General features: G+C 66.2%; 53 protein-coding genes (1 of these 53 only partly in view). 30 read left to right on the forward strand and 23 right to left on the reverse strand.

From position 1 onward, the window contains the following. Positions 1–140 precede the first annotated feature (140 nt). From THSYN_RS02700 to THSYN_RS02725, 6 genes are all read left to right on the forward strand, one after another. Positions 141–962: a hypothetical protein gene (locus THSYN_RS02700; protein ID WP_157817413.1), complete on the forward strand. Its 822-nt coding sequence runs from the start codon at positions 141–143 to the stop codon at positions 960–962. A 165-nt stretch (positions 963–1,127) separates the two neighbouring features. Further along, positions 1,128–2,525 carry a Si-specific NAD(P)(+) transhydrogenase gene (sthA, locus tag THSYN_RS02705; protein WP_100917786.1) on the forward strand — a complete coding sequence of 466 codons (1,398 nt, stop codon included), beginning with the start codon at positions 1,128–1,130 and terminating at the stop codon, positions 2,523–2,525. Positions 2,526–2,724: 199 nt separating this feature from the next. Continuing rightward, positions 2,725–4,065 (forward strand): Bcr/CflA family multidrug efflux MFS transporter, encoded by a 1,341-nt coding sequence (locus tag THSYN_RS02710; protein ID WP_335582487.1) that lies wholly within the window; start codon positions 2,725–2,727, stop codon positions 4,063–4,065. 270 nt (positions 4,066–4,335) lie between these two features. Continuing rightward, entirely contained in the window at positions 4,336–4,740 is a 405-nt protein-coding gene (locus THSYN_RS02715) for a hypothetical protein (protein WP_100917787.1), read from the forward strand. After that, a complete protein-coding gene (locus tag THSYN_RS02720; protein ID WP_100917788.1) occupies positions 4,740–5,162 on the forward strand; it encodes an HNH endonuclease in 423 nt (140 codons plus the stop codon). The genes THSYN_RS02715 and THSYN_RS02720 overlap by 1 nt, the downstream gene beginning before the upstream one ends. A 227-nt stretch (positions 5,163–5,389) precedes the next feature. Further along, on the forward strand, positions 5,390–7,585 hold the full coding sequence (locus THSYN_RS02725) for a DUF1156 domain-containing protein (protein ID WP_100917789.1): 2,196 nt from the start codon (positions 5,390–5,392) through the stop codon (positions 7,583–7,585). 199 nt (positions 7,586–7,784) lie between these two features. Here the strand turns inward: THSYN_RS02725 and THSYN_RS02730 are convergent, their stop codons facing one another. Beyond that, positions 7,785–8,675, reverse strand: coding sequence for a phosphoribulokinase (locus THSYN_RS02730; protein WP_100917790.1), 891 nt, complete (start codon positions 8,673–8,675; stop codon positions 7,785–7,787). A gap of 607 nt (positions 8,676–9,282) precedes the next feature. On the opposite strand from THSYN_RS02730, the gene pncC reads away from it, so the two are divergent. Next, entirely contained in the window at positions 9,283–9,789 is a 507-nt protein-coding gene (gene pncC / locus THSYN_RS02735; protein WP_100917791.1) for a nicotinamide-nucleotide amidase, read from the forward strand. On the opposite strand, the gene THSYN_RS02740 is transcribed toward pncC, so the two are convergent. After that, complete coding sequence (locus tag THSYN_RS02740; protein WP_100917792.1) at positions 9,774–10,286, reverse strand: ATP-dependent zinc protease family protein; 513 nt, start codon at positions 10,284–10,286, stop codon at positions 9,774–9,776. The two genes, pncC and THSYN_RS02740, sit on opposite strands and share 16 nt — an antisense overlap. A 105-nt stretch (positions 10,287–10,391) precedes the next feature. Between THSYN_RS02740 and THSYN_RS02745 the strand changes: the two genes are divergently transcribed. Together THSYN_RS02745 and THSYN_RS02750 are read left to right on the forward strand one after the other, a co-directional pair. Further along, entirely contained in the window at positions 10,392–10,682 is a 291-nt protein-coding gene (locus THSYN_RS02745) for a hypothetical protein (RefSeq protein WP_100917793.1), read from the forward strand. Between the two features lie 8 nt (positions 10,683–10,690). Continuing rightward, positions 10,691–11,368, forward strand: coding sequence for a hypothetical protein (locus tag THSYN_RS02750; RefSeq protein WP_236848778.1), 678 nt, complete (start codon positions 10,691–10,693; stop codon positions 11,366–11,368). Between the two features lie 40 nt (positions 11,369–11,408). On the opposite strand, the gene THSYN_RS02755 is transcribed toward THSYN_RS02750, so the two are convergent. Beyond that, on the reverse strand, positions 11,409–11,678 hold the full coding sequence (locus THSYN_RS02755; RefSeq protein WP_100917794.1) for a DUF2934 domain-containing protein: 270 nt from the start codon (positions 11,676–11,678) through the stop codon (positions 11,409–11,411). Between the two features lie 160 nt (positions 11,679–11,838). Here THSYN_RS02755 and THSYN_RS02760 point away from each other — a divergent pair, with 160 nt between their 5' ends. The 10 genes from THSYN_RS02760 (at position 11,839) to THSYN_RS02805 (ending at position 24,497) form a co-directional block, all read left to right on the forward strand. Next, the gene (locus tag THSYN_RS02760; RefSeq protein ID WP_100917795.1) at positions 11,839–12,756 is read left to right on the forward strand and encodes an ABC transporter ATP-binding protein; all 918 of its coding nucleotides are present in this window, start codon (positions 11,839–11,841) and stop codon (positions 12,754–12,756) included. Continuing rightward, entirely contained in the window at positions 12,753–13,490 is a 738-nt protein-coding gene (locus tag THSYN_RS02765) for an ABC transporter permease (protein WP_100917796.1), read from the forward strand. The genes THSYN_RS02760 and THSYN_RS02765 overlap by 4 nt, the downstream gene beginning before the upstream one ends. 191 nt (positions 13,491–13,681) lie before the next feature. Further along, positions 13,682–15,052 (forward strand): GldG family protein, encoded by a 1,371-nt coding sequence (locus THSYN_RS02770; protein WP_100917797.1) that lies wholly within the window; start codon positions 13,682–13,684, stop codon positions 15,050–15,052. Between the two features lie 3 nt (positions 15,053–15,055). After that, positions 15,056–16,195, forward strand: a complete 1,140-nt coding sequence (locus THSYN_RS02775; RefSeq protein WP_100917798.1) for a DUF4340 domain-containing protein — start codon at positions 15,056–15,058, stop codon at positions 16,193–16,195. A gap of 2 nt (positions 16,196–16,197) precedes the next feature. Then, positions 16,198–17,025: a bifunctional DNA-formamidopyrimidine glycosylase/DNA-(apurinic or apyrimidinic site) lyase gene (gene mutM, locus THSYN_RS02780; protein WP_100917799.1), complete on the forward strand. Its 828-nt coding sequence runs from the start codon at positions 16,198–16,200 to the stop codon at positions 17,023–17,025. Between the two features lie 181 nt (positions 17,026–17,206). Next, positions 17,207–17,695 (forward strand): DUF192 domain-containing protein, encoded by a 489-nt coding sequence (locus tag THSYN_RS02785; protein ID WP_100917800.1) that lies wholly within the window; start codon positions 17,207–17,209, stop codon positions 17,693–17,695. A gap of 1,034 nt (positions 17,696–18,729) precedes the next feature. Continuing rightward, positions 18,730–19,557, forward strand: coding sequence for a carbon-nitrogen hydrolase family protein (locus THSYN_RS02790; protein ID WP_100917801.1), 828 nt, complete (start codon positions 18,730–18,732; stop codon positions 19,555–19,557). Positions 19,558–19,788: 231 nt separating this feature from the next. After that, complete coding sequence (gene tldD, locus THSYN_RS02795; RefSeq protein WP_100917802.1) at positions 19,789–21,234, forward strand: metalloprotease TldD; 1,446 nt, start codon at positions 19,789–19,791, stop codon at positions 21,232–21,234. A gap of 192 nt (positions 21,235–21,426) precedes the next feature. Beyond that, complete coding sequence (pmbA, locus tag THSYN_RS02800) at positions 21,427–22,776, forward strand: metalloprotease PmbA (RefSeq protein WP_100917803.1); 1,350 nt, start codon at positions 21,427–21,429, stop codon at positions 22,774–22,776. A gap of 56 nt (positions 22,777–22,832) precedes the next feature. Beyond that, positions 22,833–24,497: a flavin monoamine oxidase family protein gene (locus THSYN_RS02805; RefSeq protein WP_157817414.1), complete on the forward strand. Its 1,665-nt coding sequence runs from the start codon at positions 22,833–22,835 to the stop codon at positions 24,495–24,497. A gap of 306 nt (positions 24,498–24,803) precedes the next feature. Here THSYN_RS02805 and THSYN_RS02810 read toward each other — a convergent pair whose 3' ends face one another. The 4 genes from THSYN_RS02810 to THSYN_RS02825 all read right to left on the reverse strand — a co-directional run bounded on the left by THSYN_RS02810 (position 24,804) and on the right by THSYN_RS02825 (position 28,296). Next, positions 24,804–25,646: a 23S rRNA (adenine(2030)-N(6))-methyltransferase RlmJ gene (locus THSYN_RS02810; protein ID WP_100917804.1), complete on the reverse strand. Its 843-nt coding sequence runs from the start codon at positions 25,644–25,646 to the stop codon at positions 24,804–24,806. 13 nt (positions 25,647–25,659) lie between these two features. Continuing rightward, positions 25,660–26,145, reverse strand: coding sequence for an RloB family protein (locus tag THSYN_RS02815; protein ID WP_157817415.1), 486 nt, complete (start codon positions 26,143–26,145; stop codon positions 25,660–25,662). Further along, positions 26,135–27,283 (reverse strand): AAA family ATPase, encoded by a 1,149-nt coding sequence (locus THSYN_RS02820; protein ID WP_100917806.1) that lies wholly within the window; start codon positions 27,281–27,283, stop codon positions 26,135–26,137. The genes THSYN_RS02815 and THSYN_RS02820 overlap by 11 nt, the downstream gene beginning before the upstream one ends. Positions 27,284–27,345: 62 nt before the next feature. Then, positions 27,346–28,296, reverse strand: a complete 951-nt coding sequence (locus THSYN_RS02825) for an alpha-E domain-containing protein (RefSeq protein WP_100917807.1) — start codon at positions 28,294–28,296, stop codon at positions 27,346–27,348. A gap of 368 nt (positions 28,297–28,664) precedes the next feature. Between THSYN_RS02825 and THSYN_RS02830 the strand changes: the two genes are divergently transcribed. Next, positions 28,665–28,808, forward strand: coding sequence for a hypothetical protein (locus tag THSYN_RS02830; protein ID WP_172965224.1), 144 nt, complete (start codon positions 28,665–28,667; stop codon positions 28,806–28,808). Here the strand turns inward: THSYN_RS02830 and THSYN_RS02835 are convergent. From THSYN_RS02835 to THSYN_RS02860, 6 genes are all read right to left on the reverse strand, one after another. Beyond that, positions 28,805–30,247 carry a circularly permuted type 2 ATP-grasp protein gene (locus THSYN_RS02835; RefSeq protein WP_100917808.1) on the reverse strand — a complete coding sequence of 481 codons (1,443 nt, stop codon included), beginning with the start codon at positions 30,245–30,247 and terminating at the stop codon, positions 28,805–28,807. The genes THSYN_RS02830 and THSYN_RS02835 overlap by 4 nt on opposite strands. Before the next feature lie 171 nt (positions 30,248–30,418). Continuing rightward, complete coding sequence (locus tag THSYN_RS02840) at positions 30,419–30,925, reverse strand: hypothetical protein (RefSeq protein WP_100917809.1); 507 nt, start codon at positions 30,923–30,925, stop codon at positions 30,419–30,421. A gap of 148 nt (positions 30,926–31,073) precedes the next feature. Then, positions 31,074–33,485 (reverse strand): glucan biosynthesis protein, encoded by a 2,412-nt coding sequence (locus THSYN_RS02845; protein WP_100917810.1) that lies wholly within the window; start codon positions 33,483–33,485, stop codon positions 31,074–31,076. A gap of 327 nt (positions 33,486–33,812) precedes the next feature. After that, positions 33,813–35,624 (reverse strand): vWA domain-containing protein, encoded by a 1,812-nt coding sequence (locus THSYN_RS02850; protein WP_100917811.1) that lies wholly within the window; start codon positions 35,622–35,624, stop codon positions 33,813–33,815. A gap of 3 nt (positions 35,625–35,627) precedes the next feature. Beyond that, positions 35,628–36,692: an ATP-binding protein gene (locus THSYN_RS02855; protein WP_100917812.1), complete on the reverse strand. Its 1,065-nt coding sequence runs from the start codon at positions 36,690–36,692 to the stop codon at positions 35,628–35,630. Between the two features lie 226 nt (positions 36,693–36,918). Next, positions 36,919–37,224 carry a helix-turn-helix domain-containing protein gene (locus tag THSYN_RS02860; protein WP_100917813.1) on the reverse strand — a complete coding sequence of 102 codons (306 nt, stop codon included), beginning with the start codon at positions 37,222–37,224 and terminating at the stop codon, positions 36,919–36,921. Between the two features lie 247 nt (positions 37,225–37,471). Between THSYN_RS02860 and THSYN_RS02870 the strand changes: the two genes are divergently transcribed. From THSYN_RS02870 to THSYN_RS02890, 4 genes are all read left to right on the forward strand, one after another. Continuing rightward, a complete protein-coding gene (locus THSYN_RS02870) occupies positions 37,472–38,350 on the forward strand; it encodes a DUF4338 domain-containing protein (protein ID WP_100917814.1) in 879 nt (292 codons plus the stop codon). Beyond that, positions 38,347–39,717, forward strand: coding sequence for an IS4 family transposase (locus THSYN_RS02875; RefSeq protein ID WP_100917815.1), 1,371 nt, complete (start codon positions 38,347–38,349; stop codon positions 39,715–39,717). Before THSYN_RS02870 ends, THSYN_RS02875 begins: the two co-directional genes overlap by 4 nt. 400 nt (positions 39,718–40,117) lie before the next feature. Further along, positions 40,118–40,462, forward strand: coding sequence for a type II toxin-antitoxin system RelE/ParE family toxin (locus tag THSYN_RS02885; RefSeq protein ID WP_100917816.1), 345 nt, complete (start codon positions 40,118–40,120; stop codon positions 40,460–40,462). A 15-nt stretch (positions 40,463–40,477) separates the two neighbouring features. Further along, complete coding sequence (locus THSYN_RS02890) at positions 40,478–40,759, forward strand: helix-turn-helix domain-containing protein (protein ID WP_100917817.1); 282 nt, start codon at positions 40,478–40,480, stop codon at positions 40,757–40,759. Positions 40,760–41,133: 374 nt separating this feature from the next. Here the strand turns inward: THSYN_RS02890 and THSYN_RS02895 are convergent, their stop codons facing one another. From THSYN_RS02895 to groES, 5 genes are all read right to left on the reverse strand, one after another. Further along, positions 41,134–41,388 (reverse strand): type II toxin-antitoxin system Phd/YefM family antitoxin, encoded by a 255-nt coding sequence (locus THSYN_RS02895; protein WP_100917818.1) that lies wholly within the window; start codon positions 41,386–41,388, stop codon positions 41,134–41,136. A 170-nt stretch (positions 41,389–41,558) separates the two neighbouring features. Then, complete coding sequence (locus tag THSYN_RS02900; protein ID WP_100917819.1) at positions 41,559–42,089, reverse strand: hypothetical protein; 531 nt, start codon at positions 42,087–42,089, stop codon at positions 41,559–41,561. 12 nt (positions 42,090–42,101) lie between these two features. Next, positions 42,102–42,449: a hypothetical protein gene (locus THSYN_RS02905; protein WP_100917820.1), complete on the reverse strand. Its 348-nt coding sequence runs from the start codon at positions 42,447–42,449 to the stop codon at positions 42,102–42,104. A gap of 140 nt (positions 42,450–42,589) precedes the next feature. Continuing rightward, entirely contained in the window at positions 42,590–44,236 is a 1,647-nt protein-coding gene (groL, locus tag THSYN_RS02910; protein WP_100917821.1) for a chaperonin GroEL, read from the reverse strand. A gap of 95 nt (positions 44,237–44,331) precedes the next feature. Next, positions 44,332–44,622, reverse strand: a complete 291-nt coding sequence (gene groES / locus THSYN_RS02915; RefSeq protein WP_100917822.1) for a co-chaperone GroES — start codon at positions 44,620–44,622, stop codon at positions 44,332–44,334. An 803-nt stretch (positions 44,623–45,425) separates the two neighbouring features. On the opposite strand from groES, the gene THSYN_RS02920 reads away from it, so the two are divergent. Continuing rightward, positions 45,426–46,151: an ABC transporter ATP-binding protein gene (locus THSYN_RS02920; RefSeq protein WP_100917823.1), complete on the forward strand. Its 726-nt coding sequence runs from the start codon at positions 45,426–45,428 to the stop codon at positions 46,149–46,151. After that, positions 46,148–47,392: an ABC transporter permease gene (locus THSYN_RS02925; RefSeq protein ID WP_100917824.1), complete on the forward strand. Its 1,245-nt coding sequence runs from the start codon at positions 46,148–46,150 to the stop codon at positions 47,390–47,392. The genes THSYN_RS02920 and THSYN_RS02925 overlap by 4 nt, the downstream gene beginning before the upstream one ends. On the opposite strand, the gene darH is transcribed toward THSYN_RS02925, so the two are convergent. The 5 genes from darH to THSYN_RS02950 form a co-directional block, all read right to left on the reverse strand. Further along, a complete protein-coding gene (gene darH / locus THSYN_RS02930) occupies positions 47,360–48,367 on the reverse strand; it encodes a BtrH-related acyltransferase DarH (RefSeq protein ID WP_216644665.1) in 1,008 nt (335 codons plus the stop codon). The two genes, THSYN_RS02925 and darH, sit on opposite strands and share 33 nt — an antisense overlap. Next, positions 48,360–48,755 carry a DarG family dialkylresorcinol biosynthesis protein gene (locus THSYN_RS33355; protein ID WP_157817416.1) on the reverse strand — a complete coding sequence of 132 codons (396 nt, stop codon included), beginning with the start codon at positions 48,753–48,755 and terminating at the stop codon, positions 48,360–48,362. Before THSYN_RS33355 ends, darH begins: the two co-directional genes overlap by 8 nt. A gap of 229 nt (positions 48,756–48,984) precedes the next feature. Further along, positions 48,985–50,130, reverse strand: coding sequence for a beta-ketoacyl-ACP synthase III (locus THSYN_RS02940; protein ID WP_100917826.1), 1,146 nt, complete (start codon positions 50,128–50,130; stop codon positions 48,985–48,987). Further along, the gene (locus THSYN_RS02945) at positions 50,127–50,825 is read right to left on the reverse strand and encodes a dialkylrecorsinol condensing enzyme (protein WP_157817417.1); all 699 of its coding nucleotides are present in this window, start codon (positions 50,823–50,825) and stop codon (positions 50,127–50,129) included. The genes THSYN_RS02940 and THSYN_RS02945 overlap by 4 nt, the downstream gene beginning before the upstream one ends. 429 nt (positions 50,826–51,254) lie before the next feature. Continuing rightward, positions 51,255–52,877: a B12-binding domain-containing radical SAM protein gene (locus THSYN_RS02950; protein WP_100917828.1), complete on the reverse strand. Its 1,623-nt coding sequence runs from the start codon at positions 52,875–52,877 to the stop codon at positions 51,255–51,257. Between the two features lie 599 nt (positions 52,878–53,476). Here THSYN_RS02950 and THSYN_RS02955 point away from each other — a divergent pair. The 4 genes in view from THSYN_RS02955 to THSYN_RS02970 are tightly spaced (at most 41 nt apart) and all read left to right on the forward strand, a layout consistent with a single transcriptional unit that may run on beyond the window. Continuing rightward, positions 53,477–53,827 (forward strand): hypothetical protein, encoded by a 351-nt coding sequence (locus THSYN_RS02955; protein ID WP_236848779.1) that lies wholly within the window; start codon positions 53,477–53,479, stop codon positions 53,825–53,827. Positions 53,828–53,868: 41 nt separating this feature from the next. Continuing rightward, complete coding sequence (locus THSYN_RS02960) at positions 53,869–54,609, forward strand: COG4648 family protein (protein WP_216644666.1); 741 nt, start codon at positions 53,869–53,871, stop codon at positions 54,607–54,609. Next, positions 54,606–55,208 (forward strand): outer membrane lipoprotein carrier protein LolA, encoded by a 603-nt coding sequence (locus tag THSYN_RS02965; RefSeq protein WP_236848780.1) that lies wholly within the window; start codon positions 54,606–54,608, stop codon positions 55,206–55,208. The genes THSYN_RS02960 and THSYN_RS02965 overlap by 4 nt, the downstream gene beginning before the upstream one ends. Next, positions 55,205–57,126: the 5' portion of an MMPL family transporter gene (locus tag THSYN_RS02970; protein WP_100917830.1), read on the forward strand. Its footprint extends 415 nt past the window's final position; 1,922 of the gene's 2,337 nt are visible here — the first part of the coding sequence; its start codon is at positions 55,205–55,207; its stop codon lies off the right edge, out of view. Before THSYN_RS02965 ends, THSYN_RS02970 begins: the two co-directional genes overlap by 4 nt.

Below are 57,126 nucleotides of genomic sequence, written 5' to 3' on the forward strand. Positions count from 1 at the left end.
GAGCGATAATGGCTGGCGTGCGACTGTTTTTTCTCGGCCTCGTTCCGGCCATCGCGTGCTAGCCGCGATGCCGACACTGACCTCCAGAGCGTGCGGCAGTCTCAGCCGTACTCTGCTGGCGTATACGTTATATCAATTTGGTGGAACTGGTTATACTGCTGATTGCGCTGTACATAGCTACCGTATGGGTTATCTTGATCTTGACGCGAAAAATCTTTGCCGCTGCGAAAGCAATGCGCATCCCACCCGCCCTGGCCAGCATCGTGACCGTGGTCGGACTGGTGTATGTCTCATGCCTCATCCCAGGGATGTTCGGTATGCTGTTCACGAGAACAGCTTGGTGCTTATTCATCTTGCTCGCCGTTGCAGGCTCGCTCCTGGTTCCCAGGCTCAGTACCCAAAATCCAATGGCGCCGGCCACGCTGGAGGGCGGTCAAGGTGCCAGGTCGATCGATTTTACCCTGATTGTTTTCGGTCTACTCGGAGCAATACCAGTTCTGGACTATCTCCGCTGGACACTTCCATCGTCACTGCTCAATCCGGATAGTGCCTTGCAATGGGACACCGTCTCTTACCATCTACCGGGCTTTATCGAATTCTCGCAACACCACACGCTTTGGTCGTTGGATGGGCCTTACCAAAGTTACAGCTTCGGCTTCGAGTTGATTGGCAATTTTTTGTCACAACCTTTCCACGCCCACTGGGGACTCATTATAGCCAATCTCTTGGCTATTATTCTGCTGGTGATTGCTATCGCCGCCGCCGCAAGAATTTTGGTTCCTTCGCTACCAACAACGCGAGTGGCCAACTGGCTTCCTGGTGCAGTTCTGGCGTTCTGGCCATCGGCATCTGGTGTGCTCTACAGCGACGAGACGGTCACCGGCTTTCGGGTTCGCAGCAATGCCAGCGAGCATCTGCGAGCCGTGATACCCGCGGGGTATGAACTGAAGATGGGTGGATGAGGGTCGCATGGGCAGGAGCCCCCACCTGACTCAGACGCGCCGGCGAAAACGCGCGGATGCTGCGGGCAACGTGCGCGAGAATCAGTACACTAGGCACCTGAGCATCAGCGGCCCGGCATCCCAGATCCGGACTGGGCCCCACCCTCACCAGCCGGAGCCCCCCACATGACCATCCGAGAATTTGACTGCATCGTAATCGGCACCGGCCCCGGCGGCGAGGGCGCCGCCATGAAACTTGCCAAGGCCGGCCGACAGGTGGCCGTGGTGGAGGCCCACAACGCCGTCGGCGGGGGCTGCACCCACTGGGGCACCATCCCGAGCAAGGCCCTGCGCCACTCCATCCAGACGCTCGCGGATTACCGGCGCAACCCGCTGTTTCAGCACACCCGCAATCAGATCGAGGTGGATTTCCCGGACCTGCTGCGCGCCGCCGACGGGGTCATCAACGAGCAGGTACGCACCCGCTACCGCTACTACCAGCGCAACCGGGTGGAGGTCGTCTTCGGCCGCGCCCGCTTCCTGGCCCCCGACCGGATCGCGGTAGAGCGCCCGGGCGGGGCGGCGCAGGAACTCACCGCCCGGCACTTCGTCGTCGCCACCGGCTCGCGCCCCTATCACCCGCCGGACGTGGACTTCAGCCACCCGCGGGTGCGCGACAGCGACTCGATCCTTGCCCTGGCCCACACCCCGCGGTCCCTGACCATCTATGGGGCCGGAGTTATCGGCTGCGAGTATGCCTCGATCATGAGCTACCTGGACATCAAGGTGAACCTGGTCAACACCCGCGACCGGCTGCTGTCCAACCTGGACGACGAGATCACCGATGCCCTAAGCTATCACCTGCGCCAGAGCGGGGTGGTGATCCGCAACGACGAGACCGCCGACCGGGTGGAGGCGACGGACGACGGCGTGGTGCTGCACTGCAAGTCCGGCAAGAAGTTCAAGACCGAGGTCCTGTTGTGGGCCAATGGTCGCACCGGCAACACCCGTGACATGGGACTGGAAGCGATCGGCCTGACCCCCAACCGGCGCGGTCAGTTGGAGGTCAACGCTAGCTACCAGACGGCGCTCCCGCACATCTATGCCGTGGGCGACGTGGTGGGACCACCGGCACTGGCCAGCGCCAGCTATGATCAGGGACGCTTCGTGGGCGCCCATATCGTGGACGGGGAGTGCGACTGGTCGCTGATCGAGGAGTTTCCCACCGGCATCTACACGGTGCCGGAGATCAGCTCCATCGGGCGCAGCGAGCGCGAACTGACCGCGGCCCAGGTCCCCTACGAGGTCGCCGAGGCGGATTTCAAGTCGCTGGCCCGCGCCCAGATCACCGGCCACACAGTGGGTATGCTGAAGATCCTGTTCCACCGCGAGACACTCGCGATCCTGGGCATCCACTGCTTCGGCGAGCAGGCCGCCGAGATCGTCCACATCGGGCAGGCGATCATGTCCCAGCAGGGGAGCGCGAACAGCATCCGCTATTTCACCGAGACCACCTTCAACTACCCCACCATGGCCGAGGCCTACCGGGTGGCGGCGCTCAACGGGCTTAACCGCTTATTTTAGACAAGAAAACAGTTTAGCCGCAAATGAACGCAAATTGACGCAAATAATCCGACGCTTGGCCTTTACTGCATGTTCACTGTCCGGGTAGCGCCCCCGACGATGCTAACCAGCAGATTTATTTGCGCTTATTTGCGTTCATTTACGGCCAAATACTCTTTTTGGGTCTAGCGCCTCGCTTGACCCTTTGGAGTCCAAGGCTTTGGACTCCCTGCCAGGACCCGGCCGCGACGCCTGGCCCACCCCCCCGGCCAGCCAGCCGCAGCCCAGGCAGCGCCCGGCCTTTCGGGTTACCCTAGCCGGCATCGGCAAGCCGCATTGCGAGGGTTTCATGCACATTCGTCCGCCAATACTCCTGACCCTGGGTCTGCTCTCGGGGCTGACACCCTTCGCCATCGATATGTATCTGCCGAGCCTGCCGGTGATCGCACTGGACCTCGGCTCGAGCATCGAACTCGCCCAGCTCACCGTGACCGTCTACCTCGGGGTCTTTGCCCTGGCCCAGTTGTTCCTGGGTCCGCTGTCGGACGTGCGCGGGCGGCGCTCGACCATCGGCGGCGGCCTGGCCCTCTTTTGCCTGGGGAGTCTGGGGTGCGCCCTGGCCGGTTCCATGGAAACGCTGATCGCGGCGCGCGTGGTCCAGGCCCTGGGCGGGGCGGCCGTCGCGGTTACGGTGCCGGCCCTGGTGCGCGACCTGTGTGAGAAAGACGAGTGCGCCCGGGTGCTGAGCCTCGTGATGCTGGTGATGTCCCTGGCACCGCTGCTGGCACCCTCCATCGGCGGGCTCATCGTAGGTCAGGTGGGTTGGCACTGGGTCTTCATCGCCCTCTACGGGATTGGATTGCTCGCGATCGGGCTCTTCTTCGCGTTGCTCCCGGAAACCCTGCCGCCGGCGCGCCGCCATCCGGCGGATGTGGGTCGGGTCCTGCGCAACTATCTCCAACTGATGCACCATCGCACCGGTATGGGTTATCTGCTCGTCGGGGCCTTCTCCTTCGGCGGCATGATGACCTATATCGTCACCTCGCCCTTCGTCTATATCATCCTGCACGCCGTTCCGACCGCCTGGTTCGCGGTCCTGTTCGGTCTCAACGTGGCCGCGGCCATGGTGACCACCACGCTCAACGCCCGCCTGGTCACGCGCCTGGGGGCGGAGCGCCTGTTGCGCCTGGGCCTGGGCGTCCAGGTGGTCGCCGCGCTCCTGCTCCTGGGGCTCGCGCTCTGGGGAACCCCGCCGTTGTGGGCGATCGTACTCGCCACCCTGCTCTATTTGGGGGTGGCCGGGGTGGTGCTCGGCAACGCCATGGCGGGCTACATGATGCACTTCGCGCCCATGGCCGGGACCGCCTCGGCCTTCTCCGGGGCGGCGCGCTTCGGCACCGGGGCCATCGTCGGCTCCCTGGTCAGCCTGGCCCATGACGGGACGGCGCGCCCACTGCTGCTCGGCATGGCCCTATGCGGGCTGCTGGCGGGGCTGAGCTACCTGTGGCTGGTCGCAGCGCCGCGTGGGTTGCTGCGGTCGGCCGTGCCGCAGCGGGGCTGACAGGGAACCGGTGGGGCGGAACGCTACGGGAGGTTCCGCCAATCGGCCGGGAGCCGCGAGGCCCGCCCGTCATTCGGGCACTGACCGCGAGACGCGGACCACCCGGCGTCGCCTTGGCGGATCGCTCTGCGGACAGCCGCCCTGCGCGAGTTGCACCGGCAGTTGACGGCGCGTCGCCGGCAGGCAAAAGAACAGGTTTCAACCCCAATCTCGGTTGGATATGCTGGCCCCATCCTGAACGCCTGCCCCTTGACCCAAAGAAGACCTGCGATGACCAACATTACACTGGAATTGTCCGAGTCCGTGGTACGACAGGCAGACCAGGCCGCACGCCTCATGCACCGCCCCTTGGAGCAGGTACTCGCCGCACTGCTGGAAGCCGCCCTCCCGGCATTGGATGATATTCCGCCCAAGCTCCAGACCCAGCTGATAGAAATGACTTGGCTGAGCGATGGAGCCCTGATGGATATCGCCGGCACCGACATGTCGGAACCTGACCGGCTACGCCTTTGCGAATTGGGACTGCGGGCCGACGAACTGGCCTCCGAGGAGCAAAGGGATCTCGAGGTATTGCGGGAGCACTATGGCGAACTGACCCTACGCAAAGCCCGCGCCTTTGCCTTACTCAGCATCCGCAGCGGCAAGCGATTGCTGAGACAAGCAGCCGCGGCTTGATGGCCGACACGCTGCCGAAGGCGCTACGCGAACGGGTTGCCGCCGCGGCCCGCTATCGCTGTGGCTACTGCCAGACGGACCAACGCGTCAGCGGCGCGCAGATGCATATCGAGCACATCCTCCCCCGCGCCTTGGGCGGCAGTTCGCAAGAGTCGAATCTTTGGCTGTCCTGCGCCTGGTGCAACAGTTACAAGGGTAGGAAAGTCGAGGCGCCCGACCCGGATACGGGGGCGACGGTCCCGCTGTTCCACCCGCGCGGGCAGCGCTGGGCCGAGCATTTCGCCTGGGACCTGGACGCCATCCGCATCGTCGGCCTGACACCGACCGGACGCGCAACGGTCGCCGCGCTGAATCTCAATAACCCTTATATCGTCCCCGCTCGTCGTCTCTGGGTACTCGCCGGATGGCATCCACCCGAATAATAAGACCGAGGGGCGGCGAAGGCCTGCGCATTAGTCCGCAGCATTCTAATGGCACGCGTGAAACATGAAGCCAAATCGGGGCAACGCGAATTAACATCTTGCTCACCAATGGCGGTCGCAACCCGGTGAGGTTTCTGCGATTTTAGGGGCAGTCGGATTTCGCTATAGCTGAACATTTTCTTAATCTGTGCGACGACCTGTTGGGGGATGCGCGAAAGGCCAGGCCAATGACTATCGAAAAAAACTACAACATCAGTTTCATTGCCGCACTCGCCCTGCGCGAGAAGCAGATTCAGCAGAATTATCGCCCGATCATTGCCGTTCACAAGTGGTTTGCCCGTCGCCCCGGCACCCTGTTCCGCGGGCTATTGCTGTCGGAATTTGCCGCGGGCCCCATCGCATCGACCTACTTCAAGTCGCACCGCTTCGCGGGAATCACCGTCGTTGACCCTTTCATGGGCGGGGGTACGCCGCTGCTTGAAGCGAACCGGATCGGCTGCAATGTCGTCGGCACCGACATCAACCCGATGGCGGCCTGGGTGGTACGCGAGGAAATCGACGCACTCGACCTCTGCGCCTATACCGAAACGGCCGGGCGGCTGGCCGGGCATCTGGCGCAGGAACTTGGCCATTTCTACAAGACCCGCTGCCCGCTGACCGGACGGGCCGACGCCGACGTCAAATACTTCATGTGGGTGAAGACGGGGACCTGTGTGGCTTGCGGCCAGGAGTTCGACCTGTTCCCCGGCTATACGCTGGCCGAGGACGCCCGGCATCCGGCCTATGTGCTCATCTGCCCGGGCTGCGGCGACCTCAACGAGGTGGCGGACCCGAAAAATCCCGGCAACTGTGCCTGCGGGGTGAGGCTCAGGGCCGATGGCCCGGTCAAGCGCAACAAATGTCCCTGCCCGCACTGCGGCCAGATGAACGCCACACCCTTTCATGGCGCCGGCCCGCCCACCCACCGGCTTTTTGCCATGGAGTATCACAATCCCGAGCTGAAAAAGCGGCCGGGTCGGCTGTTCAAGAAGCCGGACGCCGAGGATCTGGCGCGCGTCGCGGCGGCAGGTGCGGCATGGCAACGGATGCGTCCGTCGTTCGTGCCCGACGATGCGATACCCGAGGGGGACGAAAGCTCGCGTCTGCACCGCTGGGGCTATGAGCGGTTCAGCGAACTGTTCAATGACCGGCAGTTGCTGGCACTGGAAACGAGCGCGCGGTTTATTGCCGGCGTAACCGACCGGCGGGTGCGGCGGGCCTTGGCGACGAATCTATCCGACCTGCTGCGGTATCAGAACATGCTCTGCCGCTATGATGCAATGGCGTTGAAATCCCTTGATATTTTTTCAATCCACGGGTTTCCGGTCAGCTATCTGCAGGTGGAGTCCAATATCCTCGGTCTGCGCAACCCCAACGGTTCGCCGATCGGCTCGGGCGCTTGGGTCAATATCACCGAGAAATACACCAAGGCGAAACGCTACTGCACCGCGCCGTTCGAGGTATTGTTCGACGGCAAGAAGAAGACGACGCACTACGTTGTCGGTGAGTGGATCGGAGAGAAACACCCGGAACTGCCCGATGCCGCTCCGCGCGACATCGATATCCGCTGCCTCTCATCGACCGACATAGAACTGGCGCCGGACAGCCTTGACGGTGTATTTACCGACCCGCCCTATTTCGGGATGGTTCAGTATGGTGAACTGATGCACTTCTGCTATGTGTGGTTGCGCAAGCTCATGGGCGGCGACTTCCCCGGCCTTGAGCTGACGACGACCCGGCACCTTGACGAACTGACCGGCAACGCAACGGCCGAGCGCAACATCGAACACTTCGCCGAAGGGCTCGCCGCCGTCTACACACGAATGGCGGCCGCACTCAAGCCCGGCGCGCCGCTGCTGTTCACCTACCACCACAACAAGCAGGAGGCGTATCAGGCTGCCGCGCTGGCTATCCTCGACGCGGGCCTGACCTGTTCGGCCTCACTACCCTGCCCGGCTGAAATGGGTGGGTCCATCCATATCCATGGGACCGCCTCCTCCATCGTCGATACCGTCTTCGTCTGCCGCGACCGCGGCGCGACGCCGCGCGCCTGGCTGTTCGAGGACGCGGCCGGACTGGCGCGGCTGATGAAACGCGAACTGGCCGAGCTGCGCCTGGCCGGCATGAAACCGACCCTCGGCGATACCCGTTGCATCGCCTTCGGACATATAACGCGGATGGCGATAGGGGGCTTGCGGCCGGAGTGGATACCGTCCTGGTCGACCGCGAAGAAGCTCGCGACCATCCGGGTCGCCATGGATGCGCTAGCCACGGTGGAGGAGGCGTGTGCATTGCTGCAAGCCACTGAGGGCAAGGTCTTCACGCTTGCGACAATGCCGCTTCTCAGCGAACAAACGCGCATCCGCGAGTACCGGACGCGATAGCAGACCAAAGTCCGGGTTGCCGCTTCCCGGGCGGGATATTCATCCGTGCCGAGCGATTATTCCTACGCCGACCTTGGTCATAACTGCGCCCACCTCGCGGGTGATAGCCGTCGCGGCCGGGGGGCCGCTCCTACGCCGTAGGAGCGGCCCCCCGGCCGCGACGGGTGGCCGACAGGGCGCGTGGCCGACGTTATGATCATCAGCCCTTGAATTCAGCCAACTGCCCGCGCCGCTTCAACAGCTCCACGATGCGGTCGATCAGGATCAGCTCCATCGCATACATCATCTTGCCTCCGGGGATCACCAGCGTGTTGAAGCCGGTGATCATGGTCCCGTCGATCAGGCCCTTGAGGTTGATCTTGTATTCCACGCTCGGTTTGGGCTTCAGGAAGTGGATCAGCACCAGGCTTTGATCGGCCGTGGGGACGTTGGTGACGCACAGTGGGTTGGAGGTGTCGGTCAGCGGGATGCGCTGGAAATTGATGTGGGTAACCGAGAACTGCGGAAGGATGTACGTCATGTAGTCGTACATGCGCCGGTAGATGGTGAACATCACGTCCTTGGGGGCGTAGCCGCGCTCATGGGTGTCGCGTCGCAGCTTCTGCACCCATTCCAGGTTGATGGTGGGACAGACGCCGATCAGGAGATCCACCTCCTTCGCCATGTCGATATCGCCCGCCATCACGCCGCCGTGCAGGCCCTCGTAGAACAGCAGGTCCGTGTCCTGCGGGATCTGTTCCCAATCGGTGAAGGTCCCGGGATCACCGCCGTAAAGCGCGGCCTCGGCCTCGTCGTGGATGTATTGGCGCCGCTCCCCGGTGCCGGAGCGGCCATAGCCCTGAAACAGCTCCAACTGCTTGTCGAACAGGTTGCCCTCCGGACCGAAATGGCTCAGGTTGACGCCCTCGGCCTTCGTCTTGGCCAGTTCCTCCTTCATTTCCACGCGGTTATAGCGGTGGAAGCTATCACCCGCGACGAAGGCGGCGCGCGCCCCGATGCGCTGGAAGATGCGCTCCAGGGCGTTCTTGACGGTGCTGGTGCCGGCCCCGGACGAGCCGGTGACGGCGATGATCGGATGCTTGTTGGACATGGTGTCTCCTCATTGCTCTCATTTTTTTTGGTGTCGGTGCGCGGCGAGGTCGCCGCCGCCAGGCCCGGGATCGGGACCGATCCGGACCTGGGGCGGCGCCGTGCTCGCGTGCCGGCCGGTTGGTGCCGGCCGGGCAGCGGGCCTCGCCCCCAACCCGCGACGGGGTTGATGAGGTGCAACGCGAAGGGGGCGAGCCGTGCCGGGTAGAGCATAACCCCAGATCCGCGAGTGAGTCCGGGAAATCCGCGAAATCCGGTGGCGCGGGCCGAGGTTTCGGCCTTGGCTGCCTTCAGCCCGAAGCGACCAGACGTTCTCACGGACCGGGCCTCGTTGTCGTTGTCGTAATCGTGGTCGAATTATTCGACCTACGACAACGACAACGACAACGATCACGGTATCCTGTGACTCCGTGGCAACCCTGGTCGCCCCACCGTCACTGCCATTAAGTTAAGCGCCGCAGCCCAAGCCCCTGGAGTCCAAGGCTTCAGCCTTGGAGCGCGCCAAGGCTGAAGCCTTGGACTCCAGGCAGAGGCGACGTGGTCGGCGAGTGCGCCTTAACTTAACGGCAGTGCCCCGCCGTGGGGACCCCGCAACCGAGACCGAACGCATGACCGAATCCCTCGATCCACTCGCCGTCCGGCTCGGTGCCCTCCTGCACGCCCGGGGGCTGCGCCTCGCCACGGCTGAATCCTGCACCGGGGGCTGGATTGCCAAGGTGGTCACCGACATCGCCGGGAGCAGTGCCTGGTTCGACCGCGGGTTCGTGACCTACAGCAATGCGGCCAAGGAGGACCTGCTGGGGGTGGCGACGCAAACACTGCAAACCCACGGGGCGGTCAGCGAACCCGTGGTGCTGGAGATGGCGGCCGGCGCCCTGGCGCGCAGCCAGGCCCAGGTGGCGGTGGCCGTGAGCGGCATCGCCGGACCCGACGGCGGCAGCGAGGACAAACCCGTGGGCACGGTCTGGTTCGCCTGGGTAGTCCCCGGTGCCCCGCCCTGGGCGCGGTGCCTGCAATTCGCCGGAAACCGGGGGGAGGTGCGACACCAGGCGGTGCGGGTCGCCATCGAAGGGCTGCTGGAGCGGTTCGCGGGCGCGCCTCAGTCCGCCCCATAGCACCTGGCCGGCCGCACCGGCCGCCCCGTGACAAACGACAATTGCGGATCGACCAGCGCGTGTCCGGCGATGGCGCCGCGCCCGAGCAACATCCGGAACAGCATGGTCTCGCGATTGGTCAGGGTCAGCTCGATCGGCCACTCGCGGCCCCCGATCCGCAGCCGGGTCAGGATCACACAACGCTCCTCCCGGTGCCCGCCGGAGTCGCAGACCCGGCGGCGCTCGAGCAATGGCGCCTCACCATGCACCACCACGTCGAGGCGCCCGCGCAGCGGGTGTACGCCGAAGCGCACGGACTGGGCGGCGCCGCGGCGCAGGGGCTCGACATAGAAGGCGTGCAGGGTCGAGGTCCGGGCCCCGGTGTCCACCTTGGCCTTGATCAGGTGCAGCCCAAGGTCCGGCAGGGCCGTCCACTCCCGCCAGCCGAGCAGCAGTGGGCGCGTCGCCGGGTCGCCGGCCGACGCCGATTTACCGTAGGGGGTCTGGGCGGCTATCATCCGCCAACCTATACCACGGTGCGGTCGAACTGCCAACCGCTGGACCGGGTCCAGCGAGTCCTTACCCCGTAGCAAGACCATCTACCCTTCAGGAGTCCGATCACAATGATGCGTTCACTCTACGCCCTGCCGCTCGCCGCGTTGCTGGCCGCCGGCTACCCCACCCTGAGCCTGGCCGACGAGACGGCCGATCAGTGTCGCAAAATGGCCGCCGACGAAGAGGTAGCCCCGGAGGACATGGAGGACTATATCTCCGAGTGCCTGGCGGTCGTGCAATCCGAATCGCCCGATGAGGGCGCCGCGGCTATGGAGCGACTGGACGCGGTCGCCGCCGGGGCGGCACCGGCGGCGCAGCCCCCCGCACCGCCCGCGCCCACGTCGGCACCGAAGCCTTAGGGTTCCCCATGGCCAGCCTTGCCCCCCTGCTCGCCCTCGTCGGCATCGCCGTCGCCCAGCCCCTGTGGGCCGAACAGGGCACGGCCAAGATCCTCGCCCCCTGGGAGGCCAATGGACAGGTCTTCCAGGTCGCCGTAGACAAGCTCCAGTTCATCGGCACCTTCGCGGGCATCATGTATATCGAGCACGGCCAGGGGCTCCTGGACGCGGCCCTCTTCACCTGCCCGTCCACCCAGATCACCGAGATCCTCGCCAACACCATCAAGGGTCACGGCTACTGCACCATCGAGAGCCCGACTGGCGACTATATCTACGCCGAGTACAACTGCGACGGCGAGCCCGGCTCCTGCACCGGCACCTTCAAGCTGACCGGGGGCACCGGCAAGCTCACGGGGATCACGGGGGAGAGCGACCTGATCGTGCGCACGGCGCTGTCGGGCACCACCATCGATCAGGCCGGCGGCGGTACCGTGTCCGCGGCCAAGGGGCTCGCCATCTGGCCCGAGATGCACTTCGAGATCCCGGGCAAGAGTGCCGAGGCGCTCAATATGCTCGGCACCGGGGCCGGGGCGGCGGCCGCCAAGACCCCGCAGTTCCAACCGAAACCCCCACCCAAGCCGGTCGAGGAACCCAAGCCCACCGGCCCCGCGAAGCCCGGTGTGCCGCTCGAGCCGACACGCAAATAGTCAGGCGCCCGCCATCGGTGGGGGATCGGCCGGGCGCTGGTCAGGACGCCTGCGCGTCCTCCCCGTCCTGCCCCCAGAGCTTCAGGGCATTGCGCAGCCCTATCCGCTCCAGCGCGCGGCGGTTGGCGCCCTCATGGCGCATCCGCTCGACCATGCGGTCGATCTGGTGCTCGGCGTGAATCCAGTCATCCATCGCCCCCTCCCCGGGGAATCCGCGCTGTTCCGCCAGGTAATAGGCGGCGACGGCGATCATTTCGTGTCGTTCCTCGGCGCTCAGGGTGAGCGCACTGTCTGCTCGTTCCGGTTGCATCCGGGATGGCCCCCTCTTGGTGATGGCGTCTGTGCTGATGGGAGGGTGCCACGGCGCGGCCCAATCGCCAAGCGCTGTCGTCGTCGGCCGCCTCCGAGTGGTCGCCGACCCGGCAAGAGTGTTTGGCAAGTCCCCCCCGAGCGGGTATTGTGCCCCGGTTATGGAGACCCTGGTACGCGTAACCGATCTGACCCGCCGCTTTGGCCGCTATACGGCCCTGGCGGGACTCGACCTGACCCTGGCCCGGGGGGAGGTGCTCGGCCTGTTGGGGCCCAACGGCGCCGGCAAGACCACCTGTCTGCGGGTCCTGAGCGGCAACCTGGCCCCGAGCAGCGGGCGGGTGGAGATCGCCGGCATCGACCTCGCCCGCAACCCGGTCGGGGCCAAGCGACTCCTGGGCTATCTCCCCGAGCGCCCGCCCCTCTACCAGGACCTGAGGATCGATGAGTACCTGGGGTTCTGCGCCCGGCTGCACCGGGTCCCCCGCGCCAGGACCGCGGACGCGGTGGCGCAGGCCAAGTGCCGCTGCGGTCTGGATGAGCTGGGCCGGCGTCCCATCGCCAAGCTGTCCAAGGGCTATCGGCAGCGGCTCGGCATCGCGCAGGCAATCCTGCACCGGCCACGGCTGCTGATCCTGGACGAACCTACCGAGGGGCTGGACCCGGTGCAGGTCCGCCAGATCCGCTCCCTGGTGCGCGAGCTGGCGTGCGACAGCGGGATCATCTTCTCCAGCCACGTCCTGCCGGAGGTCCAGGCGGTGTGCGACCGCGTGGCGATCCTCCATCAGGGGCGGCTGGTGTCCGGGGACCACCTCGCCACCGACCGCGGCACCCTCGTCTGGCGGCTGCGCCTGGCGCCGCCCGCGGACTGCGCCGCGGTCAGCGCCCTGGACTGCGTGGCGCAGGCAAGCCCGCTCCAGGAGGAGTACACGCGCGTCGTCCTCAAGCCCGACCAAGGACCCGAGGACCTGGCCCGGCAGGTGGTGGCGGCCGGGCTCGGGCTGCGGGAGCTGACTGCCGAGCGCAGCGACCTGGAGCGGGTCTTCTTCGACCTGATCGGGGCGCAGGAGTCGGCGTGATCCTCACTATCGTCGGTCGGGAACTGCGCGGCGGCCTGGTCACACCGCTCTTGTGGGTGCTGCTCGGGGCGGGCCAGGTGGTGCTCGCCTGGGTCTTTCTGAAGGTGGTCGACGACTTCAGCGGGCTGGGGGCCGATGAGCGGGTGGCCAGCCTGTCGCAGGAACTGGCACTGAACCTGTTCAGCATCGCCGCCGTGATCGCCATGCTGGCTGCCCCGCTGATCGCCATGCGGATGCTGAGCGCCGAATTCAGGGACGGGACCTACGATCTGATCGGCGCGGCGCCGGTGCACCTGTACGCCGTGGTCCTGGGCAAGTTCCTCGGGGTGGCGGCCCTGCTCACCCCCCTGTGCCTGCTGCCCGCGGCCAACCTGACCCTGCTCCTGGGTGTCGCCGACCTGGACCCGGGGCTCTTCGCCGCGGCCACCCTGGGGCTGTGGCTGGCGGGCCTGATGTTCGGTGCCATCGGGCTCTATGCCGCCAGCCTGAGCGCCCAGCCGGGGGCGGCGGTATTGGCCGCCTTCGGCCTGCTGCTGCTGTTCTCCGTGATCGGGCGCGCCCAGGACTTGAGCCTCCCGGGGCTCTCGCTCTTCGCCTGGCTCGCCTGGAACGAGCACCTGCTGTGGTTCCTGCTGGGCGCCGTGCGGGTCAGTGATGTGGCCTATTTTCTGCTCTTTACCGGGCTCTTTCTGGCGCTGACCCACCGGCGGCTGGCCAATCGGCGGCTTGCGTAAATCAAGAACGGAGTTAGCCGCAAATGAACGCAAATAAACGCAAAAAACAACAACGATTGCTGGGCATTCCCCGGACACCAGCCCAGGGCACCCGCGAGGCCATCTCCCAATGTGGATAAACGCCCGACAACCTGCGGTATTTATTTGCGTTCGTTTGCGTTCATTTGCGGCTAACCACTCTTCCTAGGTTCATGAAAACCTGGACTACAACCATTTTCCGGGCCATCAAGGGCATTGAACGCCCCCTGGCGGATGCTCTCTTCGCCCTGCTGCTGCTCGCCTGCGTGATCGCGGCCGGCTGGCTGGTCGCCCGCCACGACCGCTACTGGGACTGGACCGGCGAGGGCGCCAACTCCCTGAGCCCGGAGTCCGCGGCGATCTTAAGCCGCCTCGACTCACCGCTGCGCGCCAGCGTCTTCGCCGACCCCCAGGACCCCCTGGGCAAGGCCATCGAGCGCCTCCTGGCCCGCTACCGGCACGCCCTGCCGGGGCTCATGGTGCGCTTCATCGACCCCCAGCGCTTCCCGGAACAGGCGCGCGACGCCAAGGTCACCCTGGCCGGTCAGATCATGCTCGAGTACCGGGGGCGCCGGGAGACCCTGAGCCGGGTCGGGGAGCGCACCCTCAGCGCCGCCATTGCCCGCCTTGCCGGCACCAGGGCGCCCTGGGTGGCGGTCCTGGAGGGCCACGGGGAGCGCAGGATCGACGGCGAGGGGGGCGCGGACCTGGGCCGCTTCGCCCAGGAGTTGAAGGAGCGCGGCTTCCTGCCGCGCAATCTGGACCTGGCGACGGCGGCGGACGTGCCGGTCAACACCCACCTGGTCCTGCTCTCCAACCCGGCGCTCGCACTCTTCCCCGGGGAGGTGCAACGGCTCGCCCGGTATCTGGAGCGCGGCGGCAACCTGCTCTGGCTCATGGACCCGGGGCCCGCCGACGGGCTCGAACCGCTGCTGGATCTCCTGGGCATCGGCGTGCTCCCCGGCACCGTGGTCGACGCGAAGGCGGCGCAGTTCGAGTCCAAGACCCCGGCGGTGGCCGTCATCGCCGAGTTCCCGGACGACTCCCTGGGGGCCGGTCTCAAGGACCCCGCGCTGCTGCCCGGGGCGCTCGCCTTCGAGACCCGCACCGCCCCCGGCTGGACCCTGGCCGGTTATCTGAGCACCGGCAGCGAGAGTTGGAACGAAACCGGGCGCGTCGAGGGCAAGGTCTTCCGCGACGAGGTGGTCGGCGAACAGGCCGGTCCGCTCCCGGTGGTCCTGGCCCTGACCAGGCCCCTGGGCGAGGACGGCCAGGTGCAGCGGGTGCTGGTGGTCGGGGACGGGGACTTCCTGAGCAACGCCCAACTCGACGCCTACGGCAACCGCGCCCTGGGTCTCAAACTGCTGCGCTGGGTGAGCGGGGAGGAGGGCCTGTTCGCCCTGCCCCCGGACCCCGCGCCGGCCGCGGGCCTGATCCTGGACCAGGACCGCCGCCTGCTCCTGGGGCTGGGCGCCCTGGTCCTCCTGCCCGGACTCTTCCTGGTCGCGGGCTTGACCATGCGCTGGGCGCGTGCGCGAGGTTAGACCATGAAGGCACGGTGGCTCATCAATCTGGTCCTGCTCCTGGTGCTCGCGGCACTGGGCCTGGGCATCCGTCACATAGTGAGCGTTGCGGACAGCCCCCAGACGCTGACCGCGACCGCCGCCGCGGACGTCCGACTCATCGAGGTGGAGCGCGTCGGCGAGCCCCGCATCCGCCTGGAGCAGACCCCGGACGGCTGGCGGATGCGCGAACCCATGGACCTGGACGCCGACCAGGGGCAGGTCGAGCGCCTGCTGAGCGGCCTGCGCACCCCGGTCCAGCGCAGCTTCCCGGCCCAATCCGCCGCGCTCGGTGAACTGGGGTTGGCCCCGGCCAAGCTCCAGGTCAGGTTGGACGACCTGACGCTGGGCTTCGGTGGTCTGGACCCGCTGGGACAGCGCCGCTATGTGGCGGCGGATGGATTGGTGCACCTGATCGACGACGGGGTCTATGCCCGGCTGATTGCCCCGCCCATCGACTATTGCTCGCGCCAACTCCTGCCCCGCGCCGCCCCCCCGGTCTACGCCACACTCAATGGGGTGCCCCTGGCCGGCGCCTCCCTGAAGACCCTGGCCGGGCTGACGGCCGAGCGCCTGGAGCCCATGACCGGCGACCTGAGCGGCGAGCCGCTCCAGGTCAGGTTCGGGGACGGCACCACGCTGCGCCTGCTGGTGTCCGCCGATCGGCGCCGCTGGACCCGGCTGGATCAGCGGCTGCGCTATGTGCTGGGCGATGGGCTGCTGTTGGAACTGGACCCGACGGCCATTGACCCAGGCCCGCCGCCCGCCCCGGCCGACGGCGCGCCGACGCGCGTCGCGGTGCCGCCCGGCCCCCTCATGCCGGCTGTCGGCAGTACCGCGCCCAACACCCCGGCGCCGGACCCGCTCGCGCTCACGGCGGACCCCGCCCCGGACACCCCCCAGGAGACCCCGCCGGTGGTCCGCCTGAGCCCGGACCAGGACCAGTCCGACCAACCGGACGCGGATGAACAACCACGCACCGGCTTCGGCGCCGAACCCTACAAGGCACCGCCCGCGGGATTCGGCATCGACCCCTTCGCACCAGACCCGGCGGCGGACCCCGCGGGGACGGCCCCGGCGACCAAGGGAAAGGCCGAGATCACGCCCTCGCTGCGCAGGTACTGAGGGTGCCCGAACTCCCGGAGGTCGAGACCACGCTGCGCGGCATCCGCCCCCACCTCGAAGGCCGACGGATCGAGCGCCTGGTGGTGCGTCAGCCGCGCCTGCGCCTGCCCATCCCCGCCGACCTGCCCGAACGCCTGGCGGGCCTGTCGATCGGCGGGCTCACACGGCGCGCCAAGTACCTGCTGCTCGAGGTCGGCGGCGGCAGCCTGATCCTGCACCTGGGCATGTCCGGAAGCCTGCGCCTGGTCACCGCTGGGTTGGCGCCCACCCGGCACGACCACGTCGACCTGGTGCTCACCGACGGCCGCGCCCTGCGCCTGCACGATCCCCGCCGCTTCGGCCTCCTGATCTGGACCCCGGACCCGCCCGCCCTGGCCGCGACCCGGCACCCACTGCTGCGCGACCTGGGCCCCGAGCCACTGGAAAGCGAATTCGACGGCGCCCACCTCTTCGCCCAGAGCCGGGGCCGACGGGTGGCGGTCAAATCCCTCATCATGGACGGGACCGTGGTGGTCGGGGTAGGAAATATCTATGCCAGCGAATCCCTGTTCCTGGCCGGCATCCACCCGGCCCGCGCCTGCAACCGCATCGCGCTGCCGCGCTACCTGCGCCTGGCCGACACCATCAGGACCGTACTCAAGGCATCCATCGTCCAGGGCGGCACCACGCTGCGCAACTATGTGCAGGAGGACGGCAACCCCGGCTATTTCGCGCGCCTGCTGCGCGTCTACGGCCGCACCGGGCAGCCCTGCCCGACCTGCGGCACGGCGCTTCGCGAGCAACGCATCGGGCAGCGGTCCAGCTTCTATTGCGCGCGGTGTCAGCATTGATGGCGCGCGGCCGAGAAAGGGCCTTTAATTCACCAATGAGCGTTGTCGTTGTCGTTGTCGTAATCGTAATCGTAATCGAAAGAACGATGAAATTTGCGGTGCCAGAGAATCCGGGCAACTACGATAACCTGGATTTCGACAACGACAACGACAACGACAACGACGCGACAGGCACTCTCTAATGAACTTGTTTAGCCTATTACTGAACCACTCCTTAGCCCCCGGACGCCGACACGCAGCGCCCATCGCCGCGTTGGTCGGCCTGTGCCTCGGCCTGCCGCCGGCCGGGGACCTGTACGCCGCCGAACAGGTCAGGGTCCGGGTCGGCCCCGCCGCCTTCCAGGTGGAGTTGGCGCAAACGCAAGAGGAGCGCCGGCGCGGCCTGATGTTCCGCCGACACCTGCCCGCCGATCAGGGGATGCTCTTCACCCAGCCCCCGGCCCGCGCCGAATTCTGGATGAAAAACACCCTGATCCCGCTGGACCTGCTGTATTTCGACGCCGCCGGCACCCTGCTTCAGATAGTCCCCGAGGCCCAGCCCTGCCGTCAGCAGGACTGCCCCACCTACCCCAGCACCTCCACCGCCGTCGGCTACATCCTGGAGATCAAAGGCGGCGAGGCCGCCCGCCAAGCCATCCAGGTCGGCGACCCCCTGGCGCTCATCCGCTAGCCGACCCTGCCGCGTCCCACCGCAAGAGTCGCGCAGCGACGCTGCGGGAGCGGCTTAAGCCGCGAAGAGACCGCGCAAACTGCCGCCACGTCGCAGGTTACCGCGGCCCCGCAGCGCGGCTGCAAGCCAAGTCCCGAAATGTCTCACGCCAAGGCGCCAAGCTCGCCACGGTTTTTCAATGCCCTATCTGCCTTAGTCCATTCACCCGGCGGGTGATCTGGTGACTTTGTCTACCCTTAAGTTAAGCCGTAACGGCGACTGGGAGCGCCGCACCCCAGTGCGGCACGGCCTCTGCTCAACCCACACCGGCGGGGTGATCTGCGAGATCGCGCCGCACTGGGGTGCGGCGCTCCCAGGCCGGTCCGGGCTGGAAGTGAGGATTAACTTAATCGCCGTGTGCTAAACGGGTACCGACAGCCGTCGACATGACTGGTCTAGGCGGCAAGGTTGCCGCATAACGCACCAGCTTCTTAGCGAGAGAATGCGTCCAAGGCAATGACGAACCGAGGGAATCTTCGCGGGGACCGCAGATACGCCGGTCTATGCGGCAGTTCGTCCGGCAGTGATTGACCTTGGCCTTTTTCGCTCTTGATCGTCGTTCCGGTCGCAACGAGACGCGTTACCGAGAAAGTCCCGCGGGGACCCCGTGGGAGCGGCTTGCGGCCGCGATGCGGCGCCGCGGCGAACTCCGACGCCGCGTTCCCCGCGCGGCCCGTCGCGGCTCAAGCCGCTCCCACAGCGTCGCCGCGCGACGTTCGCGGCGCTAGACCGTCAGGCCGCTGCCGCCGGGCGCCGCGGGCAGTGGCGTCATGGGCAGGCCCTCAAGTGTCCATGCGGGCGAGCAGCGGCTGTCGCGACGGCTACGGGAATGCTATGGTTTATCGATCAGCGACAGCCCGGGCGCGCCGGGGGCCTTTATTTTCTTTTCGTTCCGGCCGCGATTGGCGACCGACGTAGGGTGCGCCACACGCACCTTGCGCCGGGACGACGATCGAGCGAGGCCGCACCGAGATCAGTGGGTGAAAAGCACAACGATGAACAGGTCCAAGGTGGCGGCGATCCAGATGACCAGCGGCACCGGCGTGAACGCCAACCTGGCCGAGGCCGAGCGCCTGATCCGGGCGGCGGCGGCGGACGGGGCGGGGCTGGTGGTCCTGCCGGAGAACTTCGCCCTGATGAGCAAGGGCGCGGACGAGCAGCTCGCCCTGCGGGAGGCGGACGGCGCGGGGCCGCTCCAGTCTTTCCTGGCCCGGGTGGCGGCGCAGGCGCGGGTCTGGCTGGTGGGCGGGACCGTCCCGCTGGCGGCGACGGACCCCGGGCGGGTACGCGCGGCTTGTCTGGTCTTCGATGACCGGGGGCGGCGGGTCGCCCGTTATGACAAGATCCATCTTTTTGATGTCTGCGTGCCCGGGGCGGGCGAGCACTATCAGGAGTCCGCCACCATCGAGCCGGGGGAGGCGGTGGTCGTCGTCGACAGCCCCTGGGGTCGACTCGGCATTGCCGTCTGCTATGACCTACGCTTCCCGGAGCTGTTCCGGCGGATGCAGGAGCGCGGTCTTGAGGTGCTGGCCCTCCCGGCGGCCTTCACCGCGACCACCGGCAAGGCCCACTGGGAGACCCTGGTGCGCGCGCGGGCGATCGAAAACCTGGCCTTTGTGGTGGCCGCGGCCCAGGGCGGGGTGCATTCCAACGGCCGGGAGACCTTCGGGCACAGCATGGTGGTCGACCCCTGGGGTCAGGTCCTGGCCCAGCGCCCGAGCGGCAGCGGCTTCGCCGCGAGCGACCTGGACCGGGATTTTCAGGGTGCGGTCCGCCGCAATTTCCCGGCGCTTGAGCATCGGCGTTTGAAATGTGGGCCTTGAGCCCGCACGAAAGGGGTAACAGCGAGGCAATGACACGGGATTTTCCGGTTGGATTGTGCGCCGCAATGAAAGTCCGGTCGTCTGGTTTTTCCTGTAAAATTCCGTTAATCCTCGCACATGACCCATCGCCGGTTGCGACCTTCGACGCCTGCCCGCGCACTGCGCGGCGGCTCGGTGCGACGCGCGGCCCCGCCAGACAGTGAGTCGACTCCCCGCTATGAACGATCTCCTATGAACGATCCCATTGCCATCGCCCGCAACAGCATCCTGGTACCGGCCGGGCTCGACGATCACCACCTGGACCGGCTGCTCGGCCTGCTCGCGGGCTCGCACCTGGACGCCGCGGACATCTATTTCCAGAAGAGCCGGCTGCAGTCCTGGGTGCTGGAGGACGGCATCATCAAGGACGGCAATTTCAGCATCGAGCAGGGGGTGGGGATTCGCGCCGTCAGCGGCGAGAAGACCGGCTTCGCCTACTCCGATGAACTGGAGTACCCGGCCCTGGCCCAGGCGGCCGAGGCCGCGCGCGCCATCGCCCGGGCCGGCAGCGAGAAGCGCGTGCGCATCGGCCAGGTCCGCGCCGAGCGCCGCCTCTATGAGCCCATCGACCCCCTGGAGAGCCTGCCGGACGAGGACAAGGTGGACCTGCTGCGCCGCGTGGACGCGGAGGCCCGGCGCCAGGACCCGCGGATCAAGGAGGTGAGCGCGAGTGTCGTCGCCGTCCAGGACACGGTGCTGGTGCTGGGCGACGACGGGACCCTGGCGGCCGACGTGCGCCCCCTGGTGCGGCTCAATGTCAGCGTGATCGCCGAGGACCAGGGCCGCCGCGAACAGGGCGGGAGCGGCGGCGGGGCGCGCACGGATCTGGGCTGGTTCCTGGTCGAGGACCGTGCCATGGAGTTCGCGCGGGAGGCGGTGCGCCTGGCGCTCACCAACCTGGAGGCGGAGCCCGCCCCGGCAGGGAGCATGACCGTGGTCCTGGGCCCCGGCTGGCCGGGGGTGCTGCTGCACGAGGCGATCGGTCACGGCCTGGAGGGGGACTTCAACCGCAAGGGGACCTCCGCCTTCGCCGGCCGCGTGGGCGAGCGGGTGGCCGCCCCCGGGGTCACGGTGGTGGACGACGGCACCCTGCCCGGGCGGCGCGGCTCACTCAACATGGACGACGAGGGCACGACGACCCAGTCCACGGTGCTGATCGAGGACGGCATCCTGCGCGGCTACATGCAGGACAAGCTCAATGCCCGGCTGATGGGCGTCAAGTCCACCGGCAACGGCCGGCGCGAGTCCTACGCCCATCTGCCCATGCCGCGCATGACCAATACCTATATGCTGGCCGGCACCCGCGACCCGCGCGAGATCATCGCCTCGGTGCCGCGCGGACTCTATGCGGTAAACTTCGGCGGCGGTCAGGTGGACATCACCTCGGGCAAGTTCGTCTTCTCCACCAGCGAGGCCTATCTGATCGAGGACGGCAAGATCGGGCGGCCGGTCAAGGGTGCCACCCTGATCGGCAACGGGCCGGACGTGCTGACCCGCGTCAGCATGATCGGCAACGACCTGGCGCTCGACACCGGCGTGGGCACCTGCGGCAAGGAGGGCCAGAGCGTGCCGGTGGGCGTGGGCCAGCCGACGTTACGCATCGACAGCCTCACCGTCGGCGGTACCGGCTCCGAGTGACCCGGGAAAAGCCAATCGAGCCGCAAATGAACGCAAATGAACGCGAATAGAGACGGCGCGCGCATCAGGTCGGGCGCGACCCGTATAGTTCTGAGCCCGGCTGGTAAGCTGATTTATTTGCGTCCATTCGCGTTCATTTGCGGCTAAATACTCTTTTTCAGATTGCCGCTATTCAGAGTTTGCAGGACCCCTATGAGCATCACCTCGACCGAGGACACCGCCGAACGCCTGGCGCGGTTGGAACAGACCATCGAGCACCTCCTGGCGGAGGCCAAGCGACTCGGGGCGAGCGCCGCCGAGGCCTCGGTCGGCAGCAGTGCCGGGCTGGAGGTCGGGGTGCGCTTAGGCGAGGTGGAGACCGTCGAGCACACCCGCGACAACGGGCTCGGCATCACCGTCTATTTCGGCAATCGCCGCGGCTCCTCCAGCACCACGGATCTGAGCCCCGATTCCTTGCGCGCGGCGGTCAAGGCCGCCTGCGCCATCGCGGTGCATACCCAGGAGGACCCCTGCGCCCACCTGGCGGATGCCGCGCTGATGGCCCATGGGGTGCTGGATCTCGACCTCTATCACCCCTGGCCGATCGGGGTCGAGGAGGCGATTGCCATCGCCGCCGAGTGCGAGGACGCCGCCCGCGCCTTCGACCCGCGCATCGTCAACTCCGAGGGGGCCTCGCTCAGCGCCCACTCCGGCCTCCAGGTCTACGGCAACAGTCACGGCTTCGTCGGCGGCTATCCGAGCACCCGCCACGGTCTCTCCTGCGCCGTCATCGGTGAGGAGGGCGACACCATGCAGCGCGACTACTGGTGGACCAGCGCCCGTGCCGCGGCGGATCTTGAGCCCGCCCGCCTGGTGGGGGAGCGCGCCGCGCAGCGCACGGTTGCCCGCCTGGGGGGCCGCCAACTGGGCACCTGCAAGGCCCCGGTGCTGTTCCGGGCGGAGGTGGCTACCGGGCTGGTACGCAGCCTGGTCTCGGCCATCTCCGGCGGCAGCCTGTATCGGCGCGCGAGTTTCCTGCTCGACCACCTGGGGGAGCGGCTCTTCCCGGAGTTCATGCGCATCCACGAGGAGCCCCACCTGCCCCGCGGCCTCTCCAGTGCCCCTTTCGACAGCGACGGCGTGGCCACCTGGGCCAAGGACCTGGTGAGCGAGGGGGTGCTGCGCACCTATGTCCTGGACGCCTATTCCGGCTGTCGGCTCAAACTCCCCACCACCGGCAACGGGGGTGGCGTACGCAATCTGGTCGTCGCCATGGGCGAGCGCGACCGGGCGGGCCTGCTCGCACTCATGGGCACCGGGCTCTTCGTCACCGAGTTGATGGGCCACGGGGTCAACGCGGTCACCGGCGACTATTCCCGCGGCGCGGCCGGGTTCTGGGTGGAAAACGGTGAGATCGCCTACCCGGTGGAGGAGATCACCATTGCCGGCAATCTCAAGTCGATGTACGCGGGCCTGGTGGCGGTGGGCAATGACTGCGACTTCCCGGGCAGCACCCGTACCGGGTCCTGGCTGATCGATGAGATGACCATCGCGGGGCAATAAACCAACCGCATCGAGCGGCGGCGGCCGGGGACCAACGCGCCCCAGGAGTCCTGACTATGGCCCATACCCCCCTCTACCGCACCCTGCTGCGCGCCCTGTCCGCGGCGCGCCGGGATCATTCGGCGGCAGCCGGGCCGGCCGCGCCCGGGGTCGATCGACCGGGGGCGGCGGGGTGGAGCCGCCGTCGGTTCCTGGGCGGTACCGCGGCCATCGCGGGGTCCGCGCTCGCCCCCACGCTGGCCCCGGGCCTGTCCATGGCCGCCGCGGACCTCGCCCCGCAGGCGCCCCCGGCCGCGGCGGGGCCGGCCCACCGGGTCGCCGTGGTGGGCGGCGGGATCTGCGGTCTGCACGCCGCCTACCGCCTCCAGCAGGCCGGGGTGGACGTGGTCCTGTACGAGGCGAGCGGCCGCCTGGGCGGGCGCATCCTGACCCGCACCGGGGCGCTCGGCGCCGGCCTCGTGACTGAACTGGGGGGCGAGTTCATCAACTCCGACCACACGGACATGCTGACCCTGGCCCGCGAGTTCGATCTGCGGATCTTCAACCGGGCGGAGTGCCCGGCCAGCCGCCGCTTCCCCAACACCGCTTATCTGTTCGACGGGGCGCGGCGCACGGAGGCCGAACTGGCGCGTCTGCTCCGACCACTGGCCGGCCGGATCGGGGTCGACGCCGCCCTGCTGGAAGCCGACCCGCAGACCCGGCTCCCCGCCTTTGACCAACTCTCGGTCACCGCCTACCTGGACCGCCACGCCGACCTGATCCCCCAATCCTGGGTGCGGACCCTGATCGAGGCGTCGATCCGGACCGAGTTCGGCCTTGAGCCGCGGCTGGCCTCGGCCGTCCAACTGCTCTCCAACCTGCCGGCGGTGGATGGCGAGTCGGTCGAGATCCTGAGCCAGAGCGACGAGGCCTACTGCATTCAAGGCGGCAACGGACGGCTCATCGCGTCCCTGTGGGCGGCCCTGGGGGAGCGGGTCCACACCGGCCATCCACTGGTGTCCGTGCGCGCCGGACCGGGCGAACCGGTGCGCCTGGGCTTCCAGGACGGCCGCGAGGTCGAGGTCGACCAGGCGATCATCGCCGTCCCCTTCACCGTCCTGCGCTCGGTCAGGATCGAGGCGCCCCTGTCGGCCCTAATGCGGCGCGCCATCGCCGAACTGGGGCTGGGCCGCAATGAGAAGGTGACGGGCGCCTTCTCCCAGCGTGTCTGGCAGCGGCCCGACGGCTTCGTCGGTCAGGCCTGGACCGACCTGGGGTTTGCCGAGGTGTGGGACGCGAGCCAGGCCCAACTGACACGCCCGGACGGCGCCTTGACCTACTTCCTGGGCGCCGATGAGACCGCCGCCCTGGCGGCGCGGGGCAACGACGCCCCGAGCAAGGGCCGCGCCTTCACCGAGCGGCTGGACACCTTCCTGCCGGGGGTCCGGGCGGCGGCTACCGGCCGCTACATGCGCAGCGCCTGGACCCGCAACCCCTATTCGTTAGGGGCCTACACCAGTTACCAGCCCGGTCAGTTGAGCAGCTTCGGGGCCCTGCGCTGGACCGAGCCCGCGGAGCCCGGCGCGCGACGGGAGGTGCGCTTCGACAACCTGGTGTTCGCCGGCGAGCACCTGAGCGACGCCTACTTCGGCTACATGAACGGCGGCGCCCAGACCGGGCGGCTGGCGGCGGAGTCGGTGTTGCGGGTGGCGGCGGCACGGGCTGGGGTATCGGACCCCTGAGCGAAGTGAAGATGATTTGTCCGCAAATGAACGCAAATAAACGCAAATAAACGCAAATAGGGTGAAGGCCCTGCGGGACCGGGGCTGAAAGCTTAGGACTCCAGGGGCCGCGTAGGGTCCGCTGTGCGGACCGAGCGCCGCGATCAACCTAAGTCCGGCAATTGCTCACGCCAAGACGCCAAGAAGAAACAAAGGGAACTGCGCAGCATCCGGAGCGCACAATGGGTGAGCCAAATCACTTCGACAACGCCTGGAAATTCCTTGGCGAGCTTGGCGCCTTGGCGTGAGTAACTCCCGAATTTTGGGTCAAGGCGCCGGAACCAACCACTCGAGCCGGGTCTCCCCCGGCCCCGCGACCCGCAGCCGGTCGAGCAGCGCCGGCAGCAGCCGCCCCAGCACCGCCTCAAGCCCCCAGGGGGGATTGACGATCACCATCCCGGACCCGTGCAGGCCCATGGGACCCCGGTAGGGCAGCACCCCCAACTCCGCACACAGGATGGCCGGGATGCCGAGCCCCTGCAGGCGGCTGAGAAACCCCAGACTGGGCTCGCGCTCGATGATCGGGTACCAGATGGCGACCACCGCGCCCGCCCAGCGCCGCTGGATGGTCTTGAGCGCCGCGGTGAGACGTGCATACTCGCCCGGCATCTCGAAGGACGGGTCCATCAGCACCAGACCGCGCCGCTGGGGCGGCGGCATCAGGGCCGTCGGCGCCTCATAGCCGTCCCGGAAATGGACCGCCGCCTGGGGGTCGCCGACAAACTCCGCGCGCAGGTCCTGATGGTCCGCCGGGTGGCGCTCGCACAGGATGAGCCCGTCGCCCGGCCGCAACAGGGCGCGCGCCAGGTGCGGCGAGCCCGGGTACCAGCGCAGGCGCCCGTCCGGGTTCAGGGTCCGCACCAGGTCCAGGTAGGCACCCAACTCCGGTCCCGCCGGGGCCTCCCAGAGCCGGCCGATACCGCCGTCGAACTCCCGGTTTTTGAGCGCGCTCTCCGACTCCAGGTCATAGAGCCCGGCCCCCGCGTGGGTATCGATCACACAAAAGGGCTTGTCCTTGAGGCGCAGCGCAAGGCAGATCTGCACCAGGAGGGCGTGCTTGAACACGTCCGCGAAGTTACCGGCGTGGAAGGCGTGGCGATAGCCGAGCATGGGTTAGCGAGAGTCAGTCAGCACGATGCCGTCGCAGCAGCCGAATCGTTCCGCGCGATGGAATCGGTGAGGCGGTAGACGCCGGTGCTAAGGTTGCGGCCAGCCTCTCCTGCTCAAAACAGGGGTTGGACACGGCCAGTTCGATGCCGTTGGTGCCGTCGAGTTGGCGGGCCTCGTTGAGGTTGCGGTTATCGTTCTCGTCCACGTCGAATGCGCACCAGACCTCGTCATAGCCAAGGAAGGTATCAGCCTCACGCCTTGCCGCGGATTCGGCCGCGTCCTTCAGTCCCGTTGCCCGCTCGACCAGCGCCAGCCCCTGACTGCGCTTGATCGGGATATCGATCTGCACGGTGTTGTTGCGCGCCCACCGCTCGAATCCCCGGAAATACTCGGGCTCCGTCACCTCGCCTTCGCAAACCATCAGGAGACGCCGTTTCACCGTCCTGTTCGGCGCACCACGGGCGGGGCGGCGTTTCCGGTTGCGGCGGTCATTCCCCATCCGCTGGATTCCCGACGCTGACCAGGTCGCCGAGAAACGGGATGGCCCCATAACGACCCTGGAGGTAACCGCACTCGACGTTCTCATCAGGCTGCGGCTTGTAATCGGTGAGCGGATAGAGGCAGGTGGCGCCATCCGGGTCCTTCTCGGTAAGCCACACCTGATCGCGTCGCAGCGGCGGCTCGCCGAGCATGGTGCCGAGCAGGTGGGTGTCGTGGGTTGCAAACAAGATCTGCGCGTTGTGGGGGTTGGTACGCGGGTCATTGAATTGCGCAAGAATCTTAAGGGCCAAAACGGGGTGGAGGCTCCTCTCCAACTCGTCGATGAGGACCATGCCGCCATTCTCCAGCACATCCAGAAGTAAATGGCCCATGTGAAACAGCGTACGCGTCCCCCGTGACTCATCCTCCAGCGCAAGCCACGCATCCTCTGTATTGCTGTGGTGACGCAGCAAGACTCGGAGCCGCTGACCCACATTACGATGCGCGGAACCCGCGGATGTCCTTTCGATTTTCATATCCACAATGCCGACGTCGGCAGCGCGCAGCAACTCCGTACGCAGGTCGCGAAACCAGCCGTAGAGCGGGCCGAGCTGTTGGTGCCGGAGTTGAACGGCCGCAGAAAGGAACAGTGCGTTGGGCCGAGTGACTCGCCCGACTAACTGGTTCTCGCCAATCAGGTGCTCTCCGAAGTTGAACAGGTCGCCGTCCCGCTCTAACCAGGTCTGCTTCTCGTTGCCAGGCCACGCATAAAGCCATTCTTCGAGAACACGTCGGTCATCCGCGACGAAACCGTATTGGTAGCGCACTCCCGCGACCAGCACCATCACCTCGAAAACCGAGGGCTCGGATGACTTTGCACCCCAAGCGAAGGGGTCGCGTGGCACTCCGTCATCGGGCGCCCAGGCGCCAAGCGACTGAATGACGGCATCGCGCATAAACCCTAGCGCAGAGAGTACGTTACTCTTGCCGCTGGCGTTAGCGCCGTAGAGCGCAGCCGCCGGAAGCAGCCGCCCGGCAAAGCCCGGAACCTGCCGGGGACGCGGATCAGACAGGTCCCCATCGTCCGCGGCCTGCATGGTGAGCGCCTGCTCGTCCCGGATGGAGCGATGGTTTTCGACCCGCAGCTCGATCAGCATCAGCTTGTCTTATTTGCGTTCATTGGCGTTCATTGGCGGACAAATCATCTTCCGCCCCCGCCTCAGGCCGCCGCCTCCAAGACCAGCGGCGGCGGAAACCAGGTCTTGGCGATCTCCGCGTGCAGGTCGGCGATGGCCAGTTGCAGTTCATCGACATAGGTGTGGAGTTGCTGCTGGTCGAGCCGCCAGGGCTCGGCCGCTTCCAGATTGCGCCGCAGCCGGCCGGACACCCGCAGGGCGGCCTCGTTGCGCGGCAGCTTCTCCAGACTCTGGCGGGTGACCTCGATACAGTGGCGCACGGCGCGGGGGAAGTCCCGGTGCTGGAACAGGAAGCGCAGCACCCGCTCGCGCTGCACCCGCACCTGCTCGCTGCGCCGGTAGGCCTGATAGGCGCTGAGCGACTTCAGCACGCTCACCCACTGGATGGTCTCGAAGGGTTGCAGTTCGGTGGTCGTGTGGGGCAGCAGGTTGGCGGAGCGCACATCGACGATGCGGGTGGTCATGTCGGCGCGCTCCAGGAAGCGCCCCAGGTGCAGGAACTCGTAGCCCTGGTCGTGGATCATGGTGCCGGAGAGCAGGCCGTTGATCCCCTGAGCGCCCAGGATGATCGCCTTGAGATAGGCGTGACGACCGCCCTTGGTCATGCCGCGCTCCAGTTCGTCGCGGCCGTAGAGATACAACTCGTTGAGTACCTCCCAGGCCTCCCGCGGAACGAAGTCGCGGATGGTGCGGCAGCCCTCGCGCGCCGCCGCCAGGGCGGAGAGGATAGACCCGGTATTCTTGGTGTCCCCGAGCAGGAAGTGTACGACGCTGGCCTCGCTGTAGTCCGGGTAGTCGGCCTCGAACTGGGCATTGGCCCCGCTGATGTAGACCAGGGGCGCCCAGCCGGGGGCGATGCCCCGCGGCAGGTCCAGGAGCAGGTTGGCGTTGACGGCGACGACCCGGGCGGCGTTCTCCGCCCGCTCCACATGGCGGCCCAACCAGTAAATGTTCTCAGCAACGCGCGACAGCATCCGCAAGTGTCCTCTTTGGCAAAAGATCGAGCTAGCCGCTAGCTAGTCGCCTGTTTCGTCTCTTGTTGCGTACCGACCCCAACGGGGTCGAACATACCAGCCCAGGGCAACGCCCTGGGATAGCGTCATTTCGTCGGCCTAGCCCTGAAAGGGCGTGACACAATTGCGCGATTGCTTATGTCACGCCCTTTCAGGGCTGGGCTCCGTTATGCCTCATACCCAGGGCGTTGCCCTGGGCTGGTATGTCACGCCCCTTCGGGGCTTAGGAACGGTCCACTGATAAGTTAAACAAGTCCATCAGGGCATGCTTGGCGCGTCGTTGTCGTTGTCGAGGTTATCGTAGTGCCTCGGATTCGGTCGCACGCCAATTGTATCGCTTCTCCGATTACGATTACGACAACGACAACGACAACGACAACGACCACGACCACGACCACGACCACGACCACGACCACGACAACGACAACGACAACGATTGCGTTGTGTTGGACTTGTTCTTGACTCGTTACTAATCCGGCACGATCCAGGTGTCCTTACTCCCCCCGCCCTGGGATGAATTCACCACGAGCGACCCCTTGCGCAGCGCAACCCGGGTAAGCCCGCCCATGGTCACCTGTTGGCGGTCGGCCGACAGGATGAAGGGGCGGAGATCCACATGCCGGGGCTCCAGGTTGCGCCCGACGATGGTCGGCACCGTGGAGAGCTTGAGCGCCGGCTGGGAGATGTAGTTGCGCGGGTCCTGCTGGATCAGCACCGCGAACTGCGCACGCTCGGCCGCGGTGGAGGCGGGGCCGACCAGCATCCCGTAGCCGCCGGACTCGTTGGCCGGCTTCACCACCAGCCGTTCCATGTGCTCCAGGGTATAGGCCAGGGATGGTGCGTCCATGCAGCGATAGGTCGGCACATTGGGGAGTATGGCCTCGGCGTCCAGGTAGAACTTGATGATCTCGGGCACGAAGGCGTAGACCACCTTGTCGTCCGCCACCCCGGCCCCGGGGGCATTGGCCAGGGCCACGGTGCCGGCGGTCCAGGCGCGCATCAGGCCCGGCACCCCCAGGGTGGAGTCGGGCCGGAAGGCCTCCGGGTCCAGGAACAGGTCGTCGACCCGCCGGTAGATCACGTCCACCCGCTTGGGGCCGTCGACCGTGCGCATGTAGACGCAGTCGTCCTTGTCGACGAAGAGGTCGCGCCCCTCCACCAGTTCGCAGCCCATCTGCTGGGCCAGGTAGGCGTGCTCGAAATAGGCGGAGTTGTAGATGCCCGGGGTCAGCACCGCCACCTGCGGATAGTCCGCGGGGCGCGGCGAGAGTGCCGCCAGGGTGTCGAAGAGCTGGGACGGGTAGTCGTCCACCGGCAGCGGGGCATAGTGCTCGAAGAGTTCCGGGAAGACCCGCTTGGTCACCAGGCGGTTCTCCAGCATGTAGGAGACTCCGGAGGGGACGCGCAGGTTGTCCTCCAGGACATAGATGGTCCCGTCCGCGTCGCGCACCAGGTCCGAGCCGCAGATGTGCGCCCAGATGCCCAGCGGCGGGTTGACCCCCACGCACTGGGGCCGGAAGTTGACCGACCTGGCCAGCACCTCGGCGGGGAAGACCCCCTCCTTGATGACGCGCTGATCGTGGTAGAGGTCGTCGATGAAGAGGTTGAGCGCCTGCACCCGCTGCTTCAGACCCGCCTCCACCCGGTCCCACTCGGACTTGGGGATGATCCGCGGGATGATGTCGAAGGGCCAGGCGCGGTCGATGGCGCCCTCCTCCGAGTAGACGGTGAAGGTGATGCCCATCTCCTTGATCGCCACCTCAGCCGCCGCCTGGCGGGCCACCAGCTCGTCCGGCCCCAGGTCCTTGAGGTCATCGAGCAGCCCGGCGAAGGCGTTGCGGCCCTGACCGGGGGCGGCCACCAGCTCGTCGTACAGGTCCTGACAGGGATAGGTGTTCCAGTCGATGCTCAAAGCGCTTCACTCCAGGGCCGGATGACCTGAGACGGCTGCCTCAGGGGTAGGCGGGCGGACCGCGGACGCCGGGGCGGACGACGGCAAGCCTCGGGTGGGGAGTATGCTGGAGCGGGGGCGGGGAAGTCTATGGGCAGCGGGGTCCGCGGGTTTGGACACGGTTTTCCACATTTAGAACACCGCGAACAACTCGCTCCAGCGCTGGTCCAGATGGTCCGCGTGCCGCTGCTCCTCGTGCGCAAAGAACGCGAACAGGTCGCGTAACGGTCCCGGAGGGGCCAGTTCCGCCAAATAGCCGTAGTGCTCTCGGGCAATCTCCTCCCGGGACTTGGCATAGGCGAGCAACTCGTCCTCTTGGGGCGCGGCCGGCAGGTCCAGGGGGGTGATGAAGGTACGGAAGGCCGGGGTACTCGCGGGGGCGGCGATGCGCTGGCGCAGGTGCTGCGCAAGCCCCGGTTGGGCGGCCAGCCCGCGGAGCATGAGGCCGTGCTGTTCCTCCTCGTTCGCTAACTCATCGGCAAGCGTACTCGTCTCGGTGTTGAGCCGGCGGGCGAGCTCGCGATAAAAGTCGGCGGCAGCGGCCTCGAACTCCTGGGCCATCGTGATCGCTTCCGCAAGTGTCATCCGATCGAGTCGGCTCGTGATCGCCTGTGGGTTGTGGGTTTCGGCATGGCTCATGGCTGCACCTGAATTGGTCGACCGACTGACTGGGCGGAACTGGGGGCGCGAGAGTCAAGTCCAAGTGGTCTTTATAGGACATGCGCTTACTGCCTGCCATTAGCGATCCCGGACAACCGCGCCTGACCGTTGGTGGCGTTCTTGATCTTCAGGGCGCGCCGCCTTGCGCTGGTCGAGTACCAGGGACCGCTGGGGGAAAGACATAGATCTGGCCCGGCACCGTCTCCTCCCGACCCGCGGCCGGCGGTGCGCCGATCAGCGCGGTGTCACCGTCGGTGGCGAGCACGGCCCCGAACTGCCCGCCGAACCCCGGGTCCCCCGTCAGTTCGGCCCCCTGGTTCCAGGTCCCCCGTGCGTACCGGTAGACGTAGGCGGCACCCCGCCCCTGCCGCGCCTGGGGGGCGCCGATCAGGGCCGCCCGGCCGGCGAGGCTCACCGCCGCCCCGAACTGGTCCCCGTTCTGGCGGTCGGTTGGCCACAGGCACTGCTGCCGCGACCAGCCATCCGCGCCCCGGGCATAGGCGCAAACGGCCCCCGCGGCGGTGCGCCAGCCCTGGCCGTGGGCGCGCGGCACGCCCACCAGCAGGCGGGGGCCGGCGAGTGCGACCGCGGCCCCGTAGTCCTTCCAGCCGCCCGGCTCGGTGAGCTTGGCGGTCTGGGTCCAGTCGCCGTCGTCGCGCCGGAAGAGATAGACCGAGCCTTGCTCCCAGGCCCCGGGGTAGTCGTCGCCCGGGGCGCCGACGGCCAGGGTGTCGCCGTCGATGGCGAGCGCCTCGCCGAAGTGGTCCCAGGGCTCGCGGTCGGGCGCGCGCAGGAGCGCCTCCCGGGTCCAGTCCTCGCCCTGGCGCCGATAGACCAGGACCGCGCCATAATCGGTCGCCCGCCCGCCCGCCCGGTCGTCATCGCCCGGCAGCCCGACCACCAGCGTATCGCCGGCGATGGCGACCGGATAGCCCGGCGTCCAGAAGCTGTAGGTCATGGGGATGGTGATCCGGGCCTGCTGGACCCAATCCTGCCCCCGCCGGACGAACACATAGACCGCGCCATTGGCGGGGGCGGAAACCGCGAGCGTATCACCGGACATGGCCATGGCGGACCCGAAGTGGTCCCCGGGCACACCGTCATCCGGGGTCAGTCGCCGCTCGGCGACCAGTCCATCGGGCGTGCGGCTGAAGAGATACGCCGACCCCGGTCGACCCAGAATGACCGGGGCGCCCACGGCCAGCGTCTCCCCGCCCAGGGCGACGGCGGCGCCGGTGATCGCGCCCGGCACGGCGCCGCCGAGCCCGATCCGCGGACCCGGCTGGGGCGGCGGCAGGGCCGAGGCGGTGATCGTATAGCTGAAGGTGGCGGCGTCGTCGGCCGCGAGCGGGACCGGCAGCTCGTCCAGGAACTCGGCATAGGCGACGACATTGTCCTCCCCCTCGTAGTTGCTCCCATAGGTCATCAACTTGACCGAAAAGGCGAGGTCCGATTGCAGGTCGCCGACCCAGAGGCTCACCCGCCGGGCATAGTCGGCCGCGTCATAGGTCTGGTAGTGGGAGGGCGTGCGATCCAGTTGCATCAGCCCGAAACAGGGGGCGGGGCCGAAGTCGCGAAAGACCGGCCGCGCGCCGACGGCGGGGACCAGGCCTTGGAGCGGGGCGGCGGCCTGACCGCACACCGTCATGGTGTCGGCGTCGTGGGCCTCGTCCCCGGGATCGGCCGGCGTCTGTGCCTCCCCCTTCCAGAACATGCTGCTCATGGCAATCGGACTGACCAGTGCCCCCACTGGTCCCACATAGCCGGCGCGCGGATAGAACCGCAGCGTCGTCTGCATCCGTGTGCTCAGATCCGCGCTCATTACTGTCTGCATGCAGGCGGTGAAGGGTGCGCTCTCGATGACCCCCAGCGCGGCGAAGCGATGGTAGGGCAGCGGTCGCAGATAAAGCTCCGTGAGCCGCGGCTTGGCCTCGACGTCGCCGACGTTGTAGGCGCTCAGGCGCAGGCTGGTGCCGAAACCGGTGTCGAGCCCGGTGAGGCGGACATAGCCGCTGCCCCCCAGGTAGGCGAACTGCGGCCAGGTGGGGGCGGCGCCCCGCCGCGCGCCCAGGTTCAGGGCGGTGATGAACCGCGCCGCCGCGGGAATCCGGGTCGGCAGCGGCGGCTCGATGTCCGGTGAGCCATAGTCGAAGTCGGACAGTCGATAGGCCCCGGCGCTGTAGGGGCGCGCCATCCCGGGGGCGAACCGCAGATCGATCGGTTCCCGGTGCACATTGCCGCGCGGGCGCGCCTTGGCCCACAGGAAGCGGTCCTGATAGACGAACTGGCGGGGCTCGATGCGATTGTATTCCTCGAAGACCAGGCCCGGGTCCTCCTTGGCCCCGGTCTGCGGCGGGTCGAACAGCGGCAGGGGCACCGACACGGGCGGGGTGTCCGGCTGGTGCGACCGCTCGAAGGCGCTTTGGCAGACCGCCGCGAAGTCGCCGTCGAGCGCCGGGAAGGGGTTTGCGGTCAGACCCGGGCGAGGGGTCAGGAGGAGCACGGGCAGGCAGGCGAGGACGAGGCGGTGGGCGGGCACGCGATCTCTCCGTGGCGGTGAGGTACTCGATCCTGGGGTACCGACCCGACCGGCACGGCCGCGACCCCATCGGCATCCTTATGCCGGGGGGCGGCCGGGAAAGACCAAAGGCGGGGCACTTAGGCGATTTCCGAAGAAATCCGTACCACGAAGGCTCGACCCGGGCTGCGAGCGCTCGCCGGTGCCTGGTGGCCGGGATTATGACCAAGGCCGCCGGGGCGACTCGACCGGAGGCCGACGCTTTAGCGGGCAGCGGCGCCGCATCCGGCTGAAGCCGCGACCTCCGGTTTGTGGTGCGGGTACAAAGCCTGGGAACGAAGGGGCTTCTCACTTCACCGCAAAGACTTTCCCCCCAGGCACAAACGGCAGGCGTCGGCCTTCGGGCAACAGAAAGGCGTGGTCGAAGGCAATCTCAAGCGCGTCTTCGCACTCGCCATCCGTAATCAACAACAGTGGGCCGTGCCGGGGGAATTCGCCCCGCTGGGCCAGGCGGCTCAGGCAATCCACCCCCGGTTGCAGCACGGTGCCGCCCCGGCCCTTGAGCGTGAAGCGTTCCAGCAGGCGCTCCGGCTCCACCCAGCCGTCGTCATAGGCGGCGGCGTCGCAACACACCAGGCGTACTGCATAGACGTCATGCGCGAGGCTGTAGCTGGCGATGGCGCCCAGTGCCTTGCCCAGAAGTTGCGGCGGCATCGACCCCGAGGTGTCCAGCACCACGCCGAACACCCGGCTCTTGCGCTGCTCTTCCGGCGGTTTCAGCGGGGAAGGACGCGGGATGCCCGGGGTGGCGGACTGGCGGCGCGAGGGCCGGGCGTAGCTGCGGCGCAGCTCAGGCGGTGGGAAACGCTCGTCGAACCACTCTGCCAGCCGCACATCCCAGGGGATCGGCGGCTGGCTCAGGCTGCGGATCGCCTCGATCAACCCCGCCGGAATGGTGCCGCGCCCGCCGCCGAAGAGCCAGCGCTCCAGCCCTTGCGCCAAGGCGCGGCGGCAGTATTCCTCGGCATCCACGAAGGGGCCGTCCCGCGCCTCGCCCAACATATCCGGCTGGCCGGGGCCGCGCAGCGTGATGAGCTTGCGCGCCCGGCGCAGATTGCGCGCCAGCAGGTCGTAGACCTCCTCCGCGCTGTGCGCGGCCAGGGTCGGGTCGTGCAAGAGGCCCAACGCGGGTGCTGTACCGACGCCCATGTCGATCAGCCAGGCGTTGATCAGGAAATCGCAGGCGACATTCCACAGCAAGGGATCGCGCCCGCGCCGCCGGGAACCATGGTTCAACCCGGCATGGAGCAGTTCATGGGCGAAGACGAAGAGCGCCTGCGCATCGGTCAGCCGCGCCGTTGGATTCATCCAAATGGTCCGCGCCCCGACATCGATGGCAGCCACCTGGATATCATACTGTCGGCACTGCGCCAAACCCTCCTCCAGGTCGAAACCGGCGGCCAGGGCACCGAGCAATGGATAGCTGTCCATCAGCCGGCGCCTGGCCCGCTGGGCCGGGCTGTCGGCCGGGGTGACATGGCCGGCGGCGGTCTCCCGACCCGCCACCACCCGCAAGGCGCGGCCCACCCCCTGGGCAATACCCTCCGCCAGCAAGGCGGGCCAGTCCGGCGGCTTCCGCCAATGGTCGACCCCCTTGCCGTCGAGTCCCACAAACAGCGGCCGGCCCCCGCACCACCATCGATGCCATCGCGCCAAGGCCGGGTCCACTGCGTCGGCGCACCAACGCCGGAACAAGGCGTCCTCGCCCCCGGCCGGCACCACGACCGGCCCATGCCACAAGACCTCCGGCAGTTGTCCCAGCTTCAACTCATCGCAGAACCGCTCGGCACTGAGCAGGCAGGCGGTCTCCCAGAGGTCCTGCGGCGCACGCCCGCGTACCATACCGAAGCCCAGACAGACAACGCCGATCCCGATTACCCGCGCCCATTCATCGGCCGAGGCGCGGCGCGTCGGATGCAGATAGACCGACCCCTTGGGCGTGACGGCCAGCCACCCCTGGTCAGCGACGAATTGGTGGGGCTTGTCGGGGATGAAGTGGATTTCCCCGAGCAAGGGCAAGAGCACCGCCTTCTCACGCAGCAGGGCGAGTCCGGCCTCGCGGGCCTCCTGCGCAGGGTCCGGGCGTCGCGGGCGCGCCATGGCTCAGGCCTTGTCGTGTCCGGCTAGGCGCGGCAGGTCGCGGGCCACCTCTACCAGGAACCAGGTCGGCAGGCGTCGCCCCTCGTCGTCCTGCGCCAGCACCGACTGGGCGATCTCCACGCTGATACGGGCCAACTCCTTGAGCCGGTCCTTGGCGCGCATCGCCAATTGCTGGTGTTCACTGCGCAGGTTGGCCTCGTCTTCCGGCAACTCCTTGCGCAGCAGTCCGCGCAGCGACTGCGCCAGAAAATACAGGATGTCGCGATCGGCGGGCGCATCCGGCCAATGCGCATCGCCCTTGAGGATGGCGGCGAGGGTATGCTTTTGCTGGATCTGCTTCAGGAAACCCTTGAACTGGCCGGCGTGGGGCGGACTGAGCAGGCCGAAGGCCAAGGCCTCCAGCAAGGTGTTGTCGATGGTGCCGCTGAATGAATACAGCGCATCCGACAGCATGTGCCAGGAGCGCGGCGTGGAAAACGGCTCCTCATGCTTCGGCGGCTCGCTCCACAGATGGTCCGGGCGCAGTTGCAGGTACTCGACCACCCAGGGATGAATCCCGCCCTGATTGACCGCCCAGTCCAGCCATTGCCGATGGTCGGCGCGCAAATGGATATGCGCCAGGCGGTTGATTAGTGCCGAGGGCATGGGCTTGACGATCGCCGCATCCTTGGCGCGGTTGCCGGCCCCGATCACCAGGGTGCCCTTCGGCAAGCGATACTCACCCACCCGTTGGTCCAGGATCAGCGAATAGAATGCCTTCTGGATCTCATGGCTGGCGGCATTGAGTTCGTCCAGGAACAGCACGAACGGCTCCCGCCGCACGATGTTGGCAGGCGGGAAAAAGCGCGAACAATCGCCGTCGATCTGCGGTACCCCCAGCAGGTCCTCCGGGGCCAGTTGGCTGCCCAACAAGGACACGCACTCCAGCCCCAACTCGTTGGCGAAGCGGTTGACCAGAGCGGTCTTGCCGATGCCCGGGGCGCCCCAGAGGAACACCGGGCGCACCACGGCGACGTTGAGCAGGAACTCGAAGGCCTGGTTCAGGGTGAGTTGGATGGCGGGGTTCATGAGAGGATTAAAATGGAGCGGAAGCAGAAAACACTTTACACAGTGTAACACTGCTCACTGATAGCCCAGATCGCCCGCACCGTCACCAGCCACGCGACCGGCAGCGGTAACCGGCCACGACAAGATCGGCTGGCGGGGGAACTGTGGCGGATGTCCGGTGACGGCGCAGTTCACATCGCGGAGTACAGCAGGAACGCTCTGCACCCACCAGATTCGCCCTGCGCACCTAGATGACTTCACGCAAGACTTCGGGATGACGGGCAACGATTTTCAATAGCGTCTCAGCCGCTCCTGACGGCCGGCGGCGCCCCTGTTCCCATTGCTGCAAGGTCCGTGGAGAGATCTGAAGCGCAGCCGCGAACTGAGCCTGAGAAAGACCACATCGCAGGCGGGTTGCCGCAACTTCGTTCGGCTCCACATCGTAGACTGCACCATAACGCCCCGCCTTGACATCGCGAACGGCCTGCAGCAGTTCTTCGCCAATATTGCGCTGCGCGTCGCGCTCAAGAAGTTCTTGATCAGTGAGTGGCATATCCAAAAACCTCTGCAATCTGCCGCAGCACATGAGAAGGAATGTTATCCTCAGCACTCTTGGCATACATGATGAGCAGCACAACCGCGCCGCTCGATAACCGCGTGGTGTAGATCACCCTGATCCCGCCGCGCTTACCCTGACTATTACCCACATCTCGGCTGGCCAGCGCGCGGCGCCGGTGCTGGACACAGAGCGGCAAAGCTGGTGAAATTCGTTCCCATCGCGACCGATGGGGCAAAGGTAGATGACCGAGGCACGTGTTGGCAAGCTGTGCGGACGGCCGCTGAGTGCGGCGGACCTGGAGACGATTCGGCGGGCCATCGACGCCGCCGCCCCGCCGTTGCGCGCCGAGGTGGCGCGACGGGTCTGTGCGGCGCTGGGGTGGCATGACACCCTGGGCCGCCCGAAGCTGATGAGTTGCCGGGTGGGACTGCTGCGCCTGCACCGTGCGGGGCTGATCGAACTGCCGGCGGCGCGCAACGGCAACGGTAACGGTCGCGGCCTGGTGAAGCAACCGAGTGCCTGGCCGAGCGAGCAGCCGCTGGCGGGATCGGTCGGGCAACTGAGCGGTCTGCGCCTGGCGCCGGTCGCCGATCGGAGCGCCTCGCGGCTGTGGAACGGGCTGATCGAGCGCTGGCACTACCTGGGCTACACGCCGCTGCCCGGTGCGCAACTGCGCTATCTGATCCAGTCGGATCACGGGCTCTTGGGTGCGCTCGGCTTCGGGGCGGCGGCCTGGAAGGTCGCGGCGCGCGACCGCTGGATCGGCTGGGAGCGCCCCGCCCGTGAGGCCCATCTGGGACGCGTGCTCAACAACGCCCGCTTTCTCATCCTGCCCTGGGTGCAGGTGAAGAACCTCGCCTCCAAGGTCTTGGCACTGGCCGCCGCGCGGGTCGGCGAGGACTTCGCCGCGCGCTATGGCGAGCGCCCGGTCCTGTTGGAGACCTTTGTGGAGACGCCCCGGTTTCGTGGTACCTGCTACCGCGCGGCCAACTGGCGCTATCTTGGCGAGACCGCGGGGCGCGGCAAATGCGACCGCACCCACCAGGCGGCGCTGCCGCGCAAGGCGCTCTATGTCTATCCGCTGGCGGCGGATTTCCGCGCCCTGCTGGGGGTCGCATGAGCGCCCTGGCCGCCGAGCTCGACGGCATCGACTTGGGCGATCAACGTCTGAACCGGCGCGCGCGCCGGGTGTTGGCCAAGCTCGGGGAGAAACCCACGGTGAGCATTCCCGCCGCCTGCGGTGGCTGGCGCGAAACCCGCGCGGCCTATCGCCTGTTCGACCATGATGCGGTCACCGCCGAGGCCGTACTCGCCCCGCACATCGCCTGCACCGTCGCGCGGATGGGCGCGCACCCGCGGGTGCTATGTATCGAGGACACCAGCGAGCTCGACTATACCGGCAGACCTTCCATGCAGGGCCTGGGGCCGCTCAACCTGGAGACCCGCCAGGGCCTGTATCTGCATCCGACGTTGGCGGTGACTCCCGAGCGGCTGTGCCTCGGGCTGCTCAATGTCCACCGGTGGGTCCGTGAGCCCGGCAGCCTGGGGCAGGACAAAGATCCCAAGCGCGCCCTGGAAGAGAAGGAAAGTGTGCGCTGGGTGGACGGTTACCGGCAGATCGACGAACTGGCCGAGCAACTTCCGAACACCCGCCTGACCTATGTGGCCGACCGTGAGGCCGACATCTATGACCTGTTTGTCGAGGCCCCCTGTCCCGACACCGCCGCCGACTGGCTGGTCCGCGGCCAGCACGACCGGGTACTGGCCGATGGCAAGACCCTGCGTCAACAGGTGGCCGAAGCGCCGGTGCTGGCCGCAACCACCTTCGAGCGACCCGCCAGCCATGGGTGCACGGCCCGCACGGTCCATCAAGAACTGCGGGCTGTGCGGATCACGCTCCCGGCCCCGCGCCGCCCCGATCGCACCCTGCCCGCGGTGGAAATCACCGCGCTCCTGGCCAGCGAGCCGGCGCCGCCGACGGGCGAGGAGCCGGTGGTGTGGCTGTTGCTCACCAACCTGCCCGTGGATACCCCCGCGCAGGCCCTGGAGAAGCTGCAATGGTACCTGTGCCGGTGGCAAATCGAGGTCTATTTCCGCATCCTGAAGAGCGGCTGCCGGATCGAGAAGCTGCAACTGGAAAAACGCGAACGTCTGGAACCGGCGCTCGCCTGCTACATGATCGTCGCCTGGCGAGTACTGTTCCTCACGATGCTCGGACGTGAATGCCCCGACATGCCTTGCGACGTGGTCTTCGAGACCGCCGAGTGGCACGCCGTCTACATCGTCACCGAGCGCAAGCCCCCGCCCGACACCCCACCCACGCTGGATCGAATGGTGCGCATGATCGCCGGCCTCGGCGGCTTCCTCAACCGCAAGTCCGACGGTTTCCCCGGCCCGCAAACCCTCTGGATCGGACTCCAGCGCGCGGCCGACTTCGTGCTGGCGATGGAGGCCCAGCGCGGCGTCGGGGATGGGAGATATGGTTAATAGTCAGGCGCTTACCAGCTCCCGCCCTGCCCCAGCGAATCTTTCGACAACCGCCAGAACCAGGGACAACATCCCCTGCACCAGGATTTGCTGCAAGATAGCTCGCAAAATCGGCTCGCTCTTCTTCTGACCAGTAATCTGGCCACAGCCTTGTAAACAGAGGAGATTCAATGATCGTCAGCATGACCGGAGCATACGCCACTGGCGTATGCTTGGCAAGCCTGTAACCCGTAGAACATGGTGACGAAGGAGCCGCATCGTTCGCGATTGCCGCGGTTCAAGCACGGCCCGCATGCTCCCGCTTGCTCGCACCCTGCAATCTCGAACCAGGCAAGCGGCCGACCCGAGCACCTTGTGCCCGCGAGTTACACGCGGCACCAAAAATGGTACGCTGACAGCCATGTCGCCTGAGCCGATCCTTGATGTCGTCTTTTTCCGGGCCGACTCCGGCACCGAACCCGTGCGTCACTGGCTCAAGAGCTTATCCAGGAACGACAAGGGTGCCATCGGTGCGGACCTGAAGACCGTCCAGTTTGGTTGGCCGGTCGGAATGCCGGTCGTCCGCAAGCTCGACCCGGGGTTGTGGGAGGTGCGTTCGCGACTGGATCAGCGAATCGCGCGCATCATCTTTACCGTCTCCGACCGGCGCATGGTTCTGCTGCATGGATTCATCAAGAAGTCCCAGAAAACCCCGGCCAGTGACCTCGACCTGGCCAGGCGCCGCAGAGCGACCCTTGCCCCCTGAACAAACGGTGCATCAATGAACGAGCACATGGGTAGCAGCCTCGATTCCTTTCTTGACGAGGAACAACTGCTGGCGCAATCCGAAGCCATCGCCATCAAACGCGTCATCGCCTTCCGGCTGGAGCAGGAAATGGCGCAACAGCAGTTGACCAAGGCCGACCTGGCGCGGCGCATGGGCACCAGCCGCAGTGCCCTGGATCGCCTATTGGACCCGGACAATACCTCCGTAACCCTGCTGACGCTGGAGAAAGCCGCCACGGCGTTGGGGCGGCATATTCGCATCGAACTGGCGGCCTGAAGGAACGCCGTAGGACCCAGTGACGAATAAACCGCCGCGTTCGCGATTGATGCGGCTGGAATAAGGACCGCATGTTGCTCGCTTGCCCCCACACTGGAATCTGGAGCCAGGCAAAGTATTCGACCCTGGTCCTTATGCTGGCCCCTTTATGCTCGTCGGCCACCATGGCCGCGGTGGTGATCATGAGCCCCTGGAACCAGGCAGCGTATCCGACCCTGGCCTCTTATGCCTATCCACCATGGCATTGAGGCCCAGAAGATGGCGTAACCGCTGCGCTTTCCGCCCTACCGTGGGCTGGGCCAACCACCTCAGGCAATCTCAGACCCCAGCCCCATTGCGCAGTTCAGAGATGACGTTGGTGTCGAGCAGGTACATCAGGAGAGGTCCGCGGGCCTGGGCAGTTCATCCCAGCGGGGGATCTCCATCTCCACCTCGTCAATGCCCGGCATCGCCAACAGGTCTGCGATCTTACGACCGCCGCCCGCGATCCGACGATACTCCTCGATGGTCAATAGGACATGCGCCGGGCGACCGCGATCGGTGATGATGACCGGACCGTTCCTGGCGGCATTCTTGGCCCCACTCGTATCCTGATTGAATTCGCGGCTTGAAATCGTAGTGATCGCCATGAGCGCTCCCCGAAAGGGCAATTGCATGTAGATACGTTACTATATACATCGGCGTAGTTCAATGCCGTCCTGGGATCGGGACCGAGAGGTCGGCAATGGCAAGGTGGGCATCTCTACTTTGGGTTGACAAGCTGTCTTCGGACAAGCACTTCTCAGATAGTGTCTTGAGCTTACCCCGGCGGGAGCCGCAACTGAGAGAAGTTGCGACCGGCGCGGATCGCCCGGCGCTCGATCTCGGCGGCAGAAGCAAGCCAACCCCGTTGCTCAAGATAGATCAGGAAGGCCCGGGTGCTGACCTTGCGACAATTCTCGGGCAACAGAAAGCTGGCGCGGGCAATCTTGTGGTCCTCGAAAAGAAAGACCCCGGTCCTTGGGGGACTCTCTAGGGCAAGGTCGTTCATGACCTCCTGAATCGCCAGTTCGCCCAGATTGGCCCGCCGGGGTGACGGCGGCGACTCGCTTTGCATCTGCTTGAAGTGTGCAAAGATCCGCGTCGGGAGGACGGGCAGCACATGCGCGTTGGCCCATTGCGCAAGCTTCTGGCTAGTCGGGGTCTGATTGCGGGTGACTTCGTCCAGGACCATGTCGACCAGCGCGAGGGGCCAGCCAGGCTTGAACAGCAGGTCTAAGGCATCGGCATACGCCAGGGTGATGAGCGGACCAGCATCCGGCAAGAGGACAACACCTGCCTGGTCGGACATCCGATTCGCGACTTACACAGACAGGGCGTGCAGATCGGCCACCATGTCCTGCGTGGCAGCATCCGAGAGCCGGGGCATCGGCAGCCGCGCCTGGGCCATCAACAGGAACAGGTCCTCCTGGCTGTCCAGTCCCAGGGCATCCATGACGGCCTGGTCATCGACGCGGCCCAGGGAAAAGGCCAGCAGCACCTTGAAGTTCTGATTGCCGACGGCGTCGGCGGCCTCGAAGGTCTCCACGAGATAGCGCAGTTCGGCGTTGAACAGGGCGTTGACCGAGGTCTCTGCCTTGGCCGCCACCACCTTGGCGCGCTGGAGTAGGTCGCGATCGACCGACCCGGTGAAATGGACGTTGGCGGACATGGGCGTCTCCTGGATCAGCCAGGGAGTCACAGTAGCATGGGTGGGGCGAGCGGCGTCAAGCCGGATTCAGGCGCTTAGGCCATAAAAAAAGCCCCGCCGAAGCGGGGCTTTCCGTCACCAAACCAGTGACCCCAGGCGACTTACATCATGCCGCCCATCCCACCCATCCCACCCATATCGCCGCCGCCAGGCATGGCCGGCCCGTCGGACTTGGGCTCGTCGGCCACCATGGCCTCGGTGGTGATCATCAGGCCCGCCACGGAGGCGGCGTTCTGCAGGGCGTAGCGGGTCACCTTGGTGGGGTCCAGGATGCCCATGGCGACCAGGTCACCATACTCGCCGTTAGCGGCGTTGTAGCCGTAGTTGCCGGTGCCTTCCGCGACCTTCTGCAGGACCACGGACGGCTCGTCACCGGCGTTGGCGACGATCTGGCGCAGCGGCTCTTCCATGGAGCGGCAGGCGATGGCGATGCCGACGTCCTGGTCGTGGTTGGCGCCCTTGAGGCTGCGGATGGCATTGAGCGCGCGCACCAGGGCGACACCGCCGCCGGGGACGATGCCTTCCTCGACCGCGGCACGGGTGGCGTGCAGGGCGTCTTCGACGCGCGCCTTCTTCTCCTTCATCTCCATCTCGGTGGCGGCACCGACCTTGATGACGGCGACACCGCCGGCCAGCTTGGCCAGACGCTCCTGGAGCTTTTCCTTGTCGTAGTCGGAGCTGGTCTCCTCGACCTGGCTGCGGATCTGCTCGCAGCGCGCCTTGATGTCGGTCTCGGAGCCGGCGCCGTCGATGATGGTGGTGTTTTCCTTGCCGACCTGGATGCGCTTGGCGGTGCCCAGTTCGTTGAGCGTCGCCTTCTCCAGCGTGAGCCCGACCTCTTCGGCGATGACGGTGGCGCCGGTCAGGACGGCGATGTCCTGCAGCATGGCCTTGCGACGGTCACCGAAGCCGGGGGCCTTGACTGCGACGACCTTGATGATGCCGCGGATGGTGTTGACCACCAGCGTGGCCAGGGCCTCGCCTTCGACGTCTTCGGCGACGATCAGCAGCGGCTTGCCGGACTTGGCGACCGCTTCCAGCACCGGCAGCAGTTCGCGGATGTTGGAGATCTTCTTGTCGTGCAGCAGGACATAGGGCGCTTCCAGATCCGCGCTCTGGCCCTGCTGGTTGTTGATGAAGTAGGGGGAGAGGTAGCCGCGGTCGAACTGCATGCCCTCGACCACTTCCAGCTCGTTGTGCAGGGAGGTGCCTTCCTCGACGGTGATGACGCCTTCCTTGCCGACCTTGCCCATCGCCTCGGCGATGATCTCGCCGATGGACTCGTCCGAGTTGGCGGAGATGGTGCCGACCTGGGCGATCTCCTTGTTCTCGGTGCAGGGCCGCGACAGGGCCTTCAACTGCTCGGTGGCGGCGATCACGGCCTGGTCGATGCCGCGCTTGAGATCCATCGGGTTCATGCCGGCGGCGACGGCCTTCAGCCCCTCGCGGACCATGGCCTGGGCCAGGACGGTGGCGGTGGTGGTGCCGTCACCGGCCACGTCGGAGGTCTGGGAGGCGACTTCCTTCACCATCTGGGCGCCCATGTTCTCGAACTTGTCCTTGAGTTCGATCTCCTTGGCGACGGAGACGCCGTCCTTGGTCACGGTCGGGGCGCCGTAGGACTTCTCCAGGACCACGTTGCGGCCCTTGGGGCCGAGCGTGACCTTGACCGCGTTGGCCAGGACGTTCACGCCTTCCATCATACGGGCACGGGCATCGCCGCCGAACTTAACGTCTTTTGCACTCATGGGAATCTGTCTCGAATCAATCTGTGGTCAGGGGGATGCGGGCGGCGCTCGCGGGGGCCGCCGGGCGGGACCGTCGGTCGACGGTCGGGGGGCGTTCAGCCTTCGACGATGCCCATGATGTCGTCTTCACGCATCACCAGGAGGTCCTTGCCGTCGAGCTTGACCTCGGTGCCGGAATACTTGCCGAAGAGGATGCGGTCGCCGACCTTCACGTCCAGCGGGCGCACATCCCCATTTTCCAGGATCTTGCCGCGGCCGACCGCGAGCACCTCGCCCTGGATCGGCTTCTCGGCGGCGGAGTCGGGGATCACGATGCCACCGGCGCTGGTACGCTCTTCTTCCATGCGACGGACGACGACGCGGTCATGCAGGGGACGGACATTCATTTGGATTCTCCTTGGGAGGGGTGTTCAGGGGGGTGGAGGGGGGCGCCGGCGCGGTCTGCCGCCTGGGCTGTTAGCACTCTCCACCAGCGAGTGCTAATAGTAGGGCCAAAAGCTCAGGTGTCAAGCGTTGGACGCGCCGCGGGCGGGCGCCGGGGGCCCCTCGCCCCGGCGTTTCCCGCTCGCGCTGGGGTGTCCGGTCGTCACGGGGAGCCCCGAGGAGGGGCTCGCGGCGCTCCGCGCAGCCAGCGGCGCGCGGCCCGTTCCTGGCGCCAGCCCCTTGTTAGGGAAAGACTTTCGCGCGGCACCCTGGCACGGCGCGGCCCTGATCGTCCTTCCGGCCACTGGAGGTCGAGGCTTTAGCCGGTCCAGCATGCAGGCGCCACTGATTTCGCTTGGATATCTCGGGATCCGCCACCGGCTGAAGCCTCGACCTCCGGTTGTGGACGGACCGCCACTGGCCGGAGCGATGATCAAGGCACCCTGGCAGAACCGAGCGCTGTCGGCGTACCATCCGCCCATGCCCTCGCGCCATTGCCGCGGCAGTCTGAGGATCCTTTGTGCCCCAGGCGCTTAGGAACGGCTCACTGATACGTTAAACAAGCCCAATAGATAATGCGATTGGCGTCGTTGTCGTTGTCGTTGTCCTAATCGAGGTTATCGTAGTGGCCCGGATTCTCTCGCACCCCAAGTTGCATCGCTTATCCGATTACGACAACGACAACGACAACGACAACGATTGTGTTTGCGTTTAACTTCTTCTTGACTCATCACTTTTCCTTTCTTACCGCCGATCTCGAAATGCCATGTTGACCTTTGAGCGTGTCAGTTACCGGTACCCAAAGGCGCCGGGTTGCGCCTTGGACGCGGTCAGCTTCACCATTCCCAAGGGTGCGGTACAGGGTTTGCTGGGTCCCAACGGGGCGGGTAAGTCAACCGTGATGGGTCTGATCTGCGGGCAATTGCAGCCCACCAGCGGGCGCTTGATTCGGCCCCGCTGCACGCGCGTGAGTCTGGTCCCGCAAGAGTATGCCTTTTACCCGAGCCTGACCTGCGCGGAGAACTTAAGTTGCTTCGCGGGGGTATTGGACCTGCCCCGGCACGAGTGCCGGGCGCGGATTGCGCAGGCGGCGGCCTTTTGTCAGCTCGACGCCACGCACTTGCGGCGCCGGGTGCAGGCGTGTTCCGGCGGGGTGCGACGGCGCTTGAACCTGGCGATCGGCCTGTTGAACCAGCCTGAACTGGTGCTGCTCGACGAGCCTACGGTCGGCATCGACCCGGTGTCGCGTCAAGCGATTCTGCAACAGATCGGTGCGCTCGCGGCGCAGGGGGTTACGGTGGTCTTCGCCTCCCACCAATTGGAAGAGGTCTCGCAACTCTGTACCCAGGTGGTGTTATTGCAAAATGGACTGGTGCTCGCGGACCTGGCCATGCACACCCTGTTGCATGACTACACGAGCCTGGAGGAGTTTTATATCCGTCACACCAAACGGTACCTGGACTCGGTCCCGGCCGCTGAGGTCGCCGCATGAATGAATCGACCGGTATCGACCGGACGCCATCGCTCCGAGGCAGCATCTTCAAGCCGCAGGTGGTTTGGTCATTGCTGATCAAGGACTGGCGCTGCCTGCGGCACGACCGACATGGCCTTGCCGCCCTCTTCATTATGCCTGCCCTCTTTATCCTGATCATGAGTCTGGTCATGCAAGAGGCCATGTCCTACGACCATCAGCCGCAACTGCCCGCCATCGGAATCATCAACCAGGCACCCGCCGCCCTTGGTCACCGCCAGTTGGCCAAACGCCTGCAGGCCGAGTTGAGCGGGCGTGTCTTCACCGATCAGGCCGCGTTGCTGACCGCGCTGCAAACCAAGGATATCGGTATCGGGATTGTCCTGAGCAGCCCCGCGACGACGGACGCGCAAGACATCGCGCCGTTGTGCGTCGACCTCCTGGTTGACGACATGACGCCGGTGCCGGTGGTCAACGCCCTGCGCAGCCGGATTGAACAGAGTTGGGGGCGGCAGTTGCCCGGCCTGTTGCTCGCCGATGCCGATCCGCTGGCGCGCGCCCTGATGCCGTCAAGCATGCTCGATCCGACGCTGATAAGACCCCAGATCGACATCAAGAGCCTCTACGAGGTCAAGGGTCACACGCGCTTTGGCGCCGTCCAGCGGGTACTGCCGGCGTGGCTCGCCTTTGGCATCTTTTTCATCGTGCTGCCGCTCTCGGCGGTCTTCGTCCAGGAACGCCGACTCGGCACCTTGAGCCGCCTGCAGACCATGGGGGTTGGCAACGGCTCGGTGATCCTGGCCAAGGCGCTGTGTTTTGGCGGCGTGAATGCCGTGCAGGTGCTGGTCATGCTGCTGGTCGGGGTGTTCCTGGTCCCGCAATTGGGCCTGCAGGCCCTGTCACTGCACTTCGACTGGCTCGCCCTGGGGCTGATGACGGCGGCCACCAGCCTGGCGGCCTTGGGCTTGGCGCTGGCCCTCTCGGCCTGGGCCCACAGTGTCGAGCAGGCCAATCTGATTGGCGGCGCGCTGAATGTGATGCTGGCGGCCATCGGCGGCATCATGGTGCCCAAGGCCGTGATGCCGTTGTCGCTGCAAACCATGACTGCACTGTCACCGCTGGGCTGGGCCAATGACGGCTTGGCCCGCATTTTCCTGGGCGAACAACAGTGGTCGCAGTGGCTCGGTGACGCCGCCCGGCTGTCCGTCTTTGGCATCGCCCTGTTGTGTCTAGCCGCCTGGCAACTGCGTGCGCAGCGCTGACAGCGACCTGAAGAACTCCGTCTCCCGGGCCGCCAGCGCCTCGGCCGTGGCTTGCAGGAGCCGCGGCGACAAGGGCTCACGACCCTTGGCCATCCGCGCCAACTCCACGGCAAATTGGCGCCAGGCATCACCAATCTCCGTTAACGCGATGGCCTTGTGTGCCAGCGGCTCACTCTGCAGTAACTGCGCCGATTCCTGCAAGAACGCCGCGTACAAAAAGCGAAATCCCGCACCGCCCGTGCCGATCACCTCTTGCATGCGCACAATGTGCAGCAGCAAGCGGGTCGTCTCACGGGTCGGGAGGCCCGCGTCGAGTTGCCCAAGTTGCTTGCCCAAGAAGCGAATGCCTTTGACCCCGATCCACGGCAGGGCCGGCTGCAGCATTTCCCTGGCCACCTGCTTTATCGCGGGGCCGATCTGGCCGCGAATATCCTGGGCGGCCACGTCTTGTGAGAAATAAAACAGGCGCCCTTTCGGCGCCAGCTTGCCGCGCACAAAGCGCGCGCGCTGCAGATCATCGCGCGCGATACGGTGAGTTCCTTCCAGCACCGAATCACTCACGGCGTAACTGTCGCCCTGTTGCCCATAAATGATCAGGTTATGGGCGTTGAAGTGAAAGCGCAGATTCTCCGGGATGTAGGGCAGCCAATAGATACAGGCCTGCAAACCGACGGGCTGGCCCTGGGCCAGCAGCGCATCGAGCCTGACCTGCCCGGCCGTACTGTCGGTGAATTGCTGCATTCGCAACGGCAGCTTCAGGCGCCGCCGCAGGCGCGCGATGATGCGCCCGGGCAGCGCCCGGTAGGCCACCAAGGGCATGCCATAGATTTTCACAAACGGCAGGTAGGAAAAGCTCAAGCCCGAGGCCAGGCCGAAGCACATGGCCTCGGACAAGGGCCAGCCATGATGTGCCAACAGACTGGCGGCGGCCGTGCTTTCGCAGTGCGAGCCCTGGCGGTGCTGGAAGTCAATCACAGCGATCCAGGTCCTGCGCCGCCATTCCCAGTACCCGTGCATAGCGCTCACGCAAGGCCGGGCTCAAGGCGGCAAAGCCCTTGGGTTCGAGATGCCGCCTGACCCGCCAAGACCACAGGCCGACGGCCTCCGCCAACAAGGACTCATCGAGCCGCAACCGGTACATATGGTAGCGCAAGGGGGAGTCCAGACCCTGCTTGATGCGCGCCCGGCACTCGGTGCGCAGGTGATCGAACCAGTCCACCTCGTCCAGGCCAGCCTGCTCTTCGGGTTCCCACCCGGCCGAGTGCACCCCCTGGTATTGCCCGGCGTCGTTGAGCGCATACACCACTCGCCGTTGCCCGGAGAGAAGCGTACTGTCGTGGGTTTCCAAATCGGTCGTGCGCATGACGGTAGCCAATTACGTTTACATTAGGGATTGCCGGTCGCGGCATTTTCGTTGTCGTTGTCGTTGTCGTAATCGATGTTATCGTAACGCCCCGGACTTTCTCGAAGCCCAAAGGGCATCGCTTCTCCGATTACGATTACGATTACGACAACGACAACGACTATGCTCGACCTGAGCTTGAGTCGTCACCTGGAAAAGGACTTCAAGATTTGTATCTCATTCGCCGGGCCTAACCTTGGCAGACCGTCAAATGCATGAAGCCGCTGCTGAAACGCCCACTCTCGGGCACCATGCACAGGATGGTTTGTCCCTGTTTCAGGCGCCCGCTGTGCAGCAACTCGTCGAGCATTATGTAGATGGACGCCGCACCGGTGTTGCCGCAGCGGCACAGATTGGTGAACCAGGCCGTGTCGGCAATCGGCAGCGCCAAGGACTTGACCACGGCCGCCAGGGCCGGCGCGAAGTACATGGACGACATGTGCGGCAGGAACCAGTCGATCGGACCCTGGACCAGGTTACGCCGTGCCATCAGGTCGCGCAACGGGTTCTCGAAACAGGCGCGTACCACATTGTCATTGAGCAGACGCACATCTTGCTTGATCGCCATCACCGGGGCCGCCGCACGCGCTTGGGCGTCCAACTGCATCCAGCCGACGATCCGCCCCTGGCATTCCTGCGCGCCGGCATACATGCAGGTCGGCAACACATCGGCGGCAGAGAACAAATCGATCCAATCGATCCGCAGCGCCAGGGACGGCAACCGCGCCCGCGGCTCCAACAGCAAGGCACCGGCACCGTCGGAAAGCATCCAGCGCAGGAAATCCTTCTCAAAGGCAAGTTCCCGGTGTTCCTGCAATTGGCGCAACTGGGCCGCGGATTCGGGCGCAAAGGACTCGGCGCGCAACAGCGCGGACGGCAGGTCCGAGCCGGTGGCGACGGCACTGTCGTAGTCCCCTGCCGTCACGCCCAAATAGGCGAACTTCAGGGCGCTCAATCCCGACAGGCAAATGCCGCTGGTGGCCACCACTTCGCGGATCGGGACGCCGAGTTCACCGTGCACCATCACCGCGTGATTGGGCATGGTTTGGTCGGGGGTCGAGGTGCCGCAGACCAGGGCGGTCGTTTGCACCTCGCCCGGCGCAAACAGGGCCTGGACGGCGGCGGCGGTCATCTCGGCATTGCTGTGGGTTGCGACTCTGGTCGCGCCATCCAGCGCATAATGGCGCAGCTTGATGCCGTTGCTCTTGAGCACGATGCGCTTGGCGCGCGAGGGCCGCGGCCCCACTTGGCCCAATACCAATTCGATCCGGGTATTGTCAACCGGCGCATTGGGTAAGAACGCAGCGCTGGCCGTGATGTAGACCGCCCGGCTCATGGTGCAAACTCGGGCATACGCTCCGAACCATTGCCTGAGGGCAACTCCAGGGCCGCCTGCCTGGCCCGGGCGCGGGCGGGGCTCAGGGCGAAGGCCAATTTTCGCAGCACCAGGGTGATGGGCACCAGGGTGCAGATCAGGGCGATCAGGATGCACAGATAGACCAGTACCCCCAGACGCCTGGCCGAACTGCCTTGAGGCCCGATCCGGCGCAGCAGTAACGACCAGAGGTAAAAGCTCCGAAAGCCGACTCTCTCGCTCACCGCCAAGGCTGGATCGACATGGCACGCCTCCAGGCCGCGCAACAGGGCCGCGCCGCACCGCTCTTGATCGGCAGCCAAGGCCTGCACCAAGGCCAAACCGAAGCGTCGGCACCGGGCGATCTGTGCCGCGGCCAGGCCCGCGTCGGGCAAGCCCAACGGCTGCTGCTGCCGCTTGCCCGACAGCACCCAGCGCAGCGTGGTGATAAAGGTCACCAGTGGGGGCGCGGGGTCCACCAACGCGATATGGTCCAGCAAGTGCGCCCCCAGGCCGCTGAGCTTTTGGGCGACTGACTGTTGCGCCGTCACCCACATGTTGCGTGCAGTGACCACCGTGATGACCGGCTTGCCGAAAAGCAAGGCGTGCGCCTGGGGGCTATTCAAGAAGCTCGCAATCGGCAGGGCCGGGGCCAGGTACCATACGGGATAGGCCAAAATCACCAAGGCATGGTCGGCGGCGCCGGGCGATTCGATGGGATCGAGGATCGGCCCAATACCCTGAACAGCTTCCGGGAAGATCTCCAGAAATTTTAAGAACGGCCAGGGGAAAGGATAGGGTTGGCGGGGCGCGATGTCAATACAGTCAACCAGGATTCCAGCCTGTCGCAGCGGCGCAACGATGCGCTCGGAGACGGCGCGCGTTTGACCTGTTTGCGAATAGCGAAGGAGTAAGACGCGTTTTTGAACCATGCCGATATCCGAATAGCGATAGTTGTCGCTGTTTAGTTTCGTTGTCGTTGTCGTTGTCGTTGTCGAAATCGAGGTTATCGTCGCGCCCGGAATTCCCTCGGACTCCAAAGCGCATCGCTTCTCCGATTACGATTACGACAACGACTACGACAACGACTACGACAACGACTGTGTTCAACCTGTTCTTGACTCGTTACTTACCGTCCCCATGCCGGCCGCTGCATCGGGCTTCACCCGGCGTGATACCTTGCCGCTCGCAAGCGCGGCGATTCCATCCACCGCGAGTTCCGGACTCAGGTTGGGCGTCAGCCCGCGCGGCTGTCGCGGATGGGGTGCAAAGGCCTGCCCGCCCCGTTCCAGGTCGGCCTGACTGCTGCTGAAATAGCGTGCCGCCTGAACTGTCTTAGACAGATTCTTCAGCACATGCCACAGGCTCCAGCGATGTTGCCAAAGACGTCGCGCGAAGCGTCGGCGGTAGCCCTTGCTGTCGTAAAATCGCCGGACTTGCGCGTTATACAGTGCATCCATTTCCGCGCGTGATTCAAAGCCTTTCGGCAGGTAGACGAAGTTGAGACAGTTCATCAGCCGCCAGTCCTCGTTGAACTCGCCCGACTCGTTGGCGACACACTCGTCCCAGATCGGCGCACCGTACATGGGACTGAACTTGCTCATATTCATTTCGTCGAGCTCGAGCGAGTGAATGAAATCGCCGGTGGCGGCGATCGTGTCCGGGGTCTCGCCGGGCAGCCCGAAGATGAAGAGCCCCTTCGCCCGCAGCCCGGCGGCATGAATCTGCGCGACCGTCTTACGCACGCCGTCCAGGCTGACGCCGGCCTTGTGCCGCTGCATCATGCCCGGATCGGCCGACTCGATACCCATGGACACCATCAGCGCGCCGGCGCGCTTGAGCAGGCGCAACAGTTCATCGGAGGTGTGGCCGGTGCGCACGGCACAGTTGAAATCCATGCCCAACGGATGCGCGATCAGCATTTCACACAACTGCGTGACACGCTGCCGCTGGGCGGTGAAAAGATCATCGTAGAAATTGATGTGGCGCACGCCGAAACGGTCGCGCAGGTACTTCATGTGCTCATAGACGTAAGCGGCGGAGTTCGTCTTGTACAGTCGCTCGAACACCGTGCGATCACAGAACGAACAGGTGTAAGGGCAGCCGCGGGAAGTGACCATGGTCGCGCCATAGCGTTTGACATAGGAAAACAGCGGCAGGTGGTAGCCGCGGGGGAAACCGGCGAGCTTTTCGTAGGCGGGGAAAGGCAGGTCGTCGAGGTCGAGGATGCGTTGGCGGCGTGGGTTGGAAACGATGTCCTCGCCCCGGCGCCAGCAGAGATTGGCGATTTCCCGGGGGTCCCGATTCTCGGCCAGGTCTAGCATCTTACCCTCGCCTTCACCGAGGCACAGGTAGTCGATTTCCGGGAAGTGTCGCAGCAGCGCCGCGCCAATCGCGGAAACGTGCACATTGCCGAATACGACCCGGACTGCAGGCCGGCGCGCCTTGATCCGTGCGGCGATCTCGATGGCATCCATAAAACCGGAGGTCGTGACCGAAAAGCCCACCAGGTCCGGATTCGTCGCCAATATCACCGCGGCGGTGGCGGCGAGCGATACGGGCGCGCCGGGGCCGAGACAATCGTGCACCGCGCATGGATGTCCATGCTGTTCCAGCCACGCCGCCAATTGCAGGATGCCCAGCGGCGCCATGCGATTGGCCAGCAGCGAGAAGTCCGGCTGCCCGGGGACGAAATTGAATCCGGCCGGGTGAACGAGCGTGATTCTCATGTCAGCACCAGAGGGAAAGTGGCCTGCCGCGAATGCTGCCGCAGTCCGTCGTGGTCTTGCGTGGGCGGACACCCCGCCGGGCGCGGGCCATGCGGCGACGATCGCTGCACGCCGCATTCAACGCGGCCTGCCGTCCTGCGGTCACGGGCTCAGGAGCGAACGAAACGCTCATCATGGGGCGGTGGCCGCGGCTGGTTCGACACTTTAACAGGCGGGCGGCAAAATGAAAACCGTCGTGGCGCGGTTGGACCAAGGCCGCTGTTGTAAGACCGGGCGGGCCGCAACTCCAGCCCCGAGTTGCGCAAACAGTGATTACTGGCTGCACGGGGCGAACGCGACGGCGCCGGGCGTCCTCGCGGGAGTTTAGGCTGCGAAGATTATCGAGTACACTACGTAATGACAGTCTTGGTACGGAACTCCCGGCCCCGCGCGCGCCGGGTCTTAGCCAGTCATCAATCGAGGAAAAAGTGGCCAATAAAATCAACGTTTTCGCAATCTCTTCCGCCGTACTACTCGCCGCTGCCCTAACCGGGTGCGCATCCAATTCCGCCAGGCAGGACGCAGCAACACCGGCGGCGGGAACGACCAGCAGCGGCGAGGTGGTCGATTCCAGCAAGGTCGAGGCCGGGACCGGCCGGGCGGTCAAGGGTATCGACGGCTGGGAAGGCGAGATCTCAGGCAAACCCGCGGCGAACAGCAAGTTCACCAAGTTGCAGATCGGCATGCCGATGAAGCAGGTAACCGACCTGATCGGACAGCCGACGGACCAGGGGGCCTACATCACGGGCAAGGCCTTCATCCCCTTCTATTTCGGCGCGGACCAACATCGCTATGAATCGGTCTACAAAGGCCAGGGGCGACTGATCTTTGCCGGCGGTTCGATCGGCGATTTCTCCTCCGGGCATCTGATCTGGATCATCCACAATGCGAACGAATCGGGCTACCGCTAACCCGCGGCAGTGCGCGGGCTGACGCTGTTGGCCCGGACTCAATGAGCCTTACCCCGGTCGGTGTGGTCCGCCGCGGCGCCATCGCTATCGGCGTATTCGCTTATCCGGTACTGGCGCATTACAGCACGGCGACGTCGGCGGCCAACAGCTTTCCGGCCTTAGGCCTTACCGTCGCGCTGGCACCCGTTCTGGTCATCGCCGTGTGGCTGGCGTGGCGGTCGCCGCGGCGGTTCGCAATGCTGGTGCTATGCGCCACGGCCGGCTGTCTGCTATGGTTTTACCGGGATACGCTGGAGCAACATTTCGGCTGGGTCTATTTCAGCCAGCACGCCGGCATCTATGTCCTGCTCGGCGCGGCCTTTGGCCTCTCCCTTGGGCGCGGGCAGGCCCCCCTGTGCACCCGTTTCGCGCAAGCGCTACGCGGCAGTCTGAGCCCGGAGGTGGCCCGCTACACGCGCCAGGTGACGCTGGCCTGGACGCTGTTGTTTCTGGGTATCAGCCTGGTGTCCACGCTGCTGTTTCTATTTTCCGGCATCGCCGTCTGGTCGGTCTTCGCCAATTTTCTGTCACCGCTCCTGATCGCACTCATGTTCGTCGTGGAGCACCTCGTGCGGCGGCGCCGGCTGCCCGATCTTGAGCAGCACGGCATCATGGACAGCATCCTCGCCTTCCGCAGCACCCCCACGGTTTGCCCCGGCGCGTCCGTTCATTCCCCGATCGCGCGCGCCAGGCGCAAAGGAAGCGATGGCCCGAACGCGCCAACCTGGCCGTGGCGGGCATGATGACCCGGCCCTCGCCGCGCCGCGCGCGCGGCCTGCTGTGCGGCATCGGTCTCTTGCTGCTCGGGCTCAATCCAGCGGCGCGGGCTGCCCAGTTCACGGTTGGCGAACTCATGGCCGCATTGGCTGACACCACGCATGGGACGGCCTCCTTCACTGAGCACAAGTACATCTCCATGCTGGACCTTCCGGTGGAGTCGTCCGGCGAACTGCTGTTCGTCCCCCCGGCCCGCCTGGAGAAGCGTACGCTCACCCCCAAGGTCGAGACCATGGTGCTGGATGGCGATACCCTGACCATCGAGCGACGGGCCCAGAAGACTGTGTTTCAACTCAGGGATTACCCCGAGGTGGCAGGCATGATCCTGGGCATTCGCGCCACGCTGGCCGGTGACCGCAAGGAACTGGAGCGGGTCTATCAGCTCGACCTTGAAGGCAGCCGTGAGCGCTGGACGCTGGTGCTGACGCCGCTGGATGGCCGCATGACGCGCGTGGTCGCCCGCATCCGCATGGAAGGGACGCGGGAGGAGGTACGCACGGTCGAGATTCAACTGACGGACGGCGATCGTTCGGTAATGAGCATCCGTAAGAAGGGTTCGCCATGAGTCGACGCGGCGGCGTCGCGATCGGCCTCTGGCTGGTCGTGCTGTTGGCGTGTCTCTGGGTGGTGCTGCGCACGCACTTTACGGCCGACCTGTCCGCCTTTTTGCCGCGCAGCCCGACCCAGGAACAGCAACTCCTCATCGACCAGATTCGCTCGGGCATCGCCTCGCGCCTGATCCTGATCGGCATCGAGGGGGGCGAGCAGGCCGCGCGGGCGCGCGTCTCGCGCGAACTGGCCGCACGCCTGCGCGCCGATGCGCAGTTTCTGCACATCGCCAACGGTGAGCCCCTGGGCCTTGAGCGGGACGCCCAGGTCCTGCTGGAGAACCGCTATCTGTTGAGCCCGGCAATGGATGCCGATCGATTCACCGTGGCAGGCCTGCGCCAAGGCATCGCGGAGAACATCGAGTCACTGGCCGCGGCGGACGGACTCTTCAGCAAGACCTTGCTGCCGCGCGACCCCACCGGAGAATTCGCCCGGTTGCTGGCTGCCATGGGCAGCGGCCAGCGGCCGCAAACACTTGCTGGCGCCTGGTCTTCCCGCGACGGCCGGCGCGCCCTGCTGCTGGCCCGCACCCGTGCCGACGGGGCGGACACGGACGGACAGTCCAAGGCGGTCACGGCCATCCGGGCCGCCTTTGCGGCGGTGTCCGAGCCGGGGATGACGTCGGCACTCACCGGTCCCGGCCCCTTCTCCGTGACGGCTCGCGCCACCATCAGACGCGACGTCTTAACCCTCTCCGGGGTCGGCAGTCTGATCATCGTCGGCCTGCTGCTCCTGGTCTACCGTTCGCCGATGGCATTGCTGCTCGGATTGTTGCCGGTGCTGTCGGGCGCCTTGGCCGCCGTCGCGGTGGTCAGCCTCGGCTTCGGCATGGTGCATGGCCTCACCCTCGGCTTCGGTACCGCCCTCATCGGCGAGGCGGTGGACTACTCCACCTACCTCCTCATTCAATCCGAACGCACGCACGGCACCACCAGCAACACCCAAAGCGACTGGAACGCGGCCTTCTGGCCGACCATCCGGATCGGCGTGTTGACCTCCATCATCGGTTTCGCCTCGCTGCTCTTTTCCAGCTTCCCCGGGCTCTCCCAACTGGGCCTGTTTGCGATCACCGGCCTCACCACCGCCGCCCTGGTGACCCGTTTCGTCCTGCCGACCCTCCTGCCGCGCGGCCTGCGCGTGCGCGATGTCAGCGCCTCCGGTCGTCGGCTGCAGGTCTGGGTTGCCTGGGCCGGCCGCTTGCGGGGACCCGTCCTGGTCCTCTTCGCGGCCGCCTGCGTCGTGCTGCTGATGAGGCATGACGACCTGTGGAACCGGGAACTGGCGGCCTTGAACCCGGTGTCCGGCGCTGACCAGGCCCTCGACCTCGCCATGCGCTCCGACCTGGGCGCCCCCGACGTGCGCTATCTGGTGGTCGTGACCGCGGCCGATCGCGAGGCGGCGCTCGCCACCAGTGAAGCAGTGGCGAGCGTCCTGCACCGGCTGCAAGCCGCGGACCTGATCGCCGGTTTCGAGAGCCCCGCCACCTATCTACCCAGTCAGGCGGTCCAGCGTCGGCGCCAGGCCAGCCTGCCGCCCGATGCCGAACTGCGCCAACGCTTCAGCGCCGCCACTGCCGAACTGCCGCTGCGCCCGGAGCGCTTCGAGCCGTTCTTCGCGGACGTGGCGAAGGCCCGCGTCCAGGCGAGCCTGCGCCCGGAAGACCTTCAGGGGACCTCCCTGGCAGAGGGGGTGGATGCCTTGCTGATGCAGTCGGAGGGGCGCTGGAGCGCCTTGCTGCCGCTGCGCGTGGCGGCCGGGCAGCGCCTGGACGCGCGGGACCTGCGCCCGGCCCTGGCGCAGCCGGGACTGGAAGGGGTCTATTTCATTGATCTGAAGGGGGCGGGCGACGACCTCTACGAGGGCTATCTGCGCGA

Origin of the sequence: Candidatus Thiodictyon syntrophicum, assembly GCF_002813775.1 — a bacterium.
GTDB lineage: Bacteria > Pseudomonadota > Gammaproteobacteria > Chromatiales > Chromatiaceae > Thiodictyon > Thiodictyon syntrophicum.

Bases quoted from the DNA above. Each gene is read 5' to 3' on its own strand.
- sthA (WP_100917786.1), top strand. From the start codon at position 1,128: ATGACCATCCGAGAATTTGACTGCATCGTAATCGGCACCGGCCCCGGC.
- THSYN_RS02715 (WP_100917787.1), top strand. From the start codon at position 4,336: ATGACCAACATTACACTGGAATTGTCCGAGTCCGTGGTACGACAGGCA.
- THSYN_RS02720 (WP_100917788.1), top strand. From the start codon at position 4,740: ATGGCCGACACGCTGCCGAAGGCGCTACGCGAACGGGTTGCCGCCGCG.
- THSYN_RS02725 (WP_100917789.1), top strand. From the start codon at position 5,390: ATGACTATCGAAAAAAACTACAACATCAGTTTCATTGCCGCACTCGCC.
- THSYN_RS02730 (WP_100917790.1), bottom strand. From the start codon at position 8,675: ATGTCCAACAAGCATCCGATCATCGCCGTCACCGGCTCGTCCGGGGCC.
- pncC (WP_100917791.1), top strand. From the start codon at position 9,283: ATGACCGAATCCCTCGATCCACTCGCCGTCCGGCTCGGTGCCCTCCTG.
- THSYN_RS02740 (WP_100917792.1), bottom strand. From the start codon at position 10,286: ATGATAGCCGCCCAGACCCCCTACGGTAAATCGGCGTCGGCCGGCGAC.
- THSYN_RS02745 (WP_100917793.1), top strand. From the start codon at position 10,392: ATGATGCGTTCACTCTACGCCCTGCCGCTCGCCGCGTTGCTGGCCGCC.
- THSYN_RS02750 (WP_236848778.1), top strand. From the start codon at position 10,691: ATGGCCAGCCTTGCCCCCCTGCTCGCCCTCGTCGGCATCGCCGTCGCC.
- THSYN_RS02755 (WP_100917794.1), bottom strand. From the start codon at position 11,678: ATGCAACCGGAACGAGCAGACAGTGCGCTCACCCTGAGCGCCGAGGAA.
- THSYN_RS02760 (WP_100917795.1), top strand. From the start codon at position 11,839: ATGGAGACCCTGGTACGCGTAACCGATCTGACCCGCCGCTTTGGCCGC.
- THSYN_RS02770 (WP_100917797.1), top strand. From the start codon at position 13,682: ATGAAAACCTGGACTACAACCATTTTCCGGGCCATCAAGGGCATTGAA.
- THSYN_RS02775 (WP_100917798.1), top strand. From the start codon at position 15,056: ATGAAGGCACGGTGGCTCATCAATCTGGTCCTGCTCCTGGTGCTCGCG.
- THSYN_RS02785 (WP_100917800.1), top strand. From the start codon at position 17,207: ATGAACTTGTTTAGCCTATTACTGAACCACTCCTTAGCCCCCGGACGC.
- THSYN_RS02790 (WP_100917801.1), top strand. From the start codon at position 18,730: ATGAACAGGTCCAAGGTGGCGGCGATCCAGATGACCAGCGGCACCGGC.
- tldD (WP_100917802.1), top strand. From the start codon at position 19,789: ATGAACGATCCCATTGCCATCGCCCGCAACAGCATCCTGGTACCGGCC.
- pmbA (WP_100917803.1), top strand. From the start codon at position 21,427: ATGAGCATCACCTCGACCGAGGACACCGCCGAACGCCTGGCGCGGTTG.
- THSYN_RS02805 (WP_157817414.1), top strand. From the start codon at position 22,833: ATGGCCCATACCCCCCTCTACCGCACCCTGCTGCGCGCCCTGTCCGCG.
- THSYN_RS02810 (WP_100917804.1), bottom strand. From the start codon at position 25,646: ATGCTCGGCTATCGCCACGCCTTCCACGCCGGTAACTTCGCGGACGTG.
- THSYN_RS02815 (WP_157817415.1), bottom strand. From the start codon at position 26,145: ATGGGGAATGACCGCCGCAACCGGAAACGCCGCCCCGCCCGTGGTGCG.
- THSYN_RS02820 (WP_100917806.1), bottom strand. From the start codon at position 27,283: ATGCTGATCGAGCTGCGGGTCGAAAACCATCGCTCCATCCGGGACGAG.
- THSYN_RS02825 (WP_100917807.1), bottom strand. From the start codon at position 28,296: ATGCTGTCGCGCGTTGCTGAGAACATTTACTGGTTGGGCCGCCATGTG.
- THSYN_RS02840 (WP_100917809.1), bottom strand. From the start codon at position 30,925: ATGAGCCATGCCGAAACCCACAACCCACAGGCGATCACGAGCCGACTC.
- THSYN_RS02850 (WP_100917811.1), bottom strand. From the start codon at position 35,624: ATGGCGCGCCCGCGACGCCCGGACCCTGCGCAGGAGGCCCGCGAGGCC.
- THSYN_RS02855 (WP_100917812.1), bottom strand. From the start codon at position 36,692: ATGAACCCCGCCATCCAACTCACCCTGAACCAGGCCTTCGAGTTCCTG.
- THSYN_RS02860 (WP_100917813.1), bottom strand. From the start codon at position 37,224: ATGCCACTCACTGATCAAGAACTTCTTGAGCGCGACGCGCAGCGCAAT.
- THSYN_RS02870 (WP_100917814.1), top strand. From the start codon at position 37,472: ATGACCGAGGCACGTGTTGGCAAGCTGTGCGGACGGCCGCTGAGTGCG.
- THSYN_RS02875 (WP_100917815.1), top strand. From the start codon at position 38,347: ATGAGCGCCCTGGCCGCCGAGCTCGACGGCATCGACTTGGGCGATCAA.
- THSYN_RS02885 (WP_100917816.1), top strand. From the start codon at position 40,118: ATGTCGCCTGAGCCGATCCTTGATGTCGTCTTTTTCCGGGCCGACTCC.
- THSYN_RS02890 (WP_100917817.1), top strand. From the start codon at position 40,478: ATGAACGAGCACATGGGTAGCAGCCTCGATTCCTTTCTTGACGAGGAA.
- THSYN_RS02895 (WP_100917818.1), bottom strand. From the start codon at position 41,388: ATGGCGATCACTACGATTTCAAGCCGCGAATTCAATCAGGATACGAGT.
- THSYN_RS02900 (WP_100917819.1), bottom strand. From the start codon at position 42,089: ATGTCCGACCAGGCAGGTGTTGTCCTCTTGCCGGATGCTGGTCCGCTC.
- THSYN_RS02905 (WP_100917820.1), bottom strand. From the start codon at position 42,449: ATGTCCGCCAACGTCCATTTCACCGGGTCGGTCGATCGCGACCTACTC.
- groL (WP_100917821.1), bottom strand. From the start codon at position 44,236: ATGAGTGCAAAAGACGTTAAGTTCGGCGGCGATGCCCGTGCCCGTATG.
- groES (WP_100917822.1), bottom strand. From the start codon at position 44,622: ATGAATGTCCGTCCCCTGCATGACCGCGTCGTCGTCCGTCGCATGGAA.
- THSYN_RS02920 (WP_100917823.1), top strand. From the start codon at position 45,426: ATGTTGACCTTTGAGCGTGTCAGTTACCGGTACCCAAAGGCGCCGGGT.
- THSYN_RS02925 (WP_100917824.1), top strand. From the start codon at position 46,148: ATGAATGAATCGACCGGTATCGACCGGACGCCATCGCTCCGAGGCAGC.
- THSYN_RS33355 (WP_157817416.1), bottom strand. From the start codon at position 48,755: ATGCGCACGACCGATTTGGAAACCCACGACAGTACGCTTCTCTCCGGG.
- THSYN_RS02940 (WP_100917826.1), bottom strand. From the start codon at position 50,130: ATGAGCCGGGCGGTCTACATCACGGCCAGCGCTGCGTTCTTACCCAAT.
- THSYN_RS02950 (WP_100917828.1), bottom strand. From the start codon at position 52,877: ATGAGAATCACGCTCGTTCACCCGGCCGGATTCAATTTCGTCCCCGGG.
- THSYN_RS02960 (WP_216644666.1), top strand. From the start codon at position 53,869: ATGAGCCTTACCCCGGTCGGTGTGGTCCGCCGCGGCGCCATCGCTATC.
- THSYN_RS02965 (WP_236848780.1), top strand. From the start codon at position 54,606: ATGATGACCCGGCCCTCGCCGCGCCGCGCGCGCGGCCTGCTGTGCGGC.